The sequence below is a fragment of the Microbacterium schleiferi genome, assembly GCF_020781975.1.
In the GTDB taxonomy this organism is placed as follows: domain Bacteria; phylum Actinomycetota; class Actinomycetes; order Actinomycetales; family Microbacteriaceae; genus Microbacterium.
Genome location: NZ_JAJGNI010000001.1, coordinates 109284 through 166321, shown reverse-complemented (window position 1 = coordinate 166321; position 57038 = coordinate 109284). Strand labels below are relative to the sequence as shown.

At 67.2% G+C, this 57038-nt stretch carries 58 protein-coding genes, 2 tRNA genes and 2 pseudogenes (2 of these 62 cut by a window edge); 20 read left to right on the top strand and 42 right to left on the bottom strand.

Annotated elements, in window-relative coordinates:
* Positions 1-1941: the 5' portion of a MobF family relaxase gene (mobF, locus tag LL236_RS00955; protein ID WP_228176926.1), read on the bottom strand. The gene continues 1671 nt to the left of window position 1, outside the view; the window shows 1941 of its 3612 coding nt (coding positions 1-1941); its start codon is at positions 1939-1941; its stop codon lies off the left edge, out of view.
* A 238-nt stretch (positions 1942-2179) separates the two neighbouring features.
* On the opposite strand from mobF, the gene LL236_RS00950 reads away from it, so the two are divergent.
* Complete coding sequence (locus LL236_RS00950; protein WP_082406192.1) at positions 2180-2572, top strand: DNA cytosine methyltransferase; 393 nt, start codon at positions 2180-2182, stop codon at positions 2570-2572.
* A pseudogene (locus tag LL236_RS00945) lies at positions 2526-2810 on the top strand (transposase); the annotation flags it as partial. The gene LL236_RS00950 and the pseudogene LL236_RS00945, both read left to right, overlap by 47 nt.
* Before the next feature lie 7 nt (positions 2811-2817).
* Here the strand turns inward: LL236_RS00945 and LL236_RS00940 are convergent.
* Positions 2818-4119 (bottom strand): ISL3 family transposase, encoded by a 1302-nt coding sequence (locus LL236_RS00940; RefSeq protein WP_054678531.1) that lies wholly within the window; start codon positions 4117-4119, stop codon positions 2818-2820.
* A gap of 130 nt (positions 4120-4249) precedes the next feature.
* Here LL236_RS00940 and LL236_RS00935 point away from each other — a divergent pair.
* Together LL236_RS00935 and LL236_RS00930 are read left to right on the top strand one after the other, a co-directional pair.
* Positions 4250-4357, top strand: a pseudogene (locus tag LL236_RS00935) (cobalt transporter); the annotation flags it as partial.
* Positions 4358-4630: 273 nt separating this feature from the next.
* Positions 4631-5629, top strand: coding sequence for an IS481 family transposase (locus tag LL236_RS00930; RefSeq protein WP_228176925.1), 999 nt, complete (start codon positions 4631-4633; stop codon positions 5627-5629).
* Between the two features lie 38 nt (positions 5630-5667).
* Here the strand turns inward: LL236_RS00930 and LL236_RS00925 are convergent, their stop codons facing one another.
* From LL236_RS00925 to LL236_RS00840, 18 genes are all read right to left on the bottom strand, one after another.
* Positions 5668-6276, bottom strand: a complete 609-nt coding sequence (locus tag LL236_RS00925) for a cadmium resistance transporter (RefSeq protein WP_210006387.1) — start codon at positions 6274-6276, stop codon at positions 5668-5670.
* Positions 6273-6746, bottom strand: a complete 474-nt coding sequence (locus LL236_RS00920) for a signal peptidase II (protein WP_228176924.1) — start codon at positions 6744-6746, stop codon at positions 6273-6275. Before LL236_RS00920 ends, LL236_RS00925 begins: the two co-directional genes overlap by 4 nt.
* 61 nt (positions 6747-6807) lie before the next feature.
* Entirely contained in the window at positions 6808-8727 is a 1920-nt protein-coding gene (locus LL236_RS00915; protein ID WP_114587691.1) for a heavy metal translocating P-type ATPase, read from the bottom strand.
* Positions 8724-9083, bottom strand: a complete 360-nt coding sequence (cmtR, locus tag LL236_RS00910) for a Cd(II)/Pb(II)-sensing metalloregulatory transcriptional regulator CmtR (RefSeq protein WP_228176923.1) — start codon at positions 9081-9083, stop codon at positions 8724-8726. The genes LL236_RS00915 and cmtR overlap by 4 nt, the downstream gene beginning before the upstream one ends.
* Positions 9084-9206: 123 nt before the next feature.
* The gene (gene ccsB / locus LL236_RS00905) at positions 9207-10217 is read right to left on the bottom strand and encodes a c-type cytochrome biogenesis protein CcsB (protein ID WP_228176922.1); all 1011 of its coding nucleotides are present in this window, start codon (positions 10215-10217) and stop codon (positions 9207-9209) included.
* Between the two features lie 80 nt (positions 10218-10297).
* Positions 10298-10498 (bottom strand): M23 family metallopeptidase, encoded by a 201-nt coding sequence (locus LL236_RS00900; protein ID WP_307803450.1) that lies wholly within the window; start codon positions 10496-10498, stop codon positions 10298-10300.
* Between the two features lie 91 nt (positions 10499-10589).
* Complete coding sequence (gene lnt, locus LL236_RS00895) at positions 10590-12212, bottom strand: apolipoprotein N-acyltransferase (RefSeq protein ID WP_228176921.1); 1623 nt, start codon at positions 12210-12212, stop codon at positions 10590-10592.
* Between the two features lie 3 nt (positions 12213-12215).
* A complete protein-coding gene (locus LL236_RS00890) occupies positions 12216-13157 on the bottom strand; it encodes a cytochrome c oxidase assembly protein (RefSeq protein ID WP_228176920.1) in 942 nt (313 codons plus the stop codon).
* Positions 13154-14848: a cytochrome c biogenesis protein ResB gene (gene resB / locus LL236_RS00885; protein ID WP_228176919.1), complete on the bottom strand. Its 1695-nt coding sequence runs from the start codon at positions 14846-14848 to the stop codon at positions 13154-13156. The genes LL236_RS00890 and resB overlap by 4 nt, the downstream gene beginning before the upstream one ends.
* Positions 14829-15596 (bottom strand): cytochrome c biogenesis CcdA family protein, encoded by a 768-nt coding sequence (locus LL236_RS00880; RefSeq protein ID WP_228176918.1) that lies wholly within the window; start codon positions 15594-15596, stop codon positions 14829-14831. Before LL236_RS00880 ends, resB begins: the two co-directional genes overlap by 20 nt.
* Complete coding sequence (locus tag LL236_RS00875; protein ID WP_228176917.1) at positions 15593-16192, bottom strand: TlpA family protein disulfide reductase; 600 nt, start codon at positions 16190-16192, stop codon at positions 15593-15595. The genes LL236_RS00880 and LL236_RS00875 overlap by 4 nt, the downstream gene beginning before the upstream one ends.
* Complete coding sequence (locus tag LL236_RS00870; protein ID WP_228176916.1) at positions 16189-16524, bottom strand: DUF6804 family protein; 336 nt, start codon at positions 16522-16524, stop codon at positions 16189-16191. The genes LL236_RS00875 and LL236_RS00870 overlap by 4 nt, the downstream gene beginning before the upstream one ends.
* Positions 16521-17069: a signal peptidase II gene (gene lspA, locus LL236_RS00865; protein ID WP_228176915.1), complete on the bottom strand. Its 549-nt coding sequence runs from the start codon at positions 17067-17069 to the stop codon at positions 16521-16523. Before lspA ends, LL236_RS00870 begins: the two co-directional genes overlap by 4 nt.
* On the bottom strand, positions 17059-17778 hold the full coding sequence (locus tag LL236_RS00860) for a copper resistance CopC family protein (RefSeq protein WP_228176914.1): 720 nt from the start codon (positions 17776-17778) through the stop codon (positions 17059-17061). The genes lspA and LL236_RS00860 overlap by 11 nt, the downstream gene beginning before the upstream one ends.
* Positions 17779-17791: 13 nt before the next feature.
* Positions 17792-18784: a flavin-containing monooxygenase gene (locus LL236_RS00855; RefSeq protein ID WP_292726795.1), complete on the bottom strand. Its 993-nt coding sequence runs from the start codon at positions 18782-18784 to the stop codon at positions 17792-17794.
* Between the two features lie 26 nt (positions 18785-18810).
* Positions 18811-19473 (bottom strand): DsbA family protein, encoded by a 663-nt coding sequence (locus LL236_RS00850; RefSeq protein ID WP_228176912.1) that lies wholly within the window; start codon positions 19471-19473, stop codon positions 18811-18813.
* A gap of 86 nt (positions 19474-19559) precedes the next feature.
* Positions 19560-20012 carry a hypothetical protein gene (locus LL236_RS00845; RefSeq protein WP_228176911.1) on the bottom strand — a complete coding sequence of 151 codons (453 nt, stop codon included), beginning with the start codon at positions 20010-20012 and terminating at the stop codon, positions 19560-19562.
* A 133-nt stretch (positions 20013-20145) separates the two neighbouring features.
* Positions 20146-20412 carry a hypothetical protein gene (locus LL236_RS00840; RefSeq protein ID WP_228176910.1) on the bottom strand — a complete coding sequence of 89 codons (267 nt, stop codon included), beginning with the start codon at positions 20410-20412 and terminating at the stop codon, positions 20146-20148.
* 15 nt (positions 20413-20427) lie between these two features.
* Here LL236_RS00840 and LL236_RS00835 point away from each other — a divergent pair, with 15 nt between their 5' ends.
* Positions 20428-20712 carry a hypothetical protein gene (locus LL236_RS00835; RefSeq protein ID WP_228176909.1) on the top strand — a complete coding sequence of 95 codons (285 nt, stop codon included), beginning with the start codon at positions 20428-20430 and terminating at the stop codon, positions 20710-20712.
* 414 nt (positions 20713-21126) lie between these two features.
* Here LL236_RS00835 and LL236_RS00830 read toward each other — a convergent pair whose 3' ends face one another.
* The 10 genes from LL236_RS00830 to galU form a co-directional block, all read right to left on the bottom strand.
* The gene (locus tag LL236_RS00830) at positions 21127-21759 is read right to left on the bottom strand and encodes a recombinase family protein (protein ID WP_228176908.1); all 633 of its coding nucleotides are present in this window, start codon (positions 21757-21759) and stop codon (positions 21127-21129) included.
* A complete protein-coding gene (locus LL236_RS00825) occupies positions 21756-22511 on the bottom strand; it encodes a Fic/DOC family protein (RefSeq protein WP_228176907.1) in 756 nt (251 codons plus the stop codon). The genes LL236_RS00830 and LL236_RS00825 overlap by 4 nt, the downstream gene beginning before the upstream one ends.
* The gene (locus LL236_RS00820) at positions 22504-22707 is read right to left on the bottom strand and encodes an antitoxin VbhA family protein (protein WP_228176906.1); all 204 of its coding nucleotides are present in this window, start codon (positions 22705-22707) and stop codon (positions 22504-22506) included. Before LL236_RS00820 ends, LL236_RS00825 begins: the two co-directional genes overlap by 8 nt.
* Positions 22708-22885: 178 nt before the next feature.
* Positions 22886-23191, bottom strand: coding sequence for a hypothetical protein (locus LL236_RS00815; RefSeq protein ID WP_228176905.1), 306 nt, complete (start codon positions 23189-23191; stop codon positions 22886-22888).
* Positions 23192-23292: 101 nt separating this feature from the next.
* The gene (locus LL236_RS00810) at positions 23293-24600 is read right to left on the bottom strand and encodes a tyrosine-type recombinase/integrase (RefSeq protein ID WP_228176904.1); all 1308 of its coding nucleotides are present in this window, start codon (positions 24598-24600) and stop codon (positions 23293-23295) included.
* Positions 24597-24875: a hypothetical protein gene (locus LL236_RS00805; protein ID WP_228176903.1), complete on the bottom strand. Its 279-nt coding sequence runs from the start codon at positions 24873-24875 to the stop codon at positions 24597-24599. The genes LL236_RS00810 and LL236_RS00805 overlap by 4 nt, the downstream gene beginning before the upstream one ends.
* Positions 24876-24989: 114 nt before the next feature.
* Positions 24990-25062: transfer RNA gene (locus tag LL236_RS00800), tRNA-Ala, on the bottom strand.
* Between the two features lie 54 nt (positions 25063-25116).
* Positions 25117-26067: a large exoprotein gene (locus LL236_RS00795; protein ID WP_228176902.1), complete on the bottom strand. Its 951-nt coding sequence runs from the start codon at positions 26065-26067 to the stop codon at positions 25117-25119.
* A gap of 84 nt (positions 26068-26151) precedes the next feature.
* Positions 26152-26781 carry a GNAT family N-acetyltransferase gene (locus LL236_RS00790; RefSeq protein WP_228176901.1) on the bottom strand — a complete coding sequence of 210 codons (630 nt, stop codon included), beginning with the start codon at positions 26779-26781 and terminating at the stop codon, positions 26152-26154.
* A gap of 24 nt (positions 26782-26805) precedes the next feature.
* Entirely contained in the window at positions 26806-27693 is an 888-nt protein-coding gene (gene galU, locus LL236_RS00785; protein ID WP_228176900.1) for a UTP--glucose-1-phosphate uridylyltransferase GalU, read from the bottom strand.
* Between the two features lie 117 nt (positions 27694-27810).
* Between galU and LL236_RS00780 the strand changes: the two genes are divergently transcribed.
* The 3 genes from LL236_RS00780 to mscL are packed head-to-tail and all read left to right on the top strand — an operon-like array spanning position 27811 to position 29210.
* Positions 27811-28407 carry a 5-formyltetrahydrofolate cyclo-ligase gene (locus LL236_RS00780; RefSeq protein WP_228176899.1) on the top strand — a complete coding sequence of 199 codons (597 nt, stop codon included), beginning with the start codon at positions 27811-27813 and terminating at the stop codon, positions 28405-28407.
* A 27-nt stretch (positions 28408-28434) separates the two neighbouring features.
* Complete coding sequence (locus tag LL236_RS00775; protein ID WP_228176898.1) at positions 28435-28758, top strand: FmdB family zinc ribbon protein; 324 nt, start codon at positions 28435-28437, stop codon at positions 28756-28758.
* A 23-nt stretch (positions 28759-28781) separates the two neighbouring features.
* On the top strand, positions 28782-29210 hold the full coding sequence (mscL, locus tag LL236_RS00770) for a large conductance mechanosensitive channel protein MscL (RefSeq protein ID WP_228176897.1): 429 nt from the start codon (positions 28782-28784) through the stop codon (positions 29208-29210).
* A 135-nt stretch (positions 29211-29345) separates the two neighbouring features.
* On the opposite strand, the gene LL236_RS00765 is transcribed toward mscL, so the two are convergent.
* Both LL236_RS00765 and LL236_RS00760 read right to left on the bottom strand, forming a co-directional pair.
* Positions 29346-29546, bottom strand: coding sequence for a hypothetical protein (locus LL236_RS00765; protein WP_228176896.1), 201 nt, complete (start codon positions 29544-29546; stop codon positions 29346-29348).
* Positions 29533-33213 carry an AAA family ATPase gene (locus tag LL236_RS00760; protein WP_228177174.1) on the bottom strand — a complete coding sequence of 1227 codons (3681 nt, stop codon included), beginning with the start codon at positions 33211-33213 and terminating at the stop codon, positions 29533-29535. Before LL236_RS00760 ends, LL236_RS00765 begins: the two co-directional genes overlap by 14 nt.
* A 220-nt stretch (positions 33214-33433) precedes the next feature.
* Between LL236_RS00760 and LL236_RS00755 the strand changes: the two genes are divergently transcribed.
* The 4 genes from LL236_RS00755 to LL236_RS00740 all read left to right on the top strand — a co-directional run bounded on the left by LL236_RS00755 (position 33434) and on the right by LL236_RS00740 (position 36300).
* Positions 33434-33982 (top strand): methylated-DNA--[protein]-cysteine S-methyltransferase, encoded by a 549-nt coding sequence (locus LL236_RS00755; RefSeq protein ID WP_228176895.1) that lies wholly within the window; start codon positions 33434-33436, stop codon positions 33980-33982.
* 370 nt (positions 33983-34352) lie between these two features.
* The gene (locus LL236_RS00750; RefSeq protein WP_308017232.1) at positions 34353-34976 is read left to right on the top strand and encodes a helix-turn-helix transcriptional regulator; all 624 of its coding nucleotides are present in this window, start codon (positions 34353-34355) and stop codon (positions 34974-34976) included.
* An 87-nt stretch (positions 34977-35063) separates the two neighbouring features.
* Positions 35064-35408 (top strand): histone-like nucleoid-structuring protein Lsr2, encoded by a 345-nt coding sequence (locus LL236_RS00745; protein ID WP_228176893.1) that lies wholly within the window; start codon positions 35064-35066, stop codon positions 35406-35408.
* A gap of 40 nt (positions 35409-35448) precedes the next feature.
* Positions 35449-36300, top strand: coding sequence for an alpha/beta fold hydrolase (locus LL236_RS00740; protein WP_228176892.1), 852 nt, complete (start codon positions 35449-35451; stop codon positions 36298-36300).
* A gap of 11 nt (positions 36301-36311) precedes the next feature.
* On the opposite strand, the gene LL236_RS00735 is transcribed toward LL236_RS00740, so the two are convergent.
* Positions 36312-38594 carry an acyltransferase family protein gene (locus tag LL236_RS00735; protein WP_228176891.1) on the bottom strand — a complete coding sequence of 761 codons (2283 nt, stop codon included), beginning with the start codon at positions 38592-38594 and terminating at the stop codon, positions 36312-36314.
* A 170-nt stretch (positions 38595-38764) separates the two neighbouring features.
* A complete protein-coding gene (locus tag LL236_RS00730) occupies positions 38765-39949 on the bottom strand; it encodes a sensor histidine kinase (protein ID WP_228176890.1) in 1185 nt (394 codons plus the stop codon).
* A gap of 241 nt (positions 39950-40190) precedes the next feature.
* On the opposite strand from LL236_RS00730, the gene LL236_RS00725 reads away from it, so the two are divergent.
* From LL236_RS00725 to LL236_RS00715, 3 genes are all read left to right on the top strand, one after another.
* Positions 40191-41714: a SulP family inorganic anion transporter gene (locus LL236_RS00725; RefSeq protein WP_228176889.1), complete on the top strand. Its 1524-nt coding sequence runs from the start codon at positions 40191-40193 to the stop codon at positions 41712-41714.
* A 269-nt stretch (positions 41715-41983) separates the two neighbouring features.
* A complete protein-coding gene (locus LL236_RS00720) occupies positions 41984-42718 on the top strand; it encodes a hypothetical protein (RefSeq protein WP_228177173.1) in 735 nt (244 codons plus the stop codon).
* Between the two features lie 57 nt (positions 42719-42775).
* Positions 42776-44458, top strand: coding sequence for a carbohydrate-binding domain-containing protein (locus LL236_RS00715; protein WP_228176888.1), 1683 nt, complete (start codon positions 42776-42778; stop codon positions 44456-44458).
* A 42-nt stretch (positions 44459-44500) separates the two neighbouring features.
* Here the strand turns inward: LL236_RS00715 and LL236_RS00710 are convergent, their stop codons facing one another.
* The 4 genes from LL236_RS00710 to LL236_RS00695 all read right to left on the bottom strand — a co-directional run bounded on the left by LL236_RS00710 (position 44501) and on the right by LL236_RS00695 (position 47544).
* Positions 44501-45235 carry an amino acid ABC transporter ATP-binding protein gene (locus LL236_RS00710; protein ID WP_228176887.1) on the bottom strand — a complete coding sequence of 245 codons (735 nt, stop codon included), beginning with the start codon at positions 45233-45235 and terminating at the stop codon, positions 44501-44503.
* Complete coding sequence (locus LL236_RS00705) at positions 45232-46104, bottom strand: amino acid ABC transporter permease (protein WP_228176886.1); 873 nt, start codon at positions 46102-46104, stop codon at positions 45232-45234. The genes LL236_RS00710 and LL236_RS00705 overlap by 4 nt, the downstream gene beginning before the upstream one ends.
* Positions 46101-46952, bottom strand: coding sequence for an ABC transporter substrate-binding protein (locus tag LL236_RS00700; RefSeq protein ID WP_228176885.1), 852 nt, complete (start codon positions 46950-46952; stop codon positions 46101-46103). Before LL236_RS00700 ends, LL236_RS00705 begins: the two co-directional genes overlap by 4 nt.
* 121 nt (positions 46953-47073) lie before the next feature.
* On the bottom strand, positions 47074-47544 hold the full coding sequence (locus LL236_RS00695) for an Lrp/AsnC family transcriptional regulator (RefSeq protein WP_228176884.1): 471 nt from the start codon (positions 47542-47544) through the stop codon (positions 47074-47076).
* Positions 47545-47721: 177 nt separating this feature from the next.
* Between LL236_RS00695 and ald the strand changes: the two genes are divergently transcribed.
* Together ald and LL236_RS00685 are read left to right on the top strand one after the other, a co-directional pair.
* Complete coding sequence (gene ald / locus LL236_RS00690) at positions 47722-48807, top strand: alanine dehydrogenase (RefSeq protein ID WP_228176883.1); 1086 nt, start codon at positions 47722-47724, stop codon at positions 48805-48807.
* A 79-nt stretch (positions 48808-48886) separates the two neighbouring features.
* Positions 48887-50974 carry a heavy metal translocating P-type ATPase gene (locus tag LL236_RS00685; RefSeq protein ID WP_228176882.1) on the top strand — a complete coding sequence of 696 codons (2088 nt, stop codon included), beginning with the start codon at positions 48887-48889 and terminating at the stop codon, positions 50972-50974.
* Positions 50975-51196: 222 nt separating this feature from the next.
* Here the strand turns inward: LL236_RS00685 and LL236_RS00680 are convergent, their stop codons facing one another.
* Positions 51197-51373 (bottom strand): hypothetical protein, encoded by a 177-nt coding sequence (locus tag LL236_RS00680; protein ID WP_228176881.1) that lies wholly within the window; start codon positions 51371-51373, stop codon positions 51197-51199.
* 222 nt (positions 51374-51595) lie between these two features.
* Between LL236_RS00680 and LL236_RS00675 the strand changes: the two genes are divergently transcribed.
* Positions 51596-51997 carry a hypothetical protein gene (locus LL236_RS00675; protein WP_228176880.1) on the top strand — a complete coding sequence of 134 codons (402 nt, stop codon included), beginning with the start codon at positions 51596-51598 and terminating at the stop codon, positions 51995-51997.
* A 280-nt stretch (positions 51998-52277) separates the two neighbouring features.
* Here LL236_RS00675 and LL236_RS00670 read toward each other — a convergent pair.
* Positions 52278-52349, bottom strand: a tRNA-Arg gene (locus LL236_RS00670).
* Between the two features lie 154 nt (positions 52350-52503).
* Here LL236_RS00670 and LL236_RS00665 point away from each other — a divergent pair.
* Together LL236_RS00665 and LL236_RS00660 are read left to right on the top strand one after the other, a co-directional pair.
* The gene (locus LL236_RS00665) at positions 52504-52785 is read left to right on the top strand and encodes a Fe-S cluster assembly protein HesB (RefSeq protein ID WP_195692006.1); all 282 of its coding nucleotides are present in this window, start codon (positions 52504-52506) and stop codon (positions 52783-52785) included.
* Between the two features lie 210 nt (positions 52786-52995).
* Positions 52996-53133 carry a hypothetical protein gene (locus LL236_RS00660; RefSeq protein ID WP_228176879.1) on the top strand — a complete coding sequence of 46 codons (138 nt, stop codon included), beginning with the start codon at positions 52996-52998 and terminating at the stop codon, positions 53131-53133.
* 3 nt (positions 53134-53136) lie between these two features.
* Here LL236_RS00660 and LL236_RS00655 read toward each other — a convergent pair whose 3' ends face one another.
* On the bottom strand, positions 53137-56574 hold the full coding sequence (locus LL236_RS00655; protein ID WP_228176878.1) for an error-prone DNA polymerase: 3438 nt from the start codon (positions 56572-56574) through the stop codon (positions 53137-53139).
* A protein-coding gene (locus LL236_RS00650; protein ID WP_228176877.1) for a DNA polymerase Y family protein crosses the window boundary here: on the bottom strand, positions 56574-57038 show its end. The gene runs 1125 nt beyond the window's last position; the window shows 465 of its 1590 coding nt (coding positions 1126-1590); its start codon lies beyond the right edge, outside the window; it ends in the stop codon at positions 56574-56576. The genes LL236_RS00655 and LL236_RS00650 overlap by 1 nt, the downstream gene beginning before the upstream one ends.

Here is a 57038-nt window from a genome sequence, read left to right as displayed (position 1 = left end):
AGCGTCTTGGGCGAGGTGGGTGATGCGGTCCAGTGACAGGGTGCCGGCGAGGGAGGCTTCGTCGATGATGACGAGCTGGCCTGCCTCGAACGCGGTGCCGTGGATCAGGTGGTTCTGCCACCACTTCGCAGTGTTCTCCGTCGCGATTCCGAGGTCGTCGGCGAGGACCTGTGCGGCGACCGCTGACGGCGCGAGCCCGACGACGGAACCGGAGCCGTGCTGGGCTTCCCAGGCGCGGCGGAGCGCGTTCATTGCGGTGGTCTTGCCCGCACCGGCAGGACCGACCAGCACGTCGAGCATCCGACCCGACACCGCGATCCGGGTCAGGGCGTCGGCTTGGTCGTCGCCGAGCATCCGACCGTCCGCATCGGGACTGCGCGTGATCTTCTCGACCGTGGCAAGCGTCACCGTCGACCCGCCGAGGTTGGCTGCTCGTTCGAGAAGTCTGTCCTCGGCCGCGAGCTGGGACTCGGAGGTGAACACGGTCGAGCTCTTCGGTCGGAACACCGAGGTGCCGTCGGTCCGACGGAACACGACGGGCGAGGCGCCGAGTTCGGGCGGGGTCAAGCGAAGCGAAGCGAACTCGGCGGCATCGGCAACCATGGCGACGATGGCTTCCCGGTCGTGCATGGTGGCGAAGCGCCAGCCCATCGTCTGCCGGGATGCCTCGGCCATGAGATTCCAGCGTCGCCAGGTCGAGCGCTTCTCACCGACCACCTCGACGACCGAACGCCCAATCTCGCCAATGACAATGAGCGGTACGTCGTCGGCACGCAGCAGGAGCGGCTTGTCGTTGTCGGTCACCTCGCGCGCCCACGTCGTCGCATCCCGCCCCAACGACTTCGTGGCGCGCTCCCGCCATTCGACGGTGAGGTCAGCCAAGGACCGAACCTGCTTCTCGGGCCGAGTCGCGAGTGTGGCTTGAGCTCGCAATTTCATGATCGCCGCTGGTGTCGGGCGTCGTCCGTGCGCTGCAACGTACTTGGCGATGAGGCGATCGGTCTCGGCGTTGATGTGACGCGCGCGGGTAGAGAACTCGGCGATCAGTTCATCGGGCACTCCAGTGATCGCCCATGCAGGGTTGTGGTCGCGGCCCATCTCTCGGGCCTCCCATGAGACGCCGAAGGTGCGCGTCATGTGGTCGGCGAACACGGCTTCGTGGAGTTCGGAGAGCGCGACGACGGCGGTGTGCATGGGTCTGCCGTCGAGCGAGCGCCACTTCCCATCGAGGACGGTCTTGGCCTTGTTGCTGATGACGACGTGCGTGTGGAGGTGGGGGTCGCCGGCGCGGGAGTCGAAGTGATCGAAGGCGGTCGCGATGAGCCCGGTGACATCGACCTGCGCAACCGCGCCGTCTCCGGCGGTTGCGCCCGTGCGCGTGGCTGCAACCTCGCGTTCCATGAACGCAACCACCTCCGCAACCGCGCGATGATGCGCCTCGGCGATGAGTGCCTGGACCCCGGCGTCGGCGACTGCCCACAACACGCTCGCGGACTTCGGGATCGAGAAGGTGAAGTCGAAGCCCGCCACAGCACGCCGTGTACTTCGGGCTGTCTCCTCGGCAACGATCTGCGCGACGGCCTCTCCCTTGGCGCCGGGGGTCATCGTCGGTTCGAGGTCAGCGATCCGCGCTTCGATTCGCTGCTCCTGGCTCTTGTATGCCGCGAAGCCCAGGCCGAGCTTGTCGCCGGTGATCGGATCACAGCCTGTGCCCATCAGGAGCTGGAGTTGGTGTTCCGATACTCGGTCGCCCACCTGAATCTCGCCCTTGCCGAGGGCCGCTACGCCCGCGCCGAGCCAGCGACCAGGCGGGGTGCCGTCCTCCATGTAGTAGCGGGTAAGCGGCGTCGAGAGCGGTCGGTCTCCGTCGGCTGCCACGACGGTCTTGAGCAGGTACTTGTAGCCGTCACCTGCCGACATCACGCGCATCGAAACCGTCATGCCCACCTCCGCTCCTGCCGGGCAGGTGAGCACCCGCACCCGGTGACTTCTGAAGCGGCAATGCCCGACTCAACCTCGACCTGCAAGAGGCGTGTGACCTCGGATGGCGGTCGGAGCCGAGGCCGGAGATGGAGGCATCGGGCGGCGGCAAGCGGGGGCTCGGTTGAGCAGCGGGCGCGTGTCGGAGTCGTGCACCTGACAGGTGACCAGCTCGGCATCAGTTCTCGATGAGGCACGGATGCCGGGGACGTCCGTCGCCGGAGCAGACTTCATGCACGACCTCGACGCCAGCGGCGGCTTCCCATGCCAAGACGTGTCCACCGTCGGCAAGCGCGCCGGCCTCGCGCCAGGTACGCGCTCGGGGCTCTGGGCGCACATGGCCGCAGCCATCGACGCGCTCCAGCCCGAGTGGGTCGTCATCGAGAACGTCCGCGGGCTGCTGTCCTCACCCGCGACACGGCCACCCGCAGAAGGAGACGACCATGAACGACGCAACCCAGGTGGGCTGACCCCGTTTCGTAGGTCCAGTCGTTATGAGAGTCGTCCTGTTGTCCGCGGTCGCGGGCAGGGAGACTGGTCAGATCATGACGAACAGCAGGAAGCGTCACACCCCGGAGCAGGTCGTCCGTAAGCTCGGGCAGGCCGACAGGATGCTCGCCGACGGTCAGGACGTCGCGGCGGTGTGCCGGGAGCTCGTGGTGTCCGAGCAGACGTACTACCGGTGGCGGAACCAGTACGGCGGCCTCAAGGCCGACGACGCAAAGCGCCTGAAGGAGCTGGAGAAGCAGAATGCGACCCTGAAGCGTCTGCTCGCGGAAGCGGAGCTGGAGAAGGCCGCGCTCAAGGAGCTGGCTGAGGGAAACTGGCTCTTCGGAATTAGGGGTGTAGTTGGGGTCTGAATCCTCCGGCTTCGAGCAGGCTTCTTGCGATGTAGTTCGTGAGGTTCCGGAAGCCGAGCGCGGAGCCGCGGAGGTGTTCAAGTCGTCCGTTGATCGCCTCCGTTGGGCCGTTCGAGGTGCCGGGCCGATCGAAGAACGCGAGCACGTCGGCGGCGCGCTGCTTGAGGGTGCGGCCGAGCTTGCGGATCTCGACGAGCGCGGCAGGAACCCCGGTGCTGACCGCGTCGATCAGGGTCTGCATCATCTGCTTGCCATTCTTCTTGTCGGGTTCGCGATACGCGGCGATCATGCGCTGGTAGATGCCCCAGGTCGCTTCGACCTCGACGTGCTCCTCGGTCGCGAACAGCGCCTCCAGCCGAGCGCGTTGCCGGTCGGTGAGTAGCTTGTCGCCGGTGTGCAGGGTGCGGCGCGCCTGATAGAGCGGGTCGCCCTTCATCCCGCGGTGTCCGTGTAGATCCTGCTGAACGCGGCGGCGACACACATCGAGCGCATCGCCGGCGAGACGGACCACATGGAACGGATCCATCACCGGGACCGCGTCGGGCAGCTCTTCGGCGGCGGCCGTCTTGAAGCCGCTGAACCCGTCCATCGCGACCACCTCGATCCGCTTGGACCACTCCTTGGGCCGTGCCGCGAGCCACTGCTTGAACACGGCCTTCGAACGGCCCTCGACCATGTCCAGCAGCTGGGCCGGGCCTGTCTTCTCGCGGGCGGGCGTGAGGTCGATGATCACGGTCACGTACTTGTCGCCGTACCGGGTGTGACGCCAGACATGCTCATCGACGCCCAGGGTCGTGACCCCGTCGAACCGGCCGGGAGCGTCGATCAGACGACGCCGACCCTCGGCGAGAATCGCACTGTTCGCGGTATGCCAGGACACCCCCAGACCGGCCGCGGCGCGGGTCACCGTGAGATGGTCGACCACGATCGCCGTCAGCGCCCACCCGAGCCCGCCACGCGAGATCTTCGCCCGCGGCGCGGCGGCCTTCGTGGTGTCCTGCCGCCACGTCTTCCCGCAGTGCGCGCACCGGTAGCGGCGCACCCGGACCAGCAGTGTCGTGGGCCGGTGCCCGAACGGCTCATGCGCGAGCCGACGCACCACGGTGTCTCTCGGGACGCCTTCCGCGCCGCACTTCCGGCACCAGGGATCGTTCTCGACGACGCGGCACTCGATCACCGCCCGATCCGCCTCGAGATGTTGACCTACAGCCTCGAGGCCGAGCTCGTCGAGACGGCAGAACGTGGTCAGGCAGGGCGCGGCGAAGGTAGTTTGGAGCACGTCGAGGTCTTTCGGATGGGCAGTGTAGGAACTTCCATCCTGGAAGACCTCGACGCCTATCCGGCAATCGACCCGCGAACCTCGACTACACCCTCAACTGCGAAGAGCCCTCATCGACCAAGTGGACGTCAAGCACTCCACTCTCGGTATCGTCATCACCGCCCTCAGCGTCGTCATCATGCCGTTCCTCTCGCTCGCGGAGCGTCGCGCCGGTCGCGAGCTGGGATCGGCCACGGCCCGACACGCCATATCGCCGGCGCGGTCGTCGGACGGGAAGAGGTCTATAGCCGCGACAACGATAACGGGTGAGCTAGGACAGCCTTGTCAATTGCGTTCGGCGGAACAATCGCTCGGCGTCGTCGAGTAGCTCAGAGCGGCGACAATCATGACGTCTAGATGTGATGCCCAGGGACGTTGCTTCGTGAATCACTCCTGATCTGCTGACACGGGAAGGCCTCCCGTTGTGAAGTGGAGCTGTCTAAGGAACCGCTTCACGCAACAGGAGGCCTTCGTGTCCCACGCTAACGCTGCACTCACCCCACGCGCTCGGTTACGGCTGGCCAGACTCATCGTCGACGAGCGCTGGCCGGTCACCGTCGCGGCGAAGATGTTCATGGTCTCGCCGATCACCGCACGCAAATGGGCGACCCGGTATCGCACCGAAGGGCCGGCCGGGATGATCGACCGGTCCAGCCGCCCGCACACGATGCCGTCCAAGACACCGCCCGAGCTCGTCCGTCAGATCGTCCGACTGCGGTGGCGCCGCCGGCTCGGTCCGGTGCAAATCGCCGGTGAGCTGGGCGTCCCGGCCTCGACCGTCCACGCGGTGCTCACTCGCTGCCGCATCAACCGGCTGAGCCGCATCGACCGAGTCACCGGGGAACCGATCCGCCGCTACGAGCACGACCACCCCGGATCGCTCATCCACGTCGATGTCACCAAGTTCGGCAACATCCCCGATGGCGGCGGCTGGCGCTACGTCGGTAAACAGCAAGGCGATCGGAACCGGTCCGCGACCGTCGAACGCACCGGCGCGCCACGCTCAAAATGGCGTGGCCCACTGTTGGGCACCGCGTTCCTCCACACCGTCGTCGACGACTACTCCCGCGTCGCCTACGTCGAGATCTGCGCCGACGAGAAGGCTGACACCGCGATCGGAGTGCTCCGCCGCGCCGTCGCCTGGTTCAAAGACCGCAACGTCACGGTCGAGCGAGTCCTGTCCGACAACGGCTCGGCATACAAGTCCCACGCCTGGCGCGACGCCTGCGCGCAACTCGACATCCACCCAAAGCACACTCGCCCCTACCGGCCGCAGACGAACGGAAAGATCGAGAGATTCCACCGGACCCTCGCCGACGGTTGGGCCTACGCCCGCTTCTACCCGTCAGAAACCGAGCGCCGAAACGCGCTGCCGGGCTGGATCCACTTCTACAATCACCACAGGCGACACTCCGCAATCGGCGCCGCACCCATCAGCAGACTCAACAACCTCCCTGGGCATCACATCTAGACGCGCAGCTGCCTAAATTGCCCTGCATGACGGTTGTGTCAGAGCCCGAATGCTCCCCCGCTGATCAGGATGAAGATGCCAAGCCCGATAAGAACGAGAGGGAACAAGATGTGCTCCCAACGTTCCAGGATCTCCGCGATCGGACGTCGCGTGGCAATGAACTTGGCCACGACCACCAGCACTGCAACGAACACGAGGAACACAACGCAGTATGCGACGACGGCAGCGGGCCCCACGCTGAGGAAGACGGGAACGTAGACGCCGATGTTGTCCCCACCGTTAGCGAAGGTGACTCCAGCCACGGCCCAGACAGCGACCTTCTTGCCTTCGATCTTGCTCTCATCGTCATCGTCATCGTCGTCGTGTCGGCGGTGCCAGGCTTGCCAAGCCGCCCACAGCCCTAGACCTAGCGGAATGAGCCCGAAGTAGGGAATCACCTCTGGAGGCAGAAACGCCCCAGCGCCGAGGGATACGAGCACGGCGGCGCCGAGAATACCTGCGAATCCCACATACTGACCAACGAGGATCCGAACTGTAGTTCCCCGTTGCCCGGCGCCGCGGGCGAAGAACAGAGAGAGCACGATGATGTCGTCGATGTTCGTCGCGAGGAACAGCCCGATCGCCTGCAGAACGGAGGAGAAGATCATGCTCGGGTCTTTCCCTGACGGAGGTATAGCAGGAGGCCGAATCCGACGCCGATGCCGATGATGACGTCGGCGAGGTTACCGATGAACAGGTTGCCGTAGGCGAGAAAGTCTGTGACATGACCCACTCCGAATCCGGGTGGAGCAAACAGCCGATCTAGGAGGTTACCGACCGCGCCGCCCCAGATTAGCCCGATCACGACGGCCCACCCCGCGGTGCGGGCGCGTGTGGCGGCAAGGAGCAGACCCACGGATGCTGCGGCCGCGATGAGGGTGATCAGCCAGGTTGAGCCGGATCCGAGGGACATGACGGTGCCGGGGTTGAACGCGAGTTGTAGGCCGAGCAAGTCTCCGAGGAGCGGAATGCGGGCTTGTTCGCTGAGCCGTGCGAGGGCGAGTGCTTTGGTGCCTTGGTCGATCAGCACGGCACTGGCGGCAACGGCGAACGCGAGCAGAAACAGTCGGGGTCGCACGCGCGCACCAATTGGGCCGGCGGCACTCAATACGGCACCCGCCCTCCCGGGCGCACGGCTGTCAGCGGGCCCGGTCATGGTGCGTGCGCCGCGCCGCGCGGAGGCCGTTGAGGATGACGATGACTTCCGCGATTTCGTGGACGAGCACCACGGCCGCAAGTCCGAGGATTCCGGTGATCGCCAGCGGTAGGAGGACAGCGATGATCGCGATGGACAGTATGACGTTCTGGTTGATGATATTGCGGCCGCGGCGGGCATGGGCGAGGGCCTGCGGAATGAGGCGCAGGTCGTGGCCGGTGAATGCGACGTCGGCGGACTCGATGGCGGCATCGGCGCCCTTGGCTCCCATCGCGATCCCTAGGTCGGCGGCTGCGAGAGCGGGGGCGTCGTTGATACCGTCCCCGATCATGGCGGTGGGCTGCGACTTCGACAGTTCCGCGACAGCGGTGGCCTTATCCTCGGGGCGTAGTTCGGCACGTACGTCGCTGATGCCGGCCTGTGCGGCGAGGGCGGCGGCGGTGCGGGCGTTGTCGCCGGTGAGCATCGTCACGCCGATCCCACGCCGGTTCAGTGTGTCAATGACTTCGGGAACCTCGGGGCGCAGCTCGTCCCGCACTCCGATCGCTCCGGCGGGCTGGTCGTTGCGGTGGACGATCACAACGGTCATGCCCTCGGACTCCATCGCCTGCACCTCGTCGGCCAGCGTGCCAGCGTCCAGCCAGCGTGGACTCCCTACCGCGAGACGAGCACCGTCGAGGGTGCCGACGATGCCGTGGCCCGCGGTCTCGCGGACGTCGGTAGCAGCCGGAGCGCCGGGAACCGCGTTGTTGGTGATCGCTGCGGCGAGGGGATGTGTGCTGTGACCTTCCAGGCTCGCTGCCCATGCCAGCACGTCATCCTTGGTCGCGCCGGTGGTGACGACACGGGTCACGGTGGGCTCATTGCGAGTCAGGGTGCCGGTCTTGTCGACGGCGAGGTGGCGGATGCCACCGAATCGCTCGAAAGCGGCCCCGGACTTTACGACCACGCCGAACTTGGAGGCTGCGCCGATCGCAGAGACGACGGTGACCGGGACGGCGATCGCCAGAGCACATGGCGAGGCTGCGACCAGCACGACCAGGGCGCGGGTGATCCACAGCTCGGGGTCGCCGCTCAGCAGCGACCCGAGCGCGCCGACCAGCACGGCGAGGATCATCACCCCGGGCACGAGGGGTCGGGCGATCCGGTCGGCCAGGCGGGCGCGGTCGCCCTTCTCGGCCTGGGCCTGCTCGACCAGCTCCACGATCGTGGTGAGCGAGTTGTCGGTGCCGGCGGCGGTGGCCTCGACTTCGAGGACGCCGGTGGTGTTGATCGACCCGGCCGACACGTCGGTGCCGGGCTCGACCTCGACCGGGATCGACTCGCCTGTGATCGCCGACGTGTCCAGGCTGCTCCGCCCGGCGCGCACGATGCCGTCCGTGGCAATCCGCTCGCCCGGCCGGACCACGAGCACGTCACCGACGCGCAGTTCCTTCGCCTCCACCTCGACCGTGGCGTCGCCGCGCTGGACCCGTGCGGTGTCGGGCACCAGCTTCAACAGTGCCCGCAATCCTGCGCGGGCGCGGTCCATCGCCTTGTCTTCCAACGCCTCCGCGATGGAGTACAAGAACGCCAGCGCGGCGGCCTCCTCGACATAGCCGAGGATCACGGCGCCAGTGGCGCTGATTGTCATCAGCAGGCCGATGCCTAGCTTGCCCTTGGTGAACAGCTTACGCAGCGCGCCCGGCACAAACGTGTACGCGCCCAGCAGCAGACCGATCCAGAACGACACCAGGCCCGCGGTCTCCGCGCCGGTCCACTCGCAGACCAGGCCGGCGGCGAACGCGACGCCGGAGGCGATCGGAATCAGAACGCTCGGGCTCCGGTACCACGGCCGGTCATCGTCATCATCGTCGTCGTCGAGGTCGACGTGCTCGACTTGCGAACCCGTGACCGCGCTCATGCCCGAACCTTCCCCGCCACGCAACCCTCGACCCCGCAGTCCGGGTCCATGCACGGCACGCTCTCGTCGACCGCTAGCGTCACATCCACCAGCGCCGTCAGGGCGCGGGCAAGGTGCGAGTCTGCGACCTCGTAGCGGGTCTGCCGGCCCTCTGGCTCGGCAACCACGATCCCGCACCCCCGCAGACACGTCAGATGGTTCGACACGTTTGAGCGGGTCAGTCCCAGCTCGCGAGACAACACCGCCGGGTAGTTCGGTCCGTCTAGGAGAGTCAGAAGGATGCGAGAGCGGGTCGGGTCAGCCATGGCGCGCCCCAGCCGGTTCATCACGTCGAGTCGATCAGCATGAGTCAGCATTCGATGAATAATACACTGCACAATGAACTAATCAAGCTGGACAATCGGGCAGGCGATCGTCGACTGTTGAAGCAGCATCGGATCCGCCTTACTGGAGCCGGTCGGCTGAATGGCTGGGTATGGTCAGCTAAGGCCGGAGTATGCGTGAAGTCCTTTGAAGAACATGTTGACGACGGTGAAATTGAACAGCACAGTGGCGAACCCGGTGATGCACAGCCAGGCGGAGCGGGTGCCGCGCCAGCCTCTCGTTGCGCGGGCGTGAATGTACCCCGCGTACAGCACCCAGATCACAAAAGTCCACACTTCCTTGGTGTCGAACCCCCAATAGCGTCCCCAGGAGTCGTTGGCCCAGATGGCGCCGGCGATCAGCGTGAAGGTCCAAAACACAAACCCAACGATCACGAATCGGTACGCGAGGGACTCGAGCGCGTCTGCGGTGGGCAGCGTCGCCAGGAACCGCGGGCCGCCATTTCGAGCTGAGGTGGTGTCGGCCCGCCGTTCCCGGCGGGTTTGCATGAGCTGGGTGACTGCGAGGCCGCAGGCGATCGCGAACAGGGCAGTGGCGAGCGAGGCGACGAAGACGTGGATGACCAGCCAGATGCTCTTGAGCGGGTCCATCAGCGGGACGACCTCAACGTAGAACGCAATGGTCGCCCCACCCAGCAGCAATACGATCATGCCGATGAGGAACGCTCCCAGGAAGCGGAGGTCGTAACGGCGCAGAACCAGCAGGTATACGGCGACGATTAGGAGGGTACCCGTCAGCGCGAACTCGTACATGTTCGCCCACGGCACCCGCCCAGCAGCGATCCCGCGCAGAACTGTGCCGGCCAGGTGGAACAGGAACGCGAGGACCGTCAGTGACGTCCCGATCCGCGCCCACAACAGCCGTTGCCGATTCGCGGGCGGCGTGCGAACGCTGTCCACCGGCCCACTCTGCCTGCTCTGTGTCGACCGGTCCGCTCGTGCGGCAGCGCCGACCAGGGCCGGCTCCCGCTGTGGGACGCTGGCGGGGACGGAGCGCCCGGCGAGGTCGATGGTGTACGCGATGAACGCAAGCAGATAGGTGGCGATCGCCGTCCACACCACAAGCAGTGAGATGCCGTCGAGGGACAGCGGGTCGGGTCCAGTCATGACAGAGTCGTCCTCTTCGTCGTATCGGTCAGGGGGTGCCCGCAAGCGGGGTGGTGCGGTAGATCCGTGCTGCGCATAGGTCAGCCCGCGTTTGCTTCCAGCAAACGCGGCGTGTCCACGGCGGTTCTGTCGAGGTAAACCTCGAAGTGCAGATGGTTCGCGGTGGAGCGTCCCGTGTTGCCAACGAGTCCGACCAGCTGCCCGGCCGTGACGGTCTGCCCGGCCGTGACGGTCTGCCCGGCGGCAACCTGCCGGCTACCGGTCCCGCACTCCTCCGCCATCCAGCACCAGGCAGTGTGGGATCACTGCCCGTCGCCAGCGTTCGCAGCGACCCGGCAAGTCGACCTCCGGCAGGCCTCACCCGTGGCGTGTTCATGGCTGACTCCCCGGGTAAGTCGGACGATCTGTGCCGTCCGCACGCGTGCGGGCACGGTGGGAGAACCACGCCGCGGGGAGAGCGCCGGCGGCAGCGAGGACGATGAGAGCGGTGAGCCAGGGCCCGAGGATCACCGCGGGGGTGAGTCCGGTGCGCAGCGGGACGGTGCTGATCGACGCGCCAGCGGTGTCGACACCGATGCTGTCGACGGTGGTGCCGTCCGGGGTGATGACCTGACTGGTGCCCACCGTTGAGACGTTGACGACGGCGCGGCCGGTTTCGATGGCGCGCATCCGGGCGAACGCGAGCTGCTGCAGGTTCTCGTCGGTGCCACGGAAGTCGGCGTTGTTGGTCTGGAACACGAGCATCTCCGCGCCGGCGCGGGCGGCCTCCCAGATCACGGCGTCGTAGATCACGTCGAAGCAGATCGCCAACCCCACCCTGACATCCCCAACCTGCACGATGGGTGGGTTGGTGCCCGGGGTGTACTCACGTTGGATGAGTCCCACCAGGTCGGGGACGATCAGCTCGTAGAACCACCGGTCGGGCACGTACTCCCCGAACGGGACCGGGTTGACCTTGTCGTGCCACTGCCGGTCCGTGGGATCCGCAGTCCACAGCAGGGACGTGTTGAAGACATCGTCGCCGCGGGTGGTGGCGGCGTTCATCAGCAGCGGGGCCTCGGCCGAGCGCACGACCCGGTCCAACGCCTTGGCGGCGGCGGGATCACTGAGCGGGTCGGCGTCGACGCCGCCCTCCGGCCAGGCCAGCAAATCCATCGGCTGCCCGTACAGCGGCACAGTGGCGGCGGTCTGCGCGGCCAGGACGTCGCCAGGCGCCTTGTCGTCGAAGTACCCGGTGGGGCCGTTGCCCTGCACCCATCCCACGCGGAACTCCCCGGCCGGCGCGGTGGGGAACTGCGGTGTCACGACCAGGAGAACAGCGACGCTCACGGCAGGGTGCAACCCGAGCATGAACCGGATGGCGCCGGCGCGGATCCACTGCACCACTGAGGCGCACACCACGACGATCAGCAGGGACAGTCCGGTCACACTCGTCCACGACGCGACCTCCGCGAGCGGCCCACCCACCTGGGTCATTCCGAGGCGCGCCCACGGGAACCCGGAGTACGGCCACGCACCCATCACCACCTCCCGGGCCGTCCACAGAACCGCGATCAGCGGCGGTACCACGAGCAGCTGCACGAGGCCGCGGGCCGGATAGCGGGCGGTCCACCGGTAGGCGAGCGCGATCGGCACCGCGCCCGCGCCGAAGAGGACCGCTTCCAGCCCGGCGAGGGCAAGCCACGGCACCGGGCCGAGGAACTCCCCCACCCACACCAGATGAGTGGCGAAAAACACAGCGCCAAAGACAGTGCCGACCAGCAACGCCCCGCCGAAGCTGCGACCGATCAGGGCCACCAGGGCGACAGCGACGCTCACGAACGTCAACGGCCACCACCCCACCGGTGCCGATGCGAAATCCAGCAGGAGGCCGGCTGCCGCGGATGCCAGCACCGCCGCCCACACCGGCAGCGACCATGCCGCAACGGTGCGGCGCGGCGGCGTCTCCTGCTCCGGCGCGGCGGCCGGGGCGGGTGTCAGCAAGGGCGTGCGCATCGGTTAGCTGTCTTTCTGGTGGAGGCGGGTGAGGTAGTCGTTGTAGGCGTCGAGCTCGCGATCGCCGTGCGCGTCGGCGCGGCGGTCGGCGGCGGTTGCTTGGGCGGTGTCGTCGCGGGACCAGCGGTGCATGACGTACAGGAGCATCAGCAGGGTGGGGGCCTCGCCGTAGGACCATGCCAGCCCGCCGGCGAGGCGTTGGTCTTCGATCGGGTCGATGCCCAGCGCGCTCGTCGGGCCGGCGAATTCGTCGATGAGGGTGGTGGTGGCCATCATCAGGAAGACGCCGAAGAAGGCGTGCAGGGCGGCTTCGGCGAACACGTCCAGGGCGCGGCCGCCGTGGCTCATCCGCACCGGCAGCGGGTCAGAGGACAGGATCGGGATGGTGAACAGCATCCCGGCGACCAGGAACCCGACCTCGAGGAGGGTATGCCCGGTGACGGTGGACAGGATCGGGTCGGCGAAGTTCGCCAGGTACAGACCATAGAACGCGGCCAGGTAGAGCGGCACCGCCAGCCACGCGCTGAGCAACCACCGCGCGGTGCGACTGCGCAGCCCAGCATGCGCGGCACGCAGCACCAGGAGACCTGGGCCGTGGTGCGGGGCGGCACGCAACAGCAGGGTGCCGGGCGAGCCGAGGACCAGCAGCGGCGGGATCGCCATCATCAGGGTGAGCTGCTGGAACATGAACACCGAGAACAGGGCGTACCCGTAGTTCTCCACCGCCAGCCCGGTGACCGCGGCGAGGGCGACGCAGCCGAGCAGGAAGCTGACCGTCCGCCACACCGGCCAGCCGCGGCCGCGCACCCACATCCGGATCGCACCGGCCAGGTAGGCGACCGCGAGGAGTCCCGCGAGAATCGGCAGTACCGGAGCCGGAAGCGGGGCCGGCGTGAGAAACCCGCCCAGGGTCGGCGGGGCATCCGGGATCCACACGGTCGTCACAGCGTGTCCTTCGCCGGCTGGTCTACGCCGAGGGTCTGCGCGTGGCGGGCCGCAAGCTCGTCGACGGCGCGCGCCAAAGCAGGGTCTTCGCCTCGGGCCAGTCCCGCGTACTCGACGTGCACACCATCCGGGGTGGTGCGGGCTTTCACCCAGAGCCGGCGGCGGGGCACGAACAGGCCGGCGAACAGGCCGAGGGTGGCGAGCACGGAGAACGCGAGCACCCAGCCGCTGCTGGGGTCGCGTTGGATCTGCAGCGACGCGAACCGCTTCACCGGCTCCTCCGCCGTGACTTCCTCCCAGGTGATGGTGCCCCACCCGTTCGGCAGGTCGACGGTGGCGCCGGGGGTGAGCTCAAGGGAGTCGGCGGCGGTGTCGCCGCCGGTGTGCTGGGTGAGCCCGTCGACCTCGAGCGTGTACACCGACCTCGGAGTGCCGTCGTCGATGCCGAGATCCCCGCTGAACACGTTGAGAGTCAGCACCGGATTGACCACGTCCGGGTAGACGGAGGTGAACGCGCCGGAGGGCAACACCCCCTGGGTGGGGTAGAAGAACCCGACCAGCCCGACCTGTTCGGGCAGCCCGTCCGGGATCTTGATGATGCCCAGCGAGGTCATGTTGGAGTCCTGCGGCAGGAACGGCTGCGACTCGCTGTACACGACCTCGCCAGCGGCGTCGCGGATGGTGAGGGTGGGGGCGTACCCATTGCCGAGTAAGTAGATGCGGTCGCCTCCAACGGTGATCGGGTAGTTCACGATCACGCTCTGCGCCCGGTCGTCCTGCCCGGGTTGGCGGATGGTGATGTCGGCGGAGAAGTCGCCGGCTTGGCCTGCGCCGGGGGTGCCGGGCAGCCGGTAGGAGACCTGGAAGTCGTCGAGGGTGAGCGAGTAGGGGGCAAGCCCGGTGCCGTCGACGAAACGGCCGGGGTTGAACGAGGAGTAGTCGCTGAGGGCGTTCACGAACGTGGTGCCCTCCACCACCACCCGCTGCCCGGTATATGCGAACGACCCGCCGATCGCCACGGAGACGAGCACGCCGACGAGGGCGACGTGGAAGATCAGGTTGCCGGTCTCGCGCAGGTAGCCGCGCTCGGCCGACACCGACGCCGCGCCGCGGGCGTCGTAGCGCTCCACCCGGTATCCGGCTCTCCGCAGCTGCGCTGCCGCGACGTCGATCGCGTGGGAGGCCGGGTCGGTCTGCCCCTCCCCTATCGGCAAGGTCAACTCCCGATACTCCGACAGCCGCGATAGGCGTGCCGGTGTGCGCGGTGGGCGAGAGCGCAGCGCCTTGTAGTGGTGTTTGGCGCGCGGGATCACGCAGCCGATCAGGGAGGTGAACAGCAGCAGGTAGATCGCGGAGAACCACGGCGACAGGTACACGTCAAACAGGCCGACCGCATCCGCGAGGGGGAACACGTCGGGGTTGTCCCGTTCCCACTGGATGACGCCGTTGGGGTCGGCGCTTCGCTGCGGGAACAGCGATCCAGGCACGGCCGCGATCGCGAGAAACAGCAGCAGGATCAGTGCGGTGCGCATGCTGGTCAGCTGCCGCCACGCCCACCGCAGCCAGCCCGTGATTCCTAGCGCCGGCTGGGTGATTCCGGTTGCGTCATCGACGTCGGTGTCGGCATGGTCGCCGGGGCGCAGCGGATCGCCCGTCACATCCGTGCCGGTGTTAAAGCGGGAGGGGGACATTGATCACCACCTGTTGCAGCTGCGACATCAGCGCCGTCCACAGCCCGGTCACCATCAGCAGGCCGAGGGCGATGAGCATGGCCCCGCCGATGATGTTCAGCGCGCGAATGTGGCGGCGCAGGAACGCCACCGATCGGGAGGCCCATCCCCACCCGGCCGCGAGGATCAGGAACGGGATGCCCAGGCCCAGCGAATACGCCAGACCGAGCAGGCCTGCGCGGGCGGGGTCGCCGAGGTTCCACGACATCGAGATGATCGCCGCGAGCGTCGGGCCGATGCACGGAGTCCAGCCGACACCGAGCGCGAACCCCAGCAGCGGCGCTCCGATCAGCCCTGCACGCCCACGGGTGCGGGGCCGGAAGGTGCGCTGCGCGATGCCGACGAACCCAAGGAAAACCAAACCCAGGGCGATGATGACGACTCCGAAAACCCGCGTGAGCACACTGGCGTACTGCAGCAGCAGGAACCCGAACGTGCCGCCGAGGATCGTGACGGCGACGAACACCACTGTGAACCCGGCGATGAACAAGCTCACGCCCAGCAGCAGCCGGCCCCGCTCGGTCGTCACCGCGCGCCCGCCCTGCATCGCGGAGTTTGCGGCCGTCGTCGTGGTGCTGCCGAGGTAGCCGAGGTAGCCGGGCACCAGCGGCAGCACGCACGGGGAAACAAAGGAGACCAGTCCCGCGAGGATCGCGAGCGGGATCGCGACCCAGAGGGCGCCGTCGACGACCATCTGTCCCGGGTTCACGAGGCGTCCTCGGCGAGCGTGTCCGCGACCAGGGTGGACAGGATCGACGCACCGGCCAGCTGGCCGATGATCCGCGCCGCGACCCGCCCCTCCTGGTCGATCACGAGGGTAGTCGGGGTGGCCTGGATCGGGGTTGCCTGCGCGAACGCGAGCTTCACCCGTCCGTCGTTCACGTCTATCACGCTCGGGTAGGTGACGTTGTTGTCCTGAGCGAAGGACAGCGCCGTGGCGGGCTGGTCGTAGGTGTTCACTCCAAGGAACGCGACACCCCGATCCTGGTAGTCCTGCCAGACCTCCTCGAGCATGGGCGCTTCGACGATGCACGGCCCACACGCCGCGTACCAGAAGTTCACCACCAGCACCGCGCCTCGGTAGTCGTCGCTGGACACACGCTCCCCCGTCTCGGTGACCCCCTCGAACACCACCGGCTCGCCGCGGTCCCCCGCTGGGATCTCGACGACCTGAAAGTCGCCGGCGATGAAACCCTTCTCGTTCCCGTCCCTGTATTGCTGCGCGAGCGAGTCGCTGGACGTGCACCCGGCGAGCAAACCGACGGCCAGCAGTACCGAGGCGGCGATGACAGCACGGGGATTCATGGCCGCTTGACCTTGATCAGGGCACCGGCGACCAGGAACACGACCGCCGCGAGTGGCTGCGCGGCCGTCCACACCGGGCCGGTGAACGGGAACGGGAACACCGGGTTCCAAATCACGGCGATCACGACGAACACAGGCAACCACCACCACTGCCGCGCCTGGATCGCGAACCACCCCACGATGACCGCGAAGATCGCGGCGACGAACAGCACAACGGTGAACCAGTCCCCGCCCATCAGTACCGGCGCGAGGAACAACACCGCCGCCGCGAGCAGCCCCGGCGCGAACGCGTTGCGCTGATACACGGACGGGGTGCGCTGCTTCGCCATCATGGTCCAGTCACCGCCGCCCCCGCCGCCGATCCCAAGTGAGCGGTGACCTGCTCTGCTGCTTTCGCGCGGGCACGGCGATGCCGGATCCACATGTTCAGGCCGAGGACGAGGGCACCGGCGCCGAGAGCGACGTCGGCGAGGTTGCCGATGAACAGGTTCCCGTAGGCGAGGAAGTCGGTGACGTGTCCGACCCCGAACCCTGGCGGAGAGAACAGTCGATCGATAACGTTACCGATCGCGCCGCCTAGGATCAGTCCGATCCCCACCGCCCAGGTTTCCGTCCTCGCCCGAGCCGCGGCGACGACCAACACCACCACCGCGCCGACCCCGAGAAGGGTGAGCAGCCCCGTGAAATCAGCGCCGAGCGAGAGGATCGCTCCCGGGTTGAACGCAAGCTGCAGACCGAGCAGGTCGCCCAGCAGCGGGATGCGCTCGGTCTGACTCATTCCGCCTAGCGCGGCCGCTTTCGTTGCCTGGTCGACGAGAACGACCACACCAGCGGCCAGACAGGCGATCGCGAATCGTTGGGACTGCTCACGACTCATCGGCAGGCTCATCCTTCCCTGTGGCGGTGTTCTTGCCGGACTCGGCGGCGACTTCCCGGTCGCGGCGTCGGCGCTCTCGGGCCACCATGAGCACGACAATCAGGGCACCCCCGAGCACGACCGCGCCGCCCACAACGGCGAGCAGGGGGAAGACCTCCCCTCCACCAGAGGGGCCGTTATGCACATCTCCGGCGGGAGTGGCCGTGGGAGAAGAGTCGGGTGTCTGTCCCTCGGTAGCTTCGGGGGCGGGGGCGCTGGTGGGAACCGTGAGGGTCTCGACCGTGTACTGGTGCTCGCTGCTGATGGGGTGGCCGTCGCTGGAGACGACTCGCCATCGCACTGTGAATAGGCCGGCCTGGCCCGGCTGGACAGGTTGGGTGACGGTTGTTCCGTCGATGATTGGTTCCCCGGAGGCGATGTTCTGCCCGTCCGGGGCGATCACCTCGACGATCACCGCGCTGAAATCGGTGAGGATCTCGCCGCTGAACGTCAATGAGATCTGCTCCGGGACCTCGCTGACGGTGCCCCCGGCCTCTGGGGAGGACGAGACGATCTGGTCATGCGCCGCCGCGGGCGGTGCGGCAGCGAACAGCAGACCGACAGCGATCAGCACCCCCGTTACAGCGGAGAACAACCGGAGCCCCCGAAGAGTGCCGGACATGCGCAGCGTGCGTGAGGATGCACGAAAGGTGGCGGGTTCTGTGGTCATCGGGATGGTTCTTTCAGGGCCGGTTGATGATGTGCTGGGCGATCGTCGTCGCGTCTTTCCATACGCCGGCGACGGTGTCGGAGCCACGGCCGCCGTAGCGCGGCATCCCCGCCACGAACAATCCGGGAAGACCGGTCATGGTGCGCCGAGGCCGCGCAGAGCCGTTGGGTTGCGGCAGCCAACGGTCACCGGGGTCGTAACCTGTGGCGAGGATCACCGATCGGGGAGACGCCTGTGTGCCATCGGCGAAGGTCACCACGGCGCCGTTCGCGGCCTCGACTGCGGGGGCGATTGTGACGCCCCGGCGGCGCAGATGCTCGTAGCTGTCGCCGAAGATGGGCTCGGGTCGCCGCGTCCGTGAGAACAGCGGCACGCTTTCGCCTGCCATGGCGGGGTAGCTCATCGCGGGCCGAGGCTGGCGCGGAGTGCGGGTGGACAGAGTGACGGTGTGCGAGGCAGACAGTTCGCGGGCCAGCTGCACGCCGCTGTTCCCGCCGACGACGATCAGCACGTCGCCGGTGGGAATCTGCTTCGGATACAAGTACTCGCTGCTATGGATCACTACCCCCGGCGCCATCAGCCCGTCCGCCCAGTCCGGGACCCGCGGGTGAGTGTGCGCACCTGTCGCGCAGACCACGTTGCGGGTTTGCACCTCCCCCACTGTCGTCGACAGCAACAGCGTCGAGCCGTTGCCCCGATGCTCCACCCCGGTAGCCCGGACATTCCAAACGGTCTCCACACCCAGGCCGGCTTCCACGAAGGTGAGGTAGTCGGCCATCTCGTCCGCTCGAGGCTGCCGGCGTTGATCACCCAGCAGTTGGCGTGGAGGCAGTGCGCTGTGCCGGGCGTCGCTGAGCAGCTCCATCGAATGCCACCGCGACGTCCAGGAGCGCTGCCCCGCCGCGGCCGCGTCCATCACCACGAACTCGTGCTGTGGTCGCAGACCCTCCGAGATCAACGCGGCGGCGACTGCGAGTCCGGCCTGCCCGGCTCCGACGATGATCACCCGTCGATGCGACAATCGCGCCCGCATCACCGGCCACCGTTCACCGCGGCCTGAATGGCGTTCTCGAGGTCATCCCATTCCTGCAGCTCGGCGATCTCACCGTCCACAAAGAACGTCGGAGTGCTGCTCACCCCGAGAGCACGCCCCTCCTGGAAGTCCGACTCCACCCGCTCTGCCGTCGACGGGTCAGCCACAGCGGCATCGTAGGCGGCCATGTCCAGCCCGAGCTCTTCCGCGAAGCCGCGGAACAGGTCAGCGCGCGACTCCTGCGCCTCGCCCCACTCCGCCTGGGTCTCGAACAACCGGTGGTACATGTCCTCGAACCGGTCCTGCTGCGCCGCTGCCTCGGCGGCCAGGGCCGCGTTCTTCGAGTTGAAGTGACCTGGGAGCGGGAAGTACCGGACGACGTAGGTGATCTCCCCCGCGAACTGCTGCCGCAGATCCTCCACGATGGGGTAGAAGGCGCCACACGCCTCACACTCGAAGTCCAAGAACTCCACCACGGTGACGGCACCCTCGCCTCCGTCATCGAGAACATGCGAACTTTCTCGCAACACCTGCGGCGGCGAGGATCCTTCCCCAGAGGCAGGGGTTTGACTGCGGTCGATAAGGACGTAGATCAGCGCGGCCACAACCAGCACGGCTACGACGGCAGCGGTGACGAGGGTCACCTTTAGAGGGGTTTTCACGGGTACTCCAAACCAAGACACGGCACAGGGAAGATCCCGGGCACGCAGCCCGGGAAGCACCACCCCGCGGGGCGGCGTGCCAGAGTTCAGGTTCGAGAAAGACCCAACTGCGTCAACGACAACACCACCGGATGCGCGCGCAGGGCCGGCACAGCAAGCAGCGAAGGCACCCGCGACACCTCACTGAGAACGGGCGATATCCGTCGACGCCACAGCGTTCGCAAGGCCACCATGAACGTCAGGCCACACAGAACACCGAACACACACAACGCCGCACCGGCCAGCGCGTTCGATTCGGACCATGCGCCGCTGGCGGCTTCCTCGTGCTCTGCGGGGGCGTCGGCCACCGGTGCCACGTGCGGGTCCATCAGCCCGGATACCATGAGCGGAATAGACGCCGCCTCGCTCGATTCCGAATGCGCCGTTGCTGCCAGACCGAGCATCAGTAGCAACGTCAGACCGACGCTGGTAATGAGTCTCATTATCAACCACTGCTCGTTCAGCGTCGCGGAGCGCGGAATCCGGGCCGAAGAGACCATCCCCCACAGCCTACAGCGCACACCAAAGAGCACTCAAATGCCGCCACATCTCTGCTGGCGAGCGGGCGTCCGAGTCCCTTCCCGGTCCTCTTCGGCCCGAGCTACTGCGGGCCCCGGTCTACAGCTGTAAGGGTCACCTTCGGCTAGCCCGCCGGAACCGGTGCGTGAGCACCGCGGCGACGATCGCGAAAGTCGTGGCGGCTAGGCCGGCGGGCACGAGCAGATAGGGCACGACCGCGAGCATGGAACGACTCAAGGGGCTGTCAACGGGGATGAGGCTGGCGAGGGTGCAGATGAGGCTCACAAGCGCCAGGACGGCCCATTGGCGGCTGCTGTAGCGGAGCACGCGCACGCCGGCGCCATCGTGCCACCACAGCCGTAAGGGCTCGGGGATCTTCACGACTCTCTCCTGTCGGTGGCTCTATTGTTGCGCGCGCACGCCCCCGGCCGGGGCTGTAGCGCATGCGGCTTCAGCGACTGGTACTCCACCTACCGGGTAGCCGAAACCACCGCCGCAGCGAAGATCATCATTGACACCGCATCGGACCAGATCCTCGGCGCACACCTCCTAGGCCCCGGCTACTCCGAACTCATCAATACCTTCGGCCTCGCCATCAAACTCGGCCTCACCACCCGCCAACTCAAATCCGTTACTGCCACTTATCCCTCCCTTGGCTCGGACCTCGGATCCCTGCTGTAATAGACCGCGAAATCGCTCGCTGTGACTGGGCGAGATAGCCTTCCATGGTTGGTCTCTGCTGAGGACGCAATTCAGGTCCGTTTCGAGGCTCGCCCGGTCCTTCTGACTGGCCAGGATTACGTTCGCCACAGGGAACCGAGGTTGAATCGGCCTGGCGTATACGCGGCATCGGCTGGCTGGGCTTGGACTGCCGGCTACCGATTACCGAGGAGATATTGACGCGATGAGCTCGAATGAACGTTGACGCGGCCACCCAGTGCTCATGCTGTGGCAGAACGATGCCGCGGTTCAAACTGCATGAGTTGCGCGACGGAGCGGCCTACCTGTGTCGCCGATGTGGCCTGTGGATCGCCGTGCGGCTGCGCAACGACAGCGTTCGCTAACGCGCCCTGGCACGGCTGGACGCGAGTAAGTCTATTGCTGGTCGTAGGGAGCAGATGCCTGGAGCGTAGCCGCGCCATGCTGGCGCTCACCAGCTGTCATTTCTGGCTGAGCCATAGCGCGGCGCACGGACGCGGAGCTGACGTGGAGGGTCTTAGCGATCGTTTCCCACGTCGCCGGGGGGTTCTGAGCGCGCATCTGCCGAGCGACCTCGACCCGCTCAGCGCTCATCACCGTTGGCCTCCCACCGACGCGACCCTGGGCGCGTGCGTACTCCAAACCCAGCCGAGTGTTCTCCCGAATCGTGTCCACGCGCAGCTGTGCGAATACTGCGACGATGCCGAACAGGGCTCGGCCCATCGGGGTCGTGGTGTCGATCACCGGTTCAGTGAGGCTCTTGATATCGACGTCCTTGTCCTCCAGCTCGTGCAACGTCTCGATCAGGATGCGCTCGGTCCCGCCAAGCCGATCGAGGCGACGCACCAACAGCACGTCGCCGGCGCGGAGGTAGTCCATGCACGCGAGCCATTGCGGCCGGTCCTTGACCCGGCTGGAGTCGCCGTGGTCGACGAACACACGCTCCGCTCCTGCCGCGTGCAGCTCGGCCTTCTGGGCGTTCGGGTTCTGCTCACGCTTGGACACTCGGGCGTATCCGACGACGGTCATAAGGCCCTCCCCTGCTCCGCTTCACGGCCAAGCATCGTCGGCCGACGCGAGCGGCCTGTCGACGTCGACCGTGCCGAGCGTCCCGGCGCGACGCTGTTCAGGTTGGCGAACGCGCGCAGCTGCTCCATCCGTTCCGGGGTGAGCCGGCCACCCGCGGCTGGTTGCACGATGCGGTCGAAGATTCCGCGCAGTTCGGTGAAGTCCTGTCGTTCCATCGCGGCACGTGACGCCTGGTCGTTTTCGGCCCCGGTGACACGGCTCCAGTCGAGGTCGAATCCGGCGCCGGCGGCGATCTGCGTCCAGAAGATCCGTTGTGTGCGCCCGTTGCCCTCGCGGAACGGGTGCAGGTAGTTCACCTGGTCGTAGTGGTGCGCCAGACGATCCACGAATCGGTCACGGTCCAGGCCGTGCAGCTGGTGCTCGTCCGCGAGTTCCGCGAACGCGAACCCGGCGCCGGACTCCAGCCGGGACACCGGCATGAAGAACTCCGCGCCCGGGTCGGTGCCCTTGCGTATGTCGACGGTGCGCAACTGGCCGGCCCAGTCGTAGACGTCCTGAAAGAGCTGCCGATGGATTGCCTGGAGCTGGCGGAGATCTCCGGTGACTTGCACCGGGCGGGTAATCATCTCGGCCCGTCGCCACTCGGTCAGTTCCGCTTCGGCACGATCCAGCGTGGCGCGGTCGGTCAGGCCGAGCCGGTTGCGGAGGATGCCCGATGCGGGCTCGAGGTACGGGTCGACGAAATCAGGCAAGGCCCCAGCGGGCCCGTGTGCGGCGTCCCAACTCGTCGACGTCGAACTCCCCCGCTGCGTAGGCGGCCGCGTCGGCGCGGTACTCGGCGCCGGCGGTGAGGCCTTCCATCGCTGAGCTGTGGGCGGCGTCGGCCACGACGCGCTCGCGCAGCTCACGCTCGGGTGCGGAAATGGTGCTGGCGATCTTGACGCTCATGGTGGCCTCCCTCGTTGCTTCTAGTCTACCCGACTTGCTCAAAAACCTATAGGGAAGGTTTTGCACAGAATGGGGTTTTGACAAGAGTTTTGAGCATCGAAGCTTCCCCGACATTTCGCGGCGTGCACCGTGCGTCGCTCGGACTGCTCAGAATCGATCGTTTTCGGCGGGCGTCCTCTTAGCTCGGTGAAATTTTTGCCAGCGGCTTCTGGGCACCCGCTTTCTCCGCCGCCAGATGCATCGTTCCCATGCGTGTGGAGTTTGACGCTTTGTGGCGGCGTTCTGTGATCGCACGGTGTCGCAGACAGGGCACAGTGTTGGCCTGCCCGAGGAACCATGCGGCCTTGCCGACACTCTGACACGAGGCCCAGTCGAGGTCCTCGACATCCGTGATCGTCAGACCTACCAGCGTGAGGGGCGGGAGCGTGAAGACATCGGCCGGTCGAGACCGGCCGATGTCTTCACGCGCGGAATTCTGGGGCATCTTGCCCTCCTTCGTACTAATGTGCCGCGGAGTCTAGGGGCACGCGACGGCATATCACGGAGGTTGGCGACACATCTTCAGAGGTCGCGATAGGGCGACGATCAGGCCGCCTCCTCCTGGCGGCCGAAAGCGGCGTGCAGGCGGGCCGCGACCGCAGCGTCCGACGATGCGTAAGCGTGCGCGTATCGGTTCGCGGCGGTCATTGTCGTATGCCCCAGTCGCCGCTGAACATCAACCACCGACGACCCCACCGCGTACGCGAGGGACGCCCCTGTGTGCCGCAAGTCGTGCCATGCCAGCCCGAGCGACTCGAGTCCTGCCCGCTTCTGCGCTCGCCGGAACATCTGGCCCAGCCACGTGCGCGTAAGGATGCCGCCGTCTTCCGTGCAGAACAACAGCGAGCCCTCGGATGACCCGACGTACGCCTCCATGTGACGTCTCAACTGCTCCATGACGAACTCGGGCAGCGCGACCACACGTCGTGATCCCTCCGTCTTGGTCCGCCCGAAAGTGGGCTTCTGCCCCGACAGCTCCAGGATGGCTCGCTCCACTCGGATCGTGCCCGCGTCCAGGTCTACATGGCGACGAGCCAGCGCCCTGAGCTCACCCGAACGCAAGCCAGACCAGGCGGCAACGATCACCGCTGCGGCGTAGCGTTCCGGCATCGCATCCGCGAGACTACGCACCTGCTCAGGGGTCGCGGGTTTGCGCTCCGCGGACTTCACTGTGGCAGCCCCACGAATCCGACACGGATTGCGAGGAATCAACTCCTCCCGCTCCGCCGTCGCGAGAACCGTCCGCAGCACCGCGTACGCCGCAGCGACGGCGGCAGCGCCCGTACCGCGCCGCGTTCGCTTAGTAAGGGTGGGACAGCCAGCGGCATTCCACGCGAGCACGATGTGCTGGGGCAAGCGTCCAGTAGGTGCCACATCCAGCCCAGTCGCCACAGCCCAGGCGCGAATGCTGACCGCCGAGGGCTGCTCCTGTCCGGCCCCGGCTGCTGCGGCGGCGTCCTTCAGACAGCCAGCCCGCCACGAACGCACCTTCGCGGGCGTGATCTCGCCCAGTCTCTCCTTCCCGAGCCTTGGGAGCACCCACTTGGTGAGGTGCCTGCTGTAGTTCTCAACTGTGCGCGGCGAGAGGTCGGCGCTGTGGTCCGAGAGCCAGGCCGCAACGTAGGCCGCGAGCGAGTCCTCGCTCAGACGCGGGTCAATCCATGTGCCTCCGCGCAACGCGCGTTCCTGCTCACTCAACCAGTGGCGGGCGTCATCGCGCGTCGTGAAAGTGCGTGGAGCCCGAATCGTGCGGCCGTCCCTACGAAACAGTGCACGGTAGCGCTCGCCGCGCTTTTCGACGGAGCCGAAGTCGTTCGGATTGCGACGGGCCAGCCCCGTCTTGCGGCGCGTCACCTGCCCGACTCCATCGAGAAGGCAAGCGCGGCCTCCAGAGGGTCAGCGAGGGCCCCCGGCCTGGCGGCCAGCGCCACGTGGTGGTCGACATACTCGCGCAAGTCGTCGGGGTCGAACCCTTCATGCTCGATCGCGTTGCCCCACGTGCTGCAGAGCGCGGCCACGTCATCGAAGGAGGGCGCCGCTTCCGCGGCGTGGTCCGCGTTCCGCGCGCACGAGCAGAAGGAGAAGAAGGGCGAATCAGTCGATTCGTATTCACGGTGGACAGAGGACATGAGTTGCTCCTTTGCGGTCCGCGAGACCCAAGAAGGGCCCCACAGGTGGTTTCCGCTGGAGGGCTGAACTCATCCAGTGCCCAAGAATGCCGCGTAATCACGCGGTTCCGGGTGTGGACCTGAGGGGATTCGAACCCCTGACCTCTTCATTGCGAACGAAGCGCGCTACCAACTGCGCCACAGGCCCGTGAACCCAGTAACACTATCACGCACGCCCCGGCGGGCTGAATCGCTGGAGCCCCTAAGCGCTGGCGGCGCGGCGGCTCAACAGATCGCGGACGTGGGCTTCGATCTCGGCGTCGTCGACGTAACCCATGCGCCCGAAATCGGGTCCCGCCGAAGCACCTGTCTCGCGCGCAGGCGCAGAAGCGGATGCCGCCTGCCGGGCACGTTCCCGGTCAGCGCGAGCGCGGTCGATAGTGGGCGGCGCAGCAGCTTCCGCCCGCTGACGCATCGCCTCATCGCGGGCGGCCTGCCGCAGCGCCTCGCGCGCAGCCACACCGTCGAGCGTTGCCGCAGCACGGGATCCTGATGCCGCAGTGAGGGGCTTGGGTAGCTCACGCGGCGCCCACTGGCGTGAGACGGGGAGCGCAACGTCCTGTACGGCGGGGGCAGCACGCACCGGAGCTTCCACGGTGACCTGGGAGCCCACCGCGGCACGGGACGACACGCGCGCCATCTGTACGAGCATCGCGGCGCATACGGCGAGGATGCCGGCCGACCACCACAACAGCGTCTGCGACCCGGTCGTGGCGAGCAGCCAGAAACCCCATCCGAGGAATGCGATGGCGACAAGCCCGACGATCGTCGTCAACAGCCGCGCGCGGCGGCGAGCGCGTGCGCGGCGGGCAGCAGGCAGCGACCGCGCGGCGACGAGTTCGGAACGGGCTTCCTCCACCGCTGCCTGCTCACGTTCCGCGGCAGCGAGCTTCGCCAACCGCTCGCGCTCAGCGAGCGCGCGCTTGGCCTCCCGCTGCTGGGCCTGTGCCGTGCGGGTGGTGAGTTCGAGCCGAACCTCGTCGGGCGTCTCGCTCGTCTCAGCGAGGACGCGTAGCGCCTGGTTCAACCGGACGGCATTACGTTCGGCAGCGTCGTACTGGCGGCGCTCGTACCAGGAGGGCACCAGATAGACGAGCCACAGGAGCACGGAGACCGCGACGATCACGCCGCCTCCGAGTACCTGCCCATCCATGATCCATACGGTATGCGACGGCGGCCCACGATCCCGGGATCCCACGACGTGTGTCGGTGCGGGTTCGCGTCGAGACGGCTCGATTCAGACGGGCATTCGGTCTTCGGGGGGAACTGTTGCGGCATCCGGGGGTACGTGCCCCGACGCCCACCGGCGCAGCACACCCTCGGGAACGTCCTCACGAACGAGCGCAAAGGCGTAGTGGTCGCGCCAGTCCCCGTCGATGTGGATGTAGCGGCGCCGATAGCCCTCGTACCGGAAGCCAAGCTTCTCAACGACACGCAGGCTCGCGCGGTTCTCGGGACGGATGCAGATCTCAACCCGATGCAGGTTGAGATCCCGGAAACAGATGTCGGTGGCGAGGGCGACCGAGATCGGCGTCACGTTGCGGCCGGCGAACTCCTCGGCGATCCAGTACCCGATGGTCGCTGAAGCGAGAGAACCTCGCGCTATGCCCCAGACGTTGAGCTGACCCGTGACCGTACCGTCGTACTCCATGACGTAGGGCACACCCGCCCCGTCGCGGTGTTGCTGCAACAGGCGACGGATGCTGAGCCTCATGTCGAACGAGACCGGTCCGTCGGGGCTTGTCGCCTCCCACCGGCGCAGCCACGAACGGTTATCGAGCAACAGCTGCTGGAGCACGCGAGCATCCCGCGGTCGCACGAGCCGGATCGACACCGGGCCGTGGTGGAAGGGTGACGTCAGATCCACGTGACCCCTCCCGCCCGGGCGGCGCTACAGGGTCGCCGCGAAATCCTTCAACCAGGGCTTCAGCTCGGCACCGAGGTCCTCGCGGTCCGAGGCGAGCTGAACGATGGCCTTGATGTAGTCAACCTTATCGCCGGTGTCGTAGCGGCGTCCTCGGAAGATCACGCCGCGCACGCCGGGTCCGTCGGGGTCCTTCGCGAGCTCTTCGAGAGCGTCGGTGAGCTGGATCTCGCCGCCCTTACCCGGCTCGGTGTGCTCGAGCACGTCGAACACGGTCGGCGCGAGGACATAGCGGCCGATGATCGCAAGGTTCGAGGGAGCGTCTTCCTTGGCGGGCTTCTCGACCAGGCCGCCGACGGTGACGACATCCGGGTCATCGGTGGGCGCGGCAACCGCGCATCCGTACAGGTGGATCTGCTCGGGGTCGACCTCCATGAGCGCGACGATCGCGGCACCGGTGCGACGGTGCTCATCGAGCATCTTGACCAGCAGCGGGTCGCGTTCGTCAATCAGGTCGTCGCCCAGGAGCACAGCGAAGGGGTGGTTTCCGACGTGCGACTTCGCACGCAGCACCGCGTGCCCGAGGCCCTTCGGTTCTCCCTGGCGCACCATGTGCACCTCGGCCAGGTCTGAGGAGTGCTCGACGGCGGCGAGCTTCTTGCCGTCACCCTTTTCGCGCAGCTTCTCTTCGAGCTCGGGAACCGAATCGAAGTGGTTGGCGATGTTGTTCTTGTTGCGCCCGATGATGATCAGCACATCCTGGATGCCGGCAGTCGCGGCCTCTTCCACGACGTACTGGATCGCCGGCTTGTCGACGACCGGCAGCATCTCTTTGGGCATGGCTTTGGTGGCAGGAAGGAAGCGAGTGCCGAGGCCCGCCGCGGGGATCACTGCCTTGAAGGGGAGATCAGACATGGCCCTCACTCTACCGAGAGGCTATGAACGCGATGTGACGGATACGCGACGCGCCGTCACCCCTTGACATCGGATGCCGAAGCCTGCCTGCGCACGCAAGCAGCCTAGAATCTACGCATGTCTGATGCGATCGCCGATGCCAAGCGTGCGATGCGCGCGGATCTCCGAGAGCGTCGGCAGACGATCTCCGAAGCCGCCCGGCAGGCCGCCGCGGAGGGGATCCGGACCCAGCTCGATGCGCTCGTGGAGCGCTTGGGCGCAACATCCCTCTCGTGCTTCCTGTCGACGACGACGGAGCCGGGAACCCGCGAGTTCGTCAATGCCGCAATCGACCGCGGCTTGCGGGTCCTGCTCCCCATCACCCGCGCCGACGGGCTCCTCGACTGGACAGTCGCCGAGCGCGACGGCAGCGAGGTCGAGGGGCTGTTCGGGATGCCGGAACCGACCGGTGAACTCCTCGGCCCGATCGCCGTGAACGACGTAGACCTCATGGTCATTCCCGCCGCCGCCGTCGACACGACCGGCATGCGGCTCGGCTGGGGACGCGGCTACTTCGACAAGACCATCGGCTCGATGGAGCGGTGCCCGCCCGTCTACGCCGTCGTCTTCGACGATGAGCTCGTCGCGGAGGTCCCGCGAGACGTGCACGATCAGCCGGTCACCGGTGTCGTCACGCCGACCCGCATCGTCGACCTGCATCCTCCCCACACCTGATCCCTCGCACCGACCGAAAGACCACCGATGCCTACCTACGCCTACGCCTGCCGCCAGTGCGGCCACCGATTCGAAGCCGTGCAGTCCTTCACGGATGCCTCCCTCACCGAGTGCCCAGAGTGCGGTGGATCGCTTCGCAAGGAGTACGGATCGATCGGCGTGACCTTCAACGGGTCTGGCTTCTACCGCACCGACTCCCGGACGGGTGCCGGCGCTGGCAAGGAGTCCGGCTCGAAGGATTCCGGCTCAAAGGACTCGGGTTCGAAGTCCGACAGCTCGAGCTCGTCGTCGAGTTCGAGTTCGTCGTCGGGATCTAGCACCTCGACAAGCACCGCGACCGCCGCCAGCTGACGCTCCATCACGAAGGGACCGCAATGATCAAGGGATTCCGGGAGTTCATCCTCCGCGGCAACGTCATCGACCTCGCGGTCGCCGTCGTCATCGGCGCCGCCTTCACCGGCATCGTCAACACTCTGGTGTCGGCGTTCATCAATCCGCTGATCGGTCTGTTTTTCGCCGCTGACAGTCTCAACGAGGCGCTGGCGGTGCCTGTGCCGACCCTCGGCGGCGGCACCGTGACCTTCGCCTTCGGAGCGATCATCGGCGCGGTCATCAACTTCCTCGCGGTAGCCGTGGTCGTCTACTTCGTCTTCGTCATGCCGATGAACAAGCTCAAGGAGCGCGCCGCGGCCCGAGAGCAGCTGCCACCCGAGCCCGAGCCGATGCCGAGCGAGGCCGAGATCCTCATCCAGATCCGCGACCTGCTCCAGAAGCAGAACGACGCCACCCCGCCGAAGCCCTGACGCGAGGCATCCTGCCCCGCGTCACTGCCCGCGAACCCACACTCTCCCTGCCGAGCCCACAGGATTCTCTGGCCGGACCCTGTGGGTTCGCGGCGGGATGTGCGGTTCGGCGCAGAGGGCGGGTAGCGCGCGAGCTCAATAGTGCGGGGGGACGTCGGCTCGCAGACGATCGTCGTTGGGGCCGGTGTCGGATGACGTCGTCGGCGCCCCCGATGACGGGTCGGCGTCGGCATCCGGGGCTTCTGGGGCGACATCGGTCCCCGGAGCCGGAGTCAGACGCGCGCGGCGTGATCCGGGAACGCGCTCGACGCGCTGACGCTCATCAGGCGACGACATCGATCGGTTGCGTGTCACCCTCGGCAACGGGCGCTTCGACCGTCACCCCGAGGATGCCGGCAATCCGCTGCGCGACGCCGCCGGGGTCGCTGTACAGATCGAACGAGTGCACACGCACGTAATGCCAGCCCAGGCGCCGCAGGATCTGCGGGCGCAGCCGCAGCGATTCGCGCAACGATCCGCCGATCGTCTCGGGATCACTTTCGGCGACCACGGCCTTGCCCTGATGATGCGCGACCAGCGGCAGCAGGCCCCGGTAATTCACCTCGACAGCAACGCCCAGGCGCCGCAGTTCCTTCGCGAGCGAGAGCATCAACGGGTCGCCGTCATCCTCCTGGCGAGACACCCGAGCGCGACGTTCGACGTCTCCCAGGATCGACATGAGGGATGCCGCGCCGTGCGCGAGGCGACGGTCATCGACGGCGCCGGGACGGATGCAGGACACGATCACCATCGAGCGGCGAGCACGCGTCATCCCGACCGTCAGAAGCCGCTCACCGTCGGCGCTCGACAGGTCACCGAAGTCGCTGAGGACACGCCCGTGGCGAGTGAGTCCGAAACCGAGCGAGAAGATGACGCGGTCGCGGCTCTCAGCCACCGACTCTTCCAGCGTGAGAACCGAGAACGGCTCGGCTGAGTCGCGCGCGACGAAGTCGGCGACGTCGGACCGTCCCGCGAACGCGCGGTCGACGGCGGCACGGATGCGGGCAGCGTGCTTCGCGCTGGCGGTGATGACCATGAGCGATTCGGACCCGCGGTTGACCGCGTGCTCGACGACAAGGGTCACCACCCGGGCGACCTCGGCATCCGGGCTCTCGACCGCGCCGGATTCGGGGTCGGGCACACCGATACCGCCCTCGACGTAATCCACCGAGAGACTTCCACGTCCGAGGTAGGAACCGGCCCAGGGCAGGGAGACGATCTCGCCGCCGTAAAACGCGCCGTTGACCAGTTCCGCGAGGTCCTCGCCGCCCGCGCGATAGCTGCGCGTGAGTGTTTCAACGGGCAGGATCTCGGCAAGACGCTCGAATACGCTCGCGTCGTCGAACGGCTCCTCCGGCTCGTCCTCGGCGGTCGGCGTCCCGGCTGCCACCCGGAACGCCGTCGGCTTCTGGGTCACGGGATCGCCGAGCGCCACGATCTGGCGGCCACGACGGATCGCGGGGGAAGCCTCGGCGAGGCTCAGCGATGCGGCATCCGAGATGATGACGACGTCGAAGACGAGGTCGTCGGGGATCGCGGGCACTTCGTAGGGCGAGGCCAGCCAGACCGGGGCGAGCGAGCGCATGAGTGCCGGCGCCGTTGACACGACGGTGCGCGGCGACGTCCTCCCCTCGCGCAGCGCCTGCTTCAGCGCCGCCGCCTCGTGCGGCTCATCAACGATCCCGACCCGCCACTGGGTCGCCAGTTGGGCGGCCAGGAGCTGCCCGGATGCCGCGGCGTGCGCTTCATCCACCAGACGGAAATCACGCTCCAAGCGGTCGACGACTGCCGTGTTGGCGCCCAGGAGCGCTCGATCGCTGCGTAGCAGGTGCTCGAGCGCCGACTGCCACCACGCGTATTCGAGCTCACCCGCGACCTGCTGCTCGGGAACGTGTCGCACCGAGAGGTCGAGAAGAAGCGGCTCGAGGCCGAGGGAGGCCAACTCACTGCGCAGGCTCGCGCGTTCCATGAGGTTTTCGAACACCTCGGACTCCGCGGCCAGTCCAGCAAGGGTACGCACGAGGGTCTTCACCGGAAGCGACGACAGCGCCTGCGACCCTGATCGCCCCAGGACGGCATCCAGCTCGCTGAGCTCGGCATCCACCCGCTGCCAGGCAACCGCGACATCGGCAAGGCCGAGCGGGATGTCGGGAACGACGTTCGCCTCGACGTAGCGCTGCCACTGCTGACGCTGCTTCTGGATGCGAACGAGCGCCTCATACATGTCGCCGACGTGCACGCCGGGGCGCACGTATTCGCGAGAGAGGCGCCGGAGCCGCCGGCGGTCTGCTCCGCTGAGCGTCGAGGTGTCGCGGCGCGGCGCGTGCGCCTGAATGAGGTCGCCGATCGGCCGTTCGAATACGGTCGGGCTGAAGCGGTCGAGGGAGTCTCGGATGCCCTGCAGCAGCCGCAGGTACTCGCCGAGTTCGCCGACACTCTCGAACGGGCGCATGTGGGTCTGCCCCAGCAGGACGTATCCCCGCTCCAGCAGATGCGGAAGGTCCATGCGGTGGAGCTTGCCGGCCAGCGCGTGCGCTGAGCGCGCCTGCTCGGTCGTGGCAAAGCTCACGCCGTACCAGGGTGAATCCGACGGGCCGATCCGGAACTCGCCGAGGCGCGCCGCCGACGCAAGCTTGGCGGCGGCATCCTCTCGTCCTTTCGCGAGGCGCACGAGAGTCTCGATGTCCAGCCGCGCGGTCGTCGTCGGCGGCTCCTCGCGCTGGGCGAGCGCCGACAGCTCCCGCAGGATGTCGAGCACCGACGCACCGAGCGCGTCGTGGCGGTCGGCCAACGACGAGCGGTAGTCGCGCAGCACGGTGCGAAGGCGCACGAGCGCGTCATCGATCTCGGAGACTTTGGGGGCGACTGCCTTCTCATTGCGTCCGATTGCGCGGACGAGATCCCGCTGCAGTTCGCTGGGCGAGACAGCAAGTCCCGGTAGACCGACGCCGGCGAGGCGGTGACGAACACCGTCGAGCGTCGAGCGGCGAGCGCTGACGACGAGGACCCGCCGCCCTTCGCGCACGAGCGCTCCCACCGCGTTGATCACGGTCTGGGTTCCCCCGGTTCCCGGCAGCGTGTGAACCACGAGGGATTGGCCCGCAATAACCCGAGCCAGCACGGCTTCCTGCTCGGCGTCGGCGTCCAACAGCAGGGTGTCGGCGGCAGGGACGCGCTCGTCGGGCCCGGGCATCACAGGAACCGGCCGGCGCAGCGTCACGGCTTCCCGATCGGCGGGATGACCGGCGAGGGCGTTCAGAACCGGGTGGTCCAACTGGGCCGAGTCGCGTGCCATCGCGGAGCCGACGTCCACGAACGTCGAGACCACAAGCCGCGGCTTGACCACAAAAGACGGAATCTGCGCCATGAGCGCCCGCAGGTGATCGATCACCGGCTGCGGCTTGAAGACGCCCTGATCGTAGGCAAGACCCGACAGGGCGTCGCCGTCGAGTTCGATCCCGAAGTGCATCCGCATCGCACGCAGCAGTTCGGGATTGACCTGGAAACTGCCGTGCAGCTTCAGTTCGAAGTCGGTGTGGTGACGACGGATCGCGAGTGGGCGCAGCAGCACGGGAGCGATGCACTCGAGCCCCCCGATGCGCCATGACGCGATCCCGACGGCCAGGCGCACGGCATCGATACCGCGGGCCGTGCGCAGTTCAACGTTCTTGGTGGTGATCCGCTCGGCGGCCCGCCGAGCGGTACCGAGGGCGACTTCGTCGCGGAACAGCCCCGACAGAAGTGTCGATCGTCCCGTGATGAACTGCGGCAGACTTCCCGGGTGTGCCTTGGTGATCTCGATTCCGGCATCCGGTGCGTCTGAGAAATGCAGGAGCGCAGAGCGACCGCCGAGGTCCGCTGCCTGGGCGCGCAACCTCTCACGCTCCTGCTCGGCGATGTGGACGATCGTCGCGTCGGTGTCGGCGAGAGTCAGGTCTGCGGGGTCCACTGACACCGCACGCATCGCACCATCAGCGCCAAGGATGACGCCACCTTCTGCTCGCACCACACGGTCAGACTAGGTTGCGCTCTCGATGCGTCCCGGTAACGCACCACGAGTGTTGCGGTATTGCGCGACACGCCGCATCCGTCAGGGCTTCCTCCCCCGCCGCCGATGTGGCCATACTGTCCACCGCGGCAACCCGTTCCGCATCCGAACCCGCATCGCCGAACAGGATGGAGACATGCCTCCTGTAGCCGTCTCCTCGACATACCTCCTGCATCCCACTCCCCTCGGAGACATCCTGATCGTCGGCACGCCCGATGCGGTCATCTCGTGTCATCCCGCGTACGACGACCCCGGTGATGACCTCGCGGCCCTGACATTGGCACTTCGGGCTGAGCCGAGCCCCGGAACCACGGATGCCGCGCTGCAGCTTGCGGCGCAGCTCGACGAGTACTTCGCAGGCAATCGGACGGCGTTTGATGTGCAGCTCGACTGGCGACTCGTGCGCGGCTTCACGCGCGACGCGCTCGAGGCTGTGACGCGAATCCCGTTCGGCGAGACCGCCGGATATGGCGAGGTCGCTGTCATGGCTGGGCGCGCGCGGGCTGCACGCGCTGTCGGCACGGCATGCGCGACGACACCGTTCTCGATCGTCGTCCCGGTTCACCGCGTCATCCGAGCCGACGGATCGATCGGAGAGTACGGCGGCCACCCCGAAACGAAGAGATTCCTCCTCGACCTCGAGTCGAACGCGCTCGAGCGAGCCCAGACCGGTCGCGCCGTGTAGGCCGGCGCAACCGACGGGACCCCCGGCGCACACCGGGGGTCCCGCACTGCGCACGTGGAATCACCGGTGGTAGCCTCATCGCTACTGAATTCGGCGACAGTGACGTCCTGGACCGACGCGGTCGTCCCGACACGAGGCGGTCGATGTGGCCCTGCGATTCTCCTCCGAGACGGAGCAGGAGTTACTCGCGCGCGCGGTCGACAGTCTTCCCCGCGTCACAAAGTTCCCGGTCGCCTTCGGCGGGCTGACCACCGACGGGCTCCTACCGGTCACCGCGACGGCCGGAACTCGGACTCGATCGCTTGCCGGGCTCGTCGTGCAACCCGAGCGGGGACTCGGAGGTCGGTCGCTGGTTGAAAAACGCGCGCGGTTGGCGATCGACTACCGCACCGCGCGGGGCATTACTCATGACTATGATCGCGCGGTTCTCGGCGAGGGAATCTCCACGCTGTTCGCGGTTCCCGTGATGGTCGATGGTCAGGCGCAGGGAGTGCTTTATTGCGGTTCGTGGGCGGAATCCGCCGTGGGCGATGTCGTGGCGCGCGCCGCATTCTCTGTTGCCGAATCTCTCGCCACCGAACTGCGCGTGAGAAGCGAAATCGAACGCCGCCTATCGAGCTTCGCGGCGCCAGCACCGACCGATATCGGCAGTGCCGCACGCGAAGAGCTGCGAGAGAGCTACGCCGAAATACGCAGCATCGCGGCCGCGATTTCGGACGAATCGGTGAAACGTCGACTCCAGACCATCGAGCGGCGGCTAGCCGCCTTGAGCGGCGACAGATCAGCCGCCACGCTGGACATACGCCTTTCCCCTCGAGAAGTCGATGTGCTCGCCAGTGTCGCGGTGGGCGCGACCAACGCGGAAGTGGCGGCATCCCTGGGGCTCCGCGAAGGAACGGTCAAGTCCTATCTGCAATCGGCGATGTCCAAACTGGATGTCTCTACCCGCCACGCGGCTGTGACAAAGGCCCGCCGTGCCGGAATTCTGCCGTAATTCGGCGTCCAGTCGCGAAAGAACGGAATTCACCCCGCGAGGGACTTTCCCCCCGACGAGCGGCTGCATTCACAATAGACTCGACATATGGCACGCAAAATTGTTCACCAACTCGTCGATGATCTCGACGGAACAGTTCTGGAAATCGGCGAAGGAGAAACACTGACGTTCTCCCTCGACGGCACGGCATATGAGATCGACCTCACCGATGCAAATGCCGCGGCGTTGCGGGATTCGCTGGCCCCTTATGTCTCCGCAGGCCGGCGCATCTCGGCATCGCAGGGCGGGTCGACCGCCGGGCGCAAGCGCCGGCGTTCCGGCCAACAGGACTACAGCGCGGTCCGCGCCTGGGCGAAGGAGAACGGCTACTCCGTCTCTGAGCGCGGTCGGGTCCCAGCATCCGTCCTCGAGGCATACAACGCCGCCAACTGAGCCGGCGATGGAGCCTCAGATCACGGGGTCCGCATCGCGCGTGGTCACCGTTGGGAGCCGTGCGATCGGCTATCGCGTGTTCGGTGACACCAGCTCATCGCGCACAGTCATCAGCGCTCACGGCGGACTGGTGAGCGCCGGGGATGCGTCGGCTTACGACGAGATTGCGCGCGACCGCGGCATCCGGATCGTCTCGCCCGACCGTCCCGGAGTCGGAATGAGCGATCGCGACCCGCAGCGGTCGATTCTCTCGTGGGGACATGAGGATGTCGGCGCCGTTCTCGACGACATCGGCGCGACCGACGCCGTCGCGCTGGGTTGGTCGGCCGGCGGACAGTATGCGCTAGCGGCTGCCGTGGCACAGGCTGACAGGATTCGAGGCGTCGTCGTGATCGCGGGCGCGCTGCCGCTGGACGACGCCGACAATCTCCGCGAGCTCAACCGCATGGACCGGCGGCTCATCACGTTGTCCCGGCGCCTGCCCGCTACAGCCCGCAGCTACTTCCATGTGATGCGGCGGATGCTACGCCGTAGGCCAGAGCAGGTTGAACGCTTGTCGGAGAAATCGCTGGGGCCCGCCGATGCGGCGATCATCCGCGCCCGTTCCGAGTGGTATACCGCCTGCATGCTCGAGGCAGTCACGCAGATCGACGGCGCGGTCGACGAGTACCGGGTCTTCGGAGCGCCGTGGGGCTTCACGCCCGCCGAGGTTTCTGCGCCGGTGACCATCATCCAAGGCGACGCCGATCAGCTCATCCGACCTGTCTGGTCTTCACGAATGGTCAGCGCGCTGCCTTCGGCAACGCTCGTGAACTTTCCCGAGGCAGGGCATTTCGTCGGACTGGCCCATCCGGATGCCGTGATGACGGCGCTCGACGAGCACCTCGGGTGATCGCGAGACCGTCAGCCGTTGGCGATGAGGCCTTGGCTCTGAAGCGCCCACGTGAGATACGGCGCGATGTGCTCTGCATACGGGACCGTCAGGTGCGTCTGGTCGTACTTGGTCGGTAGCGTCCCAGCGAACGCGGGGCAGATCCCCTCCCAACAGCTGAATGGCAGCGCGTCGATGGCATGATCACCGGATGCCGCCGCGGCGGCTGCTGTCGCCTCCCACATCGCGATCCAGGTGTCGTCGACCGCGGCCGCGCACGCCGCCGGGGACGACACCTGCGAGTAGCACGCACCGAGGTTCACTCCCTGCGGCGGCGGAGCCAGGTACACGACTCGTCCGGGCATCCCGTACGTGGCAGTCTCGGCCTGCGCCGCCGTGACGAGATCCTGCGCAGACAGATCGGTTCCTTCCGTCGAGCGCCCGAGCGTGAAGGCGTTCGAGACGACGAGCAGGGATGGCTGATCAGCCGCGATCAGTGCGCGAACGAATTCCTTGCGTTGCGGGCAGGCAGCCATGATCCCGTCGCCGTCGTTCTGCACGAGGACATCGGTGAAACGGCATCCGTAGAGCCCCATCGTGGTTGCAGAGATCTGACCGCCGCTGTTCTCGGCCATCGCCCGGAACGCTGGAGCGTAGGCCATCGCCGTCGAGTCGCCGACAAGGTACAGGTGGGTCGGCGCGTCAGCGCTCCCCCACGTGCACGCCGCGGGGTCTGGCATCACCGTCGGAGAAAAGCAATCGTGCGCCGGATTCGCTCCGGATGACTGCCCCATGACCTCGTCGAGGGACGGACGCAGTTCCGGCCACGACGTCGCCGTGACTGCCGCAGCCAGCTCCGCCTGCAGCTGTGCCGTCGGGTCTGCCGCGGGCGCCGGAGCCGAGGGATCAGCAATTGCCGGCGGCTGAATGAGCGGGCCCGCGCCGGACGTGGAATGAACCCACGTCGCTGTTGCCAGGGCGACAGCGAGCAGACCCGCCGTCGCCAGGAAGATCTGAGCCCCGAATCGCTCACGCCAGACTCGACCGGGCTCCGCCTCGACCGCAACCGGGGCTGCACCATCATGCGCAGCGGACGGCGACCACGGTCCCGTGGGGGCGGCCGGACCAGTGGACGCAGCCGAAGGCACGGGAGGCACGGCTGGCGGTGTCGCCCGGCGGCTGTCGGGGAAATACCGCGTTCCCGGCGTCCATCCCGCGGGTCGAGTCGAGGTCGCAGCACGGGCTGCGGGCCCGGTGGCCACCGGTGGCGCCGCGGGTGGCGCCACCGCCTCGGATATCGAACGATCGGGCACCCTCGGCATCCGGGCCCCCAGCCACGGGGCGTACCGCAATGGCTGTTCGACGACGAAGTACGAACCAAGGCTCAGCACGGCGATGGCCGCCAGCACGATCCAGATCATCTGATCGGACTCGGGAAGCAGTGCAGCGGCGAAGACGATGACGGGAAAGTGCCACAGATACAGCGAGTAGGACATGTCGCCGACGAAGACGCTCACAGGGTTGGTCAGCGGAAACAGGTGCCGTTGACGCGGATCTCCCGCCGCTCCGCCCGCGAGCACGAGAGAGGTTGCGATGACCGGCAGCGCAGCCCACGGCGCCGGAAAGCCGGCAGCGGTGGGTTCGATGATCAGGACCGAGACCACCGCGCCGGCGAGCCCGACCCATCCCAGCACGATCCCGACCGGTCGCGGGATGCGTGCGAGCAACGGAACCGCTGCAGCGAGAAGCGCACCGGCGGCCAGTTCCCACGCCCGTGTCAACGTGGAGAAGTAGGCGAGGGTCGGCTGCGCCTCAGTCTGCGCGAGCGCCCATACGAAGGATGCCGCGACTACCGCTCCCGCAGCGATCCCCACCACGATCCGCATTGCTCCGCGCCCACGCGCGGCAACGGGCATCAGCAGCACGAGAACCACGAGCAGACCCGGCCACGCGAGGTAGAACTGCTCCTCCACCGACAAGGACCAGAAGTTCTGCAGCGGCGACACGGCGTCGGCGGCGTGAAAGTAGTCGGTTCCCTGGGCGGCGAAGCGCCAGTTCGAGACCAGCAGCGCAGCACTGGTGGCATCCCACAGTGTCTGGTCTGCGCGAACGGTGTTGAAAAGCGCAAAGGCGGCACCGACTACCGCGCCCAGGGTGACGAGCGCAGCGGGAAGGATGCGACGGGCCCGGCGCGCGTAGAACCCCCCAGCGACACGCGGCCACGACGGCTGATCTCGGAGAGCAGCATCCCCGTGATGAGGAAGCCGGAGATCACGAAGAAGATGTCGACCCCCACGAATCCCCCGGCGGGCCATCCGACGGCGTGCGCGCCAAGCACCGCCAGGCGGCAAGCGCGCGCAGGCCCTGGATGTCGCGGCGCGGCGCGGTGGGGGAAGCGGAATCGGGAGTCATGGCAAGGCCGCCGACAATTGTCTGGGAGCGCTTCCACACCCCGGCTGTGCGCTACGGTCGCCGCGTCGGCCCGTCAGTTCAGGCCGGGCGGGTTCGGCAGCGTGATCTGCACCCGCGCGCCGCCGAGCGGCGAGTCCTCAAGGATCACATGGCCGCCGTGGGCCTGGATGATGCGGCGGCAGGTGGCGAGTCCGAGACCCAGTCCCTCGACGCCCACGGCGTCGCCCCGATCCATCAGATCGAACACGCGCCGGCGAAGGTCACGGGGCACACCCGGCCCGTTGTCGTCGACGGTGATGACAGAACCTGATGCGGTTCCCGTTCCCCTCACCTCGACGTGCGGCGTGACGCCCGCGGCCGCTGCGAACTTCACCGCGTTCGCCACGAGGTTCTGGATAACAACCCCCAGGAGCGTGCGGTCGGCCCAGACCTCGAGATCGGCATCCACCGCGATCGTGGCAGACGTCGCGGCGATGGGCGCACCCAGATCAGCGATGACGTCGGCGGTCAGCTCGTCGAGGCGCACCGATTGAGGATGCGGCGCCGCCGACCCACGGCGCGCATACTCGAGCAGGCCGGCGATCATCGCGGCCATCCGGTCGGCCGCGGATTCGGCGTGCGCGAGAGATCGGGCTGCCTGCGGTGCCCGCTCGATGTCGGGGCTGTCGGATGCCAGCTCCAAGAAGCCGGTCAACGCGGTCAGCGGATTGCGAAGGTCGTGGCTGATCTGCCCCGCGAACTGCGTGAGCATCTCATTGGTCGCGGTGAGCTCGCGGGTAATGCGCCGCAGCTCGAGGACATCGATGACCTGCCGTGCAAGAACATCCAGTCCGCGCCGGGTGTCGTCGTCAAGCTCCCGAACGTCCTCGTCGAAAACGCAGAGCGTCCCGATGATCGCGCCGTCAGGTGTCACGAGTGGGCTCGATGCGTAGAAACGCACCCAGGCGATGTCACCCATGACGAACGGGTTGGCGCGGAATCGCGGGTCCTGCCGGGCATCCGAGATCACGATGGGCGCCTGCTCTGTCAGAACGGCGACACACATCGAATCAGTGCGGGCGCAGACCGCCGGTTCGAACCCCTCTGCCGCGATCTGGTGTTGGAAGCGATCATCGATGATGTTGATGACGGCTTTCGACACCTCGCACAGCATCGCCGCGAGGCGGACGATGCCCTGAAGCTCAGACGCGGGTGGCGACGTGATCACGTCGTAGCTGTCGATCGCCTCCAGCCGGGCCGCCTCGTCGACTGTCGTCATCCGTCGTTCCCCTCACGCCCAATCAGGATCAGGATACGGCGTGCCCGCCCCTGCGAGGGCCGCGAGCGCCGGAGTCAAACCTCACGAACTCCGCAATCTTGCACGTTCCTCGCAGCATCCAGCCGAACGGATGCGGAGTACGGGTAATTCTGCGGAGTTAGGGACGCCCAGTCACTCCCAGGTAGGGTTGTCGCCGCCCGCCCGGCGCCGCACCAGGGCGCCCGATCTCCCCTGGAGTGCCGTGACCGATACCAGCCCTGCGCGCGAGAACTCTGCCCGCTACCGCATCGAACCGACAGTGCTGCAGGCACTGCGAAGCCCGAGGCTGCTCACCCGAGAGGTGCTTGCGGGGCTTGTCGTTGCCATCGCACTGATCCCGGAGGCCATAGCCTTCTCGATCATCGCGGGCGTCGATCCGCGCCTGGGCCTGTTCTCGTCGTTCGTCATGGCGGTGGCTATCGCGTTCCTCGGCGGCCGGCCCGCGATGATCACCGCTGCCACGGGCGCCATCGCGCTGGTGGTCGCGCCGGTGGCGCGCGAGTACGGCGTCGACTACCTCATCGCGACAGTGATGCTCGGGGGGCTCATCCAGATCGTGTTCGCCGCCCTCGGGGTGGCCAAGCTCATGCGCTTCATCCCGCGCAGCGTCATGGTCGGCTTCGTGAACGCGCTCGCGATCCTTATCTTCGTCTCGCAGTTTCCGCAGCTCATCGATGTGCCCTGGCTCGTCTACCCCATGGTCTCCGCGGGACTTCTCATCATGTACCTCATGCCGCTGTGGACGAAGGTCGTCCCCGCACCCCTGGTGGCGATCGTGTTGTTGACCGCCGCGGCTGTCGTCTTCGCCATGAACATCCCCACCGTCGGCGATCAGGGGGACCTTCCCGAGAGCCTGCCGACCCTGTTCATCCCGGACGTCCCTTTCAGCCTCGAGACACTCCAGATCATCGCTCCCTACGCGCTCGCGGTCGCGGTGGTCGGCCTGCTCGAGTCACTCATGACCGCGAAGCTCGTCGATGACATCACCGATACGCACTCCCGCAAGACGCGCGAAGCGTTCGGGCAGGGCGGTGCGAACATCCTGTCGGGCCTTTTCGGCGGCATGGGCGGGTGCGCGATGATCGGCCAGACGATGATCAACGTCAAGGCCTCAGGCGCTCGCACGCGCATCTCGACGTTCCTCGCCGGGGTCTTCCTGCTGATCCTGGTGCTCGTGCTCGGCGACATCGTCGCGGTCATTCCGATGGCAGCCCTCGTCGCCGTCATGATCGTCGTCTCGGTCGCGACCTTCGACTGGCACAGCATCCGCCTGTCGACCCTGCGCCGGATGCCCAAGAGCGAGACTGCCGTCATGCTCATCACGGTCATCGTGACGGTGTGGACCCACAACCTCGCGATCGGCGTGGTCGTGGGTGTGTTCGCGGCGATGGTGCTGTTCGCCCGCCGGGTCGCGCACTTCGTTCAGGTGCGCCGAGAGATGGATGCCGACGCATCAGTTCCGACGGCGCGCTACACCGTCGACGGAGAGCTCTTTTTCGCCTCGAGCAACGACCTGACCACCCAGTTCGAGTACTCCCACGATCCCGACCGTGTTGTCATCGACATGTCCAACTCGCACATCTGGGATGCCTCGACTGTCGCGGCATTGGATGCCGTCGTGACGAAGTACGAGCAGCGCGGCAAGCGCGTCATCCTTGAGGGGATGAACGAGGCGACTACCGACTTCCACGGCAGACTCTCGGGGGAACTCGGCGCCGGCCACTGAGGAGTCCCGCCGCGCCCGTTGACCACCCCGTGGACCGAACGGTCGACGAGCACTCCCAGCCAGTTCGTGGTCGGATCATGCCCAGCGCTTGATCATCCGGCAGGTGGGACACAGGGTGCGCCGACAGTCGGCATAGCCCCGATGCGTACCCATAGAGGATGGCTGATTCACCCTCGACCGCCGACCACCCTCCACGCGATGCATCCCGTGCGACACAACCGGGTGCCGTGACGCTCCCGCGGAAAAGCCGTCGGCTGCGGCGGGCAGTGATGGCGGGCGGGCTGGTCGTGGTGCTCGCGGCCGGCGGAGGGGCGTGGTGGGCCGCAGACCGATTCCTGATCGAGCACGTGGAGATCGCCGATGTCTCGGCCTACGAAGCCTCGTACGGGACATCATCGAACGCGACAGAGACGGACACAGACACCGACACTGACGCCGCTACCGACACCGAGGCGGTGATCACCGACAACTCCTACACGTCGGGCGACACGTCGATCACGATCAGCACGGTGCATACCGGGAGTGGGTCCGACGCCGTCACGTATTACGTCGCCGATGTTGTGCTCGGTGATGCCACCGATCTGAGGTCTGCGTTCGCCAAGGATCAGTTCGGTGAGAACATCACCGAACTCACCTCGGCGATCGCTGCCGACAACTCGGCGGTGTTCGCGATCAACGGCGACTACTACGGATTCCGCGACACCGGCATCGTCATCCGTAACGGCGTCGTGTATCGCGATGAGCCGGCACGCGAGTGGATCGAACCAGACGGCGGAGGCTTCGAGCTTCCCGGCATGACGATCGTCGAAACCAAGTCCATGTCGCAGGCGAGCGAGGTCGACAGGATCCTGTGGCGCCTGGGCGCGCGGCCCGTGTCGCTGAGCAAGTATGCGACCGGCCTTGCCGCGCTTCACCCCGAACTTCCCCGCAACAAGTGGTCGCGCCTCCTGCGCGGTCCCTTCGCCGTCGGCTCACGAGAGGAGACATCATGCGCCGCCGCCTAGCCCCTCCTGTTCGCCCCCCTTGTCGTGACCGGTGTGGTCCTCGCGGGATGCACCGCCGTGACGACATCGACGGCAGAGTCGACCACGGCTGATACCGCGGTCATCGAGACCACCGTGACCGTCGACTCCGACCTGGCCGCCGAAGCCGTGCTTGCCGCCAACGAGGACTACGCGACCGTCAACGATGATGAGTGGGATGCCGCATCCGCCGTCGATGTCACCCTGAGCGGTTCGTCGGAATCCAGCTCATCGGACGCTGTCGCGATCGATGGTTCCACGGTCACGATCACCGCTGCCGGCGTCTATCGACTCAGCGGGGATCTCGCGGGATCCGTGATCGTGGCCGCACCTGACGATGCGCTGGTCGTGCTGATTCTCGACGGCGCGACAATCGAGAACACATCCGGCGCAGCGATCGATGTGCAGACCGCTGACGACGTCGCGATCTACCTGGAGTCCGGGACGACCAACGCCGTCTCAGACACATCCAGCTATGCCGATGAGGCGGAAGCGAACGCCGCGATCTACGCCGCCACAGACCTCACGATTTCGGGCGACGGCACGCTCACGGTGGACGGCAACGGCAATGACGGCATCACCAGCACCGACGACCTCGTGATCCTGTCGGGAACGATCGAGGTCGACGCCATCGACGATGGCCTGCGCGGCAAGGACGCACTCGTGATCGAGGGCGGCACGGTCACCGTGACCGCGGGCGGGGATGGTCTGAAGAGCGATCAGGATGACGATGCTACGCGCGGCTACGTGCTCATCGCCGATGGGACAGTCCAGGTCACCGCTGGTGACGACGGGATTGCCGCTGCCACCGACGCCGTCGTCACCGGCGGAACCGTCACGATCGAGGCGGGCCGAGGCGCAGACGCCGCGCTGTCGGCGGACGCCGCTCCGAAGGGGATCACCGCCGGCGTGGTCGTCGCCCTGGACGAGGGCACGGTGAACGTCGACGCAGCCGATGACGCCGTACACAGCGACGGATCGGTCGGCATCGGTGGCGCCGATGTCACCCTGTCGACGGGTGATGACGGCATTCACGCGGAGCAGACCGTGGAGATCCGATCTGGCGAAGTGACGGTGACTGAATCTTACGAAGGGATCGAAGGAGCCGACATTGCTATCTCGGGGGGCACGGTCGACGTCACCGCGAGCGATGACGGTCTCAATGCCGCCAGCGGCAGCTCGAGCGGCGGCATGGGTGGCGGCGGGATGCAGAACTCAGGCGAGACGCTCACAATCTCGGGCGGCATCGTGACGATCGATGCCGACGGTGACGGCCTGGATTCCAACGGCACGATCGTGATCTCGGGCGGACAGACCGTCGTCTTCGGTCCGACGAACAGCGGGAACGGGGCGCTCGACTCCAACGGTGGCATCGAGGTCACCGGCGGCACGGTGCTGGCGCTGGGAAGCTCGGGCATGGCCGAGACACCCGACTCGACGTCGTCCCAGTCGTGGGTCGCGGCATCCGTCTCCGGCTCAGCCGGCACGACCGTCACGATCACCGACTCCAGCGGCACCGTGCTCGCCGAGGTGACCTCGCCCAAGCAGTTCGAAACTGTCGTGTTCAGCTCGGCGGATGTCGCAAGCGGCGCCACGTATACCTTCAGCACCGGCAGCACCACGGTCTCGGCTCAGACCGGAACCGCGCTCTCGGGCGGTATGGGCGGCGGTATGGGCGGCGGAGGAATGGGCGGTGGCGGAGGCGGTGGTCAGCGCCCCTGATAAGAGCGGCGCGTGAGGCGGGTGGCCCAACGGCTACCCGCCTCACGCACGAAATCGTGCCAGAAACTCTCTCGTTCGGTCCTCGCGCGGCGCGCCGAACACCTGGGCTGGGGTGCCCTCCTCGAGCACGCGTCCCTCGTCGAGGAACAGCACGCGATGCGCGACATCGCGCGCGAAGGCCATCTCGTGTGTGGCCATCAGAATGGTGGAACCCTCCTCGGCGAGCTGACGGACGAGGCCGAGCACCTCGCCGACGAGCTCCGGATCCAGCGCCGAGGTGATCTCGTCGAGTAGCAGCACCTCGGGGTCGGTTGCGATGGCCCGGGCGAGGGCCGCGCGCTGCTGTTGGCCGCCGGAGAGCCGGTCGGGATGCTCGTCCGCGAATGCTCCGAGCCCCACCCGATCGAGTAGCACCTTCCCTCGCTCTTCGGCGTCGCGGCGCGGAATCCGTCGCACGACCCGGGAAGCGAGGGTGACGTTATCGAGCAGGCTCAGGTGCGGGAACAGGTTGTAGCTCTGGAAGACGGTACCCAGCCGTGAACGCACCCGGTCGGCATCGACTCGCGGATCCGAGATGTCATCGTCACCGAGCAGGATGCGGCCATCGTCGATGCTCTCGAGCAGATTCAGGCACCTCAGCAACGTTGACTTACCCGATCCACTCGAACCGATCACCGCGACGACCTCGTGACGCGAGAGCTCGAGCGATACGCCGCGCAAGACGGGCTGGTCGCCGAATCTCTTCCACAGGCCCTCAGCCCTCAGCACGGCGCTCACAGGACCGATCCCGCCTGCTCGCGACGCTGCAGCTTCGCCGTGTACCAGTCGGCCACCCGGATCGTCGGGATGGCGAGCAGGACGAACAGGATGCCCGCGACGACATAGGGCGTGAAGTTGTAGGTGAGGGACACCTCCGAGCGGGCGGCCGCGACGGCATCCACGGCTCCGAGAATAGAGATCAGCCCGACATCCTTCTGCATCGAGATGAAGTCGTTCATCAGCGGCGGTGTCATCTTGCGTAGCGCCTGCGGCAGCACGACATGCCGAAGCGTCTGCACGTGGCCGAGCCCGAGGGCACGGGCGGCGAGCCGCTGTGACGGATGCACGGCCTCGATACCGGCACGGATGACTTCAGCAACGTATGCCGAGTAGGTGAGGGTGACCGCGATCACCCCGAGGACAACCGGCGGGATGCGCTGATCCATGATCGTGGGGATGCCGAACCCTACCAGGTAGAGCACGATGATGAACGGGAAGCCGCGGAACAGGTCGGTGTAGCCGGCCGCGAGCACCCGCAGCGGGAAGAACACCGGTCCGCGCAGGGTGCGGAGCACCGCGACAGTCAACGCGACAACGCTCACCGTGATGACCGACAGACCCAGCACCTGCAGGTTCAGGAGGAATCCGTCCCAGATCTTCGGGAGCGCCTCGATCGCGATCCGCGGATTGAAAAAGGCCTCTTGTACCGCCGACCACCCCGGCGTCTGGATGACAGTGAGCCAGACGACCGCGCCGAACACCACGGTCGACGCGACCGCAACGAGCACAGAGCGCTGCGACCGCCGGCGCCGATAGGCGCGGCGGTCGAGCTCGCGGGCGCTGAGCGGCGGCGGGCCGTCCGCGGCAGCAGGGGCGGGAGCGGTCACTGCAGGATCGGAACGCCCAGCTCGGCATCCAGCCACTGGTCGGTGATCTGCTGGAGCGTGCCGTCGGCGCGCAGCTCGTCAATCGCTTCCGACACGGATGCCGTCAGCGGTGAGTCCTTCGCCAGCACAACGCCCCACTCATCGGCGATTCCGCCCAGGGGCAGCTGGCCGACGATGAAGGAGTTCTCGATGTACTGCGACGTGGCAAGGAACGCCGTCGGCAGGTCGATCACGAACGCGTCGATCTGCCCGGCCTTGAGGGCTGCGACGGCATCCTCGTTGGACGAGTAGAGCTGGGTCGCCGTGTCGGGCTGAACTACCGCATCGATCGTCTGCGCGCTGGTCGAGCCCGACATCGCGCCGAAGACGAGGGACTTCAGCCCATCGATGTCGGTGACACCCTCTGCCGGTCCGCCCTCGATCGCCACGACAGCCTGGGCCGCCGAGTAGTACGGGGACGAGAAATCGACTGCCTGCTTACGCTCGTCGGTGATCGTGTACTGCTGGATGTTGAAGTCGAAATCCTTCGGACCGGGGGCGATCGCTGCCTCAAAGCTCGTGCGCACCCATTCGACGTCGTCGGCAGCGAACCCGAGCTTGTCGGCGATCGCATACGCGAGGGCCGCCTCGAACCCTTCGCCAGATGCCGGGTCATCATTGATGACGTACGGCTCGTACGCCGTCTGTCCGGTCGCGATGGTGAGCTTGCCAGGCGTCACGTACCCCGCATCGGCGGAGTCGGGTTGTTCGCCGGACGTCGAGCAGCCTGCCAGGGCGAGCGCCGAGAGCGCGAGTGCGGCAGCGGCGGTGAGGATACGGGCGCGCGATGCGCCAAGGGCACGGGACACGGGGCCTCCAAGGGTGGGTCGACGCACGGATGCTGTGATGCGCCGTTCCTCCATCATCCGTCGTCGCGGCGCCCCGGGATTAATTGCGCGGCGCTTTCTTACGATGCCCCGCAATACGGGCCTAGTCGAAGTCGGCGGCGACGGCATTGCGGTGGTACTCGAAGATCAGGCTGGTGCGGGTGGACGCCACACTGTGCCGGGCGGACAGGTGGTCGACAACGAAGCGCCGCACCGCCGACGAATCCTCGACAGCGATGTGGACCAGGAAGTCGTCAGCCCCGCCGAGAAAGAAGACCTGGATCACCTCGGGGATGCGTCGCACCTCTTGCGTGAAAGCACGGATGCTCTCCTGGCGCGCACCGGGACGCAGGGTCACTCCGATGACAGCCTGGAGCCCTCGCCCGAGGGCGCCCTGGTCGAGGGCTGCGTGAAAGCCCGTGATCACGCCGCGGTCTACGAGAGCGCGAACGCGGGTGTGCGCGGTTGACGGTGCGAGGCCGATCGCATCAGCGAGCGCCGCGTTCGTCATGCGGCCATCGGCTGACAGCAGCTCGACGATGCGTTCGTCGACGGGGTCGAGGTCCTTCTCCATACCGAATATTCTTCGCCATTCGAGCACCAGTGCCAACTCTTCTTCACGACAATGCACCCGTGAGCGCGGTCCTAGGCTCGATTTCTTCGTTCTGAAACATAAAGAGCAGAAGATCGTGCGATTCTCGGTTTCGACGGCGAGCTGTATGGCCGCGCTCAAGGAAGAACGGAGAAACCCATGCGGATCGGCGTACCCACCGAGATCAAGAACAACGAGAACCGCGTCGCCATGACGCCGGCAGCAGTGGACGCCCTCGTTCGCCGAGGCCACACCGTGACCGTGCAGCGCGGCGCGGGCCTCGGTAGCGCGTTCACGGATGACGCGTATCGCGCCGCGGGCGCACAGATCGCCGACACCGCCGAAGAGACCTGGGGCGGCGCCGAGATGGTCGTCAAGGTCAAGGAGCCGATCGCCCCCGAATACGGGCTGCTGCGCGAAGACCTCACCCTTTTCACCTACCTGCACCTCGCCGCCGACCGGCCGCTGACCGACGCCCTCATGAGCGCTGGAACTACCGCGATCGCCTACGAGACCGTGCAGACCGTCGACCGCGCGCTGCCGCTGCTCGCTCCGATGAGCGAGGTAGCCGGGCGCCTGTCCATCACGGTTGGCGCGAACGCCCTCATGAGCCCCGCGGGCGGGCGAGGGATGCTGCTCGGCGGCGTGCCCGGCACACCCAAGGCCAAGGTCGTCGTGATCGGTGGCGGTGTGGCGGGCGAGCACGCAACGGCGAACGCGCTCGGCTTGGGTGCGAACGTCACCGTGATCGACATCTCGCTGCCCAAGCTCCGCGCCCTGGAGGCTCGCTTCGGCGGAGCCATCCAGACCCGCGCCTCGACCCGATACGAGATCGCCGAGCAGCTCGCCGAAGCCGATCTCGTGATCGGGTCGGTCCTGATCCCGGGAGCTGCAGCCCCCAAGCTCGTGACCGACGAGATGGTCGCGGCAATGAAGCCCGGCTCCGTTCTCGTTGACATCGCGATCGACCAGGGTGGATGCTTCGAAGGCTCACACCCCACGACCCACGACAACCCCACCTTCCCGGTGCACCAGTCGCTGTACTACTGCGTCGCGAACATGCCCGGCGCGGCGCCTCACACCTCGACACGCGCGCTCGGTAACGCCACACTCCCCTACATTGCGACGATCGCCGACAACGGCTGGGATGCGGCATCCGATGCCGACCCGGCCCTGGCTCGCGGACTCAACGTCCGGGGCGGGATTGTCGTGAACGAAGGAGTGCGGGCCGCGTTCGGTATGTGATCGCAGCTGGATCGGAATACCCTCCGGGGGTATTCTCGTTGTGGTCGGTACGACACCAGCGACGCAGGGAGTGACGGCCATGAGCGAATCGCACGCGCACCGGGACACGGCGGGCGCGGGCCACGTCCACCACGACGAGCACGCAGCCGGCGGCAGCGGATCTCGTGGCGGGCACGGCGGGCACACCGGCCACGGCGATCACGTCGGGCAGTTCCGGCGCCTGTTCTGGATTAACCTCGTCATCTCGGTGCCTGTCGTCGCCTCGTCGCCGATGTTCGCGATGATTCTCGGCTATACCGTGCCACAGTGGGCGCTGCTGGTGGGCCCGGCGCTGGGCACCGTCATGTACGCGTGGGGAGGATGGCCGTTCCTCAGCGGGGCGGTTTCTGAGCTTCGCTCACGCACACCGGGGATGATGCTTCTCATCGGCCTGGCCATTACCGTCGCCTTCTTCGCGTCGTGGGGCGCGACTGTCGGCATCCTCGATCACGCGCTCGAGTTCTGGTGGGAGCTGGCACTCCTGATCGTGGTGATGCTGCTCGGGCACTGGATCGAGATGCGCTCGCTCGCCCAGACGACGTCGGCGCTCGATTCACTCGCTGCCCTTCTCCCGGATGAGGCCGAGCGCATCGACGGAGACGAGATCGTCACCGTGTCTCCTGCGGAGCTGCGCGTAGGCGATCTGGTCGTGGTTCGTCCCGGCTCGAGCGTTCCAGCAGATGGCACGATCGTCGACGGTCGCGCGGACATGGACGAATCGATGGTCACCGGGGAGTCCCGCCCGGTCTCGCGGGGTGTCGGCGATGCTGTCACTGCCGGCACGGTGGCCGTCGACTCAGGGCTGCGGGTCGAGGTCACCGCGACTGGCGACGACACCGCTCTGGCGGGCATCCAGCGCCTGGTGGCTGACGCACAGAACTCGTCTTCCCGCGCGCAGCGCCTCGCTGACCGAGCCGCGGCGCTGCTGTTCTGGTTCGCCCTCGGGTCCGCCGTCATCACCGCCGTGGTGTGGACCCTCATCGGGGATCCAGACTCCGCGGTCATTCGTTCGATCACGGTCCTCGTGATCGCCTGTCCGCACGCGCTCGGCCTCGCGATCCCGCTCGTCGTTTCGATCGCGACCGAACGGGCGGCGCGCGCAGGGGTGCTCGTGAAGGATCGACTCGCGCTCGAAAGCATGCGCACCGTCGATGCCGTTCTGTTCGACAAGACCGGCACGCTCACCGAGGGGATCCCGGCGGTCACGGCGGTCGAGGCCGCCGCGGGCGTGAGCGAAGACGACGTGCTCACTCTCGCTGCTGCTGCCGAGAACGCGAGCGAACACCCGCTGGCGGTGGCGATCGTACGCGCCGCAGCCGACCGCGGCATCCGCCTTCCCGAGGCCACCGACTTCTCGTCATCCCCCGCAGTCGGTGTCGCCGCGACGGTGAACAGACACGAGATCAGAGTCGGCGGACCCCGGATGCTGGAACAACTCGGCGCCGACGAGGTCGAGGCCGCAGCATCCTGGCGCGACGACGGCGCCATCATCCTGCACGTCGCGCGCGACGGTGAGGTGATCGGTGGACTGAAGCTCGCCGATCAGGTGCGCCCGGAATCTCGCGAAGCCGTCGACGCCCTGCACGTGCTCGGCGTGACGGTGGTCATGATCACCGGCGACGCCGAAAGCGTGGCCGCGTCCGTCGCCGACGAGCTCGGGATCGATCGCGTGGTCGCCGGTGTGCGCCCCGAAGACAAAGCAGACAAGGTGCGCGAACTCCAGCACGAGGGCAAGCGCGTCGCAATGGTCGGTGACGGCGTCAACGACGCGCCGGCCCTCGCGCAGGCCGATGTCGGGATCGCGATCGGAGCGGGCACGGATGTCGCTATCGCGTCAGCGGGGGTCATCCTCGCAACCTCAGATCCACGCTCTGTGCTTTCGGTGATCGAGCTGTCGCGCCGGACCTACCGCAAGATGACGCAGAACCTGTGGTGGGCGGGAGGCTACAACCTCATCTCGGTGCCGCTCGCCGCCGGCATCCTGGCCCCGATCGGATTCGTGTTGCCGATGTCTGTCGGCGCGATCCTGATGTCGCTGTCGACCGTCGTCGTCGCGCTCAATGCTCAGCTGCTGCGACGGATCGATCTCGATCCGGCTGCGACCGTCCGGACAGCACTCCGCCGGTAGCCTCGGGGCATCGCTCAGCGCAGCGCTCGCCGGTAGCGTCTACGCGCGATCAGCTACGCCACCCGCAGCAGGGGTATGGCCGCGAACCGGATTGCCTGGAAGCACAACGTTCAGTAGCGCCAAAGTGCGGCATCCATCGCGCACGACCCACAACACGGCGCGACCGAGACGAAGAGCACGACACTGGATGTCTTCAGCCAGCCCCCGCACAGCCGTACCCGTTCAGTCGCGCCAAACGGCGGCATCCATCGTGCGCAGCCCACAACACGGCGCGACCGAGATCGGACGCTCGCTCGATTGCTCCATCGAGGCGACGTGGACGTCGATGTCCAGCGAGATATCGAAGAGTTCTGCTGCGGCCACCGCAGCACCAGTGCGCACCACGAGTCGACGGGCCACGATTCGATCATGCCTGATCACGCTGCCTGCGTCCCGCGCACGCCGTTGGCATCCCTCCGCGTGCAAGGATTCAAACATGACGTGGACGGATCGGCTTGGTGAACTCGGGACTACATCGTCGCCCAGGACAGCGAGACCGAGCTCACCACCGTGCTCCCCGGAGCCGTCCTGGGACCCATCCTCACGGCCGACAACATAGGCACCGCCTTGATCATCCATCGGATGCTCACTGGCGGTATGCGCGGCGCCCCGAAGATCGGACTCGAAGTCGTCGACGTCCGAGACCTCGTCGACCTCCACATCCGCGCTATGACCTCACCCGCCGCGGCCGGGCAGCGATTCCTCGGCACCGGAACGTTCATCTGGATGGCGGACATCGCCCGAGTCCTCCGAATCGGACTCGGCGACCGCGCAGCGAAGGTCTCGACCAGGGAACTGCCGAACGTCGTCGTGCGCATCGCGTCCTGGTTCGACCCCTCGCTCAGAGCGATCACGATTTCCCTCGGCCGCCGCAACCGCCACACCACCCAGAAGGCCGAACGCCTCCTCGGCTGGACGCCTCGCCCCGCGGAGCAGACCGCGGTTGAATGCGGAGAGAGCCTCATCGAGCACGGCGTCGCATAACCCCTCGCAGTCGTGAGCATCCGCAGAAGACGGGAAGATCGGACTACACCCCCACGCTGGCCGAGCACTGTTCCCCACGACCGACCTGCTGCTCACCGCGGTCCAGGAACTCCGCATCGAGGAATGCGCATCCCGACTCCGGTCCCCGTCGAGGCCCTATCGGAACAGCCCGCCGGAAGCCTGACGTTCACCAAGACTGCCCGAACCCTCGCCCGAGCACGTCCTCCGGGCTCGCCGTCCGCTCCGAACGCCACATGCTTCTGGTCGCCAGTCCGATCGGTGCCCCTGGAGGGACTCGAACCCCCAACCGTTTCCTTAGGACGGAACTGCTCTTCCATTGAGCTACAGAGGCTGGCGGCATCCAGTCTAGGCGGCGTCGCCGGCTCTGCTCGCCCGTCTGGCCCCGAACGTGGGAATCCCCTGGGTATGGCGCTTGTGAGGTTGCGAGCGTCGCCAACTCTCGGAATCGTGGCTGGTCCAAAGACCGCAACGGAAGGAGAGCTCCCATGCTCACCATGACCGACACCGCGGCTGAGGCCGTTAAGACGATCGTCGCCCGCGTGCCGCAGGCTGCTGACGGCGGTCTGCGCATTCGGGATGCTGGCGCCGAGACCGGCTTCGAGCTCAGCGTGGCACCCGCACCCGAGCCTGACGACACCGTCGTTGTGACCGAGGGCGCTCGCGTGTTCCTCGACACCGCCGCGTCGCTTGCGCTCAACGATCGCGTCCTGGACGCGCAGCTGGAGCAGGACGGCACCGTCCGCTTCGCGCTCGCCGCACAGGGCTGATCCCCCAGCCGATAACGGCCCCCGATGACTTCGGTCGTCGGGGGCCGTTTGGCGTGTTGCTAGCGGTCCAATCGGCGGATGCTGGCTCGTGGCGGCGCCGAAGAGCCCCGGGTTTTCGCGGATCTCATCCACGACCGGGCCACGCTCAGCCAGGTGGCCGTGGGACCTCACCGACAGAGCAGGGTGACATGGAGGCGGAAGGGAGCCACCGTGTCCGTCATCATCCTCGTTCTGTTCATCGCGGCCATCGTCGCGAGCGCGATCGGTGTCGCGCATTCAGTCGGTCGCGACGGTTACGGGCGGCGCCCCGAGGTCGGCGGCTACGACTCGCGACGCCCGACTCTGTGACGGTCAGTGGAAATCCCGCGAACGGTGCTGCACCCCGACACGCAGGTCTTCGAAGCGGTCGGCGAGCACATTCGTCACCCCCTCGGGTGAGCGTTCCAGCATGCCCCGCACGATGAGCGCGGGAGCATCGCGCGCCACACGTCGATAGCGGTTCCAGACCCCGACGGAACAGATCACGTTGACGACGCCGTGCTCGTCCTCGAGGTTCAGGAAGGTGATCCCGGATGCCGTCGCCGGCCGCTGTCGGTGCGTCACGAGACCCGCAACCTCGATGCGCCGCCCGGTCTCATGAGCGCGAAGTTCGCGAGAGGTGAGCACGCCTCGGGCGTCCAACGGCGCGCGGTAATGGGTGAGCGGATGGTCGTCGGTCGAGATGCCGGTTGCCCACAGGTCGGCAGAGAGGATGTCGTAACTGGTGGGATCCGCGAACAGTGGCGGCTGGACCGAGACGAGCGAATCCGGCAGATACTCGGCACGGTCCTGGGCCGCTGCCCCAGCGAGCCACACTCCCTCGCGGCGTGAGATCCCCAGCGACTCGAAAGCACCGGCGGTGGACAGCGCCTCGAGCTGCACCTCGGTCACACCCGTTCGCCGAACGAGATCACGCAGGTCGCGGAACGGTCCGTGCGCGTCACGCTCGGCAACGATGCGCTCGGCGGTCGGCTGCCCGACACCCTTGACCCCAGCAAGCCCCAACCGCACGGCGAAGTTCCCGTCGCGACGGTGCGCAGCCGACTCATCCGGCGCGTCACGATCGAACGGACCCACCGGCGGCTGGATGCGGTGCGTACAGGCATCCATACCGGTCGGTGTCGGCATCCGATCCGACATCACGGGCTCAACCCCGGCCCACACACCGGAGGCGTGCAGATCGGGGCGACGCACTTCCACGCCGTGGCGGCGGGCATCCGAGACGAGGGTCGCCGGCGAGTAGAAGCCCATCGGCTGGGCACGCAGGAGCCCGGCCAAAAACGCGGCGGGATAGTGCAGCTTGATCCACGAACTCGCATAGACGAGCAGCCCGAACGAGAGCGAGTGGGATTCGGCGAACCCGAAGTTCGCGAATGCCTGGATCTTCGCGTAGATCGCATCGGCATCCTCGCCCACGAGATCGTTGCGCGCCATGCCTTCGTAGAGCTTCTCGCGCAGCGACTCGATCCGCTCGAGCCCGCGTTTGGAGCCCATCGCCCGGCGCAGCAGATCGGCATCCTCAGCGGTGCAGTCGCCGATCGCGACAGCCATCTGCATGAGCTGCTCCTGGAACACCGGAACCCCGAGGGTGCGCTCGAGCACCGGCTTGAGCTTCGGATGCGGGTAGGTGACCTTCTCGTCCCCGAGCTTGCGTCGCACGAACGGATGCACCGCGCCACCCTGAATCGGACCGGGGCGAATGAGAGCGATCTCGATCACGAGGTCGTAGAACCGCCGCGGCTGCAGGCGCGGGAGCAGCCCCATCTGAGCGCGGGACTCCACCTGGAACACCCCGATCGAATCGGCCCGGCACAGCATGTCGTAGACCGCCGCTTCCTCTTTCGGGAGCGTTGAGAGCTCCCAGTCCTCCCCCGTCGCCTCGTGGATCATGTCGAAGCAGTACTGCAGCGCCGCCAGCATCCCGAGGCCCAGCAGATCGAACTTCACGAGGCCCATCCAGGCTGCGTCGTCCTTGTCCCACTGGATGACGGTGCGGTTCTCCATGCGCGCGTGCTCGATCGGTACGACCTCCCCGACCGGCCGCTCGGTGAGCACCATGCCACCCGAATGGATGCCGAGATGCCGCGGCGCCTTCAGCAGCTCGCCGGCGTACGCGATGACCTGGGCGGGGATGTCGTGTTCGGGGCTGCTCTCCAGGGAGCTCCCCCATCTTTCGACCTGCTTGGACCAGGCATCCTGCTGACCCGGCGAGAAGCCGAGGGCCTTGGCCATGTCTCGCACGGCATTCTTGGGCCGGTACTGGATGACGTTCGCGACCTGCGCGGCGCGGTCCCGTCCATAGGTCGCGTAGACCCACTGGATGATCTCTTCGCGCCGGTCGGAGTCGAAATCGACGTCGATGTCGGGCTCCTCGTCGCGCAGGCTCGACAGGAACCGCTCGAAGGGCAGGTCGTAGGCGATCGCGTCGACGGCGGTGATGTCGAGCAGATAGCAGATGGCGCTGTTGGCCGCCGACCCTCGCCCTTGGCACAGGATGCCGCGGCGCCGGGCCTCTTGCACGATGCCGTGCACGATGAGGAAGTACCCGGGAAAGTCCTTCATCTCTATGACGCCGAGTTCCCGTTCGATGCGGTCGCGGTCCTTCGGGGCTAGATCGGGATACTTGCGGGGCACCGCCTCCCAGACGAGGTGGCGCAGCCACGTCATCGGTGTGTGGCCCTCCGGAACCGGCAGCTTCGGTAGGGCGGGCTTGGCCCGGCGCAACGGAAAGGCGAGTTCGTCGGCAAGGGTCACGGTGTTCGCCACCGCACCGGGGTACCGGGCAAACCTCTCAGCCATCTCGGCACCCGAGCGCAGGTGCGCCCCGGCGTGGGCGGGGAGCCAGCCGTCGAGCTCGTCGAGCCCCCGGTTCGCCCGGACCGCCGCCACCGCCGCGGCAAGTTGCGCGCGCTCCGGGGCCGCATAGTGCACGTTGTTGGTCGCGAGCAGCGGCAAGCCGCGGTCGGCGGCGAGCGCGGCGAGGCTGTCGTTGTCTCGCGTGTCCGACGGATTGCCGTGGTCGATGAGTTCGACGTGCACGGCGCCCGGGCCGAACAGCGCGACGAGCTCGTCGAGGGCAGCGGCTGCGGCATCCGGCCCACCATCGGCCAACGCGCGACGGACAGCGCCCTTGCGGCATCCGGTGAGCACCGCCCATTCCGACCGGCCGCGAGCGCCGGTGAGTCCGTCGAGGCGTTCCTCGCCGCGGGCGAAGGCCGCGAGCTGCTCGAGGTCATAGTGCGGGCGCCCCTTCTCGGCCCCCTGCAGCTGGGCGCGGGTGAGGGCGGAGGCGAGCCGGTGATACCCCTCCTCGCCCCGGGCGAGCACGAGCAGGTGGGCGCCCACCGGGTCGGGTTCCCCGTTCTGCGGCTTCGGCAGCTCAAGGGAGAGCTCGGCTCCGAACACGGTCTGCAGACTCAGCTGCTCGGCGGCTTCGGCGAAGCGGACGATGCCGTAGAAACCGTCGTGATCGGTGATTGCGAGCGCGTGGAGCCCGAGGCGCTCGGCCTCCTCGGCGAGATCCTCGGGTGAGGATGCCCCGTCGAGGAACGAGAACGAGGAGTGCGCGTGCAACTCGGCGTACGGCACGGTTTCGGCAGGTCGCTCGATCGGCGGTGCAACATAGGGTCCGCGCTTGTGCGACCAGGCCGGGCTGTCACCGCCGTCGCCGGGGGAAGGCTTCGGGCGGCGTCGGTCGCTGAGCAGCCGTTCCATCTCCGACCACGACACCGACGGGTTGTTGAATCCCATCAGTCGTACCGTCCCTCGGCATGCCACGCACCCTGCTCGCACACCAGCAGCCAGGCAGTCTGGTCGGCATCCACGACCTGGAAACGGTGCGCCCGCCGCGCCCGTTTCGCATCCCACGCGCGTTCGATCACCGGCCATGGCCCTGCCCAGGCAGCCACTGCCCGACGCCTGCCGGTTTCGATCATGAGCGTCGGTGTGCCGGTGAGCTGCCCACGGTCATCGACCGAGACGGTGACCCCGGATGCCGACACCACCTCGACCGCGACCGGGGCGGCGAACACGGTGGCCGGGAGCGGATCGGGGAGGCTCCCGGGCCAGGGGCGAGCGCGTTCGGCGGCGAGCGTGCGGTGGTCGCGGGGCAGCCGGTCACCCCACGGCACCCACACCTGTCGCTCGGCGAGCCAGCGCCCACCACCGATCGCGGGAGTGACGACCCCACGGTGACCGAGCATCGCCTGCACTCG

Bases quoted from the DNA above. Each gene is read 5' to 3' on its own strand.
- LL236_RS00830 (WP_228176908.1), bottom strand. From the start codon at position 21,759: ATGACCGTCGTCGGATACGCCCGAGTGTCCAAGCGTGAGCAGAACCCG.
- ccsB (WP_228176922.1), bottom strand. From the start codon at position 10,217: ATGACTGGACCCGACCCGCTGTCCCTCGACGGCATCTCACTGCTTGTG.
- LL236_RS00775 (WP_228176898.1), top strand. From the start codon at position 28,435: ATGCCTACCTACGCCTACGCCTGCCGCCAGTGCGGCCACCGATTCGAA.
- LL236_RS00795 (WP_228176902.1), bottom strand. From the start codon at position 26,067: ATGGATGGGCAGGTACTCGGAGGCGGCGTGATCGTCGCGGTCTCCGTG.
- LL236_RS00925 (WP_210006387.1), bottom strand. From the start codon at position 6,276: ATGATCTTCTCCTCCGTTCTGCAGGCGATCGGGCTGTTCCTCGCGACG.
- LL236_RS00815 (WP_228176905.1), bottom strand. From the start codon at position 23,191: ATGCCCCAGAATTCCGCGCGTGAAGACATCGGCCGGTCTCGACCGGCC.
- LL236_RS00765 (WP_228176896.1), bottom strand. From the start codon at position 29,546: ATGTCGTCGCCTGATGAGCGTCAGCGCGTCGAGCGCGTTCCCGGATCA.
- LL236_RS00870 (WP_228176916.1), bottom strand. From the start codon at position 16,524: ATGATGGCGAAGCAGCGCACCCCGTCCGTGTATCAGCGCAACGCGTTC.
- LL236_RS00745 (WP_228176893.1), top strand. From the start codon at position 35,064: ATGGCACGCAAAATTGTTCACCAACTCGTCGATGATCTCGACGGAACA.
- LL236_RS00915 (WP_114587691.1), bottom strand. From the start codon at position 8,727: ATGAGCGCGGTCACGGGTTCGCAAGTCGAGCACGTCGACCTCGACGAC.
- galU (WP_228176900.1), bottom strand. From the start codon at position 27,693: ATGTCTGATCTCCCCTTCAAGGCAGTGATCCCCGCGGCGGGCCTCGGC.
- resB (WP_228176919.1), bottom strand. From the start codon at position 14,848: ATGTCCCCCTCCCGCTTTAACACCGGCACGGATGTGACGGGCGATCCG.
- LL236_RS00730 (WP_228176890.1), bottom strand. From the start codon at position 39,949: ATGACGACAGTCGACGAGGCGGCCCGGCTGGAGGCGATCGACAGCTAC.
- LL236_RS00695 (WP_228176884.1), bottom strand. From the start codon at position 47,544: ATGGAGAAGGACCTCGACCCCGTCGACGAACGCATCGTCGAGCTGCTG.
- LL236_RS00720 (WP_228177173.1), top strand. From the start codon at position 41,984: ATGGCGGGCGGGCTGGTCGTGGTGCTCGCGGCCGGCGGAGGGGCGTGG.
- LL236_RS00675 (WP_228176880.1), top strand. From the start codon at position 51,596: ATGCTCACTGGCGGTATGCGCGGCGCCCCGAAGATCGGACTCGAAGTC.
- lnt (WP_228176921.1), bottom strand. From the start codon at position 12,212: ATGCGCACGCCCTTGCTGACACCCGCCCCGGCCGCCGCGCCGGAGCAG.
- LL236_RS00875 (WP_228176917.1), bottom strand. From the start codon at position 16,192: ATGAATCCCCGTGCTGTCATCGCCGCCTCGGTACTGCTGGCCGTCGGT.
- LL236_RS00900 (WP_307803450.1), bottom strand. From the start codon at position 10,498: ATGGCGGAGGAGTGCGGGACCGGTAGCCGGCAGGTTGCCGCCGGGCAG.
- LL236_RS00950 (WP_082406192.1), top strand. From the start codon at position 2,180: ATGCCGGGGACGTCCGTCGCCGGAGCAGACTTCATGCACGACCTCGAC.
- LL236_RS00845 (WP_228176911.1), bottom strand. From the start codon at position 20,012: ATGGTCTCTTCGGCCCGGATTCCGCGCTCCGCGACGCTGAACGAGCAG.
- LL236_RS00735 (WP_228176891.1), bottom strand. From the start codon at position 38,594: ATGGCCCGCCGGGGGATTCGTGGGGGTCGACATCTTCTTCGTGATCTC.
- LL236_RS00860 (WP_228176914.1), bottom strand. From the start codon at position 17,778: ATGACCACAGAACCCGCCACCTTTCGTGCATCCTCACGCACGCTGCGC.
- mscL (WP_228176897.1), top strand. From the start codon at position 28,782: ATGATCAAGGGATTCCGGGAGTTCATCCTCCGCGGCAACGTCATCGAC.
- LL236_RS00655 (WP_228176878.1), bottom strand. From the start codon at position 56,574: ATGGGATTCAACAACCCGTCGGTGTCGTGGTCGGAGATGGAACGGCTG.
- cmtR (WP_228176923.1), bottom strand. From the start codon at position 9,083: ATGCTGACTCATGCTGATCGACTCGACGTGATGAACCGGCTGGGGCGC.
- ald (WP_228176883.1), top strand. From the start codon at position 47,722: ATGCGGATCGGCGTACCCACCGAGATCAAGAACAACGAGAACCGCGTC.
- lspA (WP_228176915.1), bottom strand. From the start codon at position 17,069: ATGAGTCGTGAGCAGTCCCAACGATTCGCGATCGCCTGTCTGGCCGCT.
- LL236_RS00820 (WP_228176906.1), bottom strand. From the start codon at position 22,707: ATGAGCGTCAAGATCGCCAGCACCATTTCCGCACCCGAGCGTGAGCTG.
- LL236_RS00755 (WP_228176895.1), top strand. From the start codon at position 33,434: ATGCCTCCTGTAGCCGTCTCCTCGACATACCTCCTGCATCCCACTCCC.
- LL236_RS00665 (WP_195692006.1), top strand. From the start codon at position 52,504: ATGCTCACCATGACCGACACCGCGGCTGAGGCCGTTAAGACGATCGTC.
- LL236_RS00760 (WP_228177174.1), bottom strand. From the start codon at position 33,213: ATGCGTGCGGTGTCAGTGGACCCCGCAGACCTGACTCTCGCCGACACC.
- LL236_RS00805 (WP_228176903.1), bottom strand. From the start codon at position 24,875: ATGTCCTCTGTCCACCGTGAATACGAATCGACTGATTCGCCCTTCTTC.
- LL236_RS00685 (WP_228176882.1), top strand. From the start codon at position 48,887: ATGAGCGAATCGCACGCGCACCGGGACACGGCGGGCGCGGGCCACGTC.
- LL236_RS00780 (WP_228176899.1), top strand. From the start codon at position 27,811: ATGTCTGATGCGATCGCCGATGCCAAGCGTGCGATGCGCGCGGATCTC.